Source organism: Helicobacter sp. MIT 01-3238, assembly GCF_003364135.1.
Taxonomy (GTDB): domain Bacteria; phylum Campylobacterota; class Campylobacteria; order Campylobacterales; family Helicobacteraceae; genus Helicobacter_B.
The window spans coordinates 1-57,671 of the sequence record NZ_NXLN01000011.1; the positions used below are offsets into that span (position 1 = coordinate 1).

At 40.3% G+C, this 57,671-nt stretch carries 56 protein-coding genes (1 of these 56 running past the window's edge); 31 read left to right on the top strand and 25 right to left on the bottom strand.

Going from position 1 to position 57,671, the window contains the following annotated elements; genetic code table 11:
* Nucleotides 1-403 precede the first annotated feature (403 nt).
* The 4 genes from CQA40_RS04980 to CQA40_RS04995 all read right to left on the bottom strand — a co-directional run bounded on the left by CQA40_RS04980 (nucleotide 404) and on the right by CQA40_RS04995 (nucleotide 3,659).
* Nucleotides 404-1,603 carry an aspartate aminotransferase family protein gene (locus CQA40_RS04980; RefSeq protein ID WP_258864469.1) on the bottom strand — a complete coding sequence of 400 codons (1,200 nt, stop codon included), beginning with the start codon at nucleotides 1,601-1,603 and terminating at the stop codon, nucleotides 404-406.
* A gap of 108 nt (nucleotides 1,604-1,711) precedes the next feature.
* Nucleotides 1,712-2,572 (bottom strand): acetylglutamate kinase, encoded by an 861-nt coding sequence (gene argB, locus CQA40_RS04985; protein WP_115519821.1) that lies wholly within the window; start codon nucleotides 2,570-2,572, stop codon nucleotides 1,712-1,714.
* Nucleotides 2,573-2,708: 136 nt separating this feature from the next.
* Complete coding sequence (locus CQA40_RS04990) at nucleotides 2,709-3,041, bottom strand: histidine triad nucleotide-binding protein (protein WP_115519822.1); 333 nt, start codon at nucleotides 3,039-3,041, stop codon at nucleotides 2,709-2,711.
* 144 nt (nucleotides 3,042-3,185) lie between these two features.
* A complete protein-coding gene (locus CQA40_RS04995; RefSeq protein ID WP_115519823.1) occupies nucleotides 3,186-3,659 on the bottom strand; it encodes a hypothetical protein in 474 nt (157 codons plus the stop codon).
* Nucleotides 3,660-4,124: 465 nt separating this feature from the next.
* Here CQA40_RS04995 and CQA40_RS05000 point away from each other — a divergent pair, with 465 nt between their 5' ends.
* From CQA40_RS05000 to CQA40_RS05045, 10 genes are all read left to right on the top strand, one after another.
* Complete coding sequence (locus tag CQA40_RS05000) at nucleotides 4,125-5,048, top strand: beta-ketoacyl synthase chain length factor (protein WP_181882838.1); 924 nt, start codon at nucleotides 4,125-4,127, stop codon at nucleotides 5,046-5,048.
* Nucleotides 5,041-5,919, top strand: coding sequence for a lysophospholipid acyltransferase family protein (locus tag CQA40_RS05005; protein WP_115519825.1), 879 nt, complete (start codon nucleotides 5,041-5,043; stop codon nucleotides 5,917-5,919). The genes CQA40_RS05000 and CQA40_RS05005 overlap by 8 nt, the downstream gene beginning before the upstream one ends.
* Before the next feature lie 47 nt (nucleotides 5,920-5,966).
* A complete protein-coding gene (locus CQA40_RS05010; RefSeq protein WP_115519826.1) occupies nucleotides 5,967-6,275 on the top strand; it encodes a phosphopantetheine-binding protein in 309 nt (102 codons plus the stop codon).
* 25 nt (nucleotides 6,276-6,300) lie between these two features.
* Nucleotides 6,301-6,558 carry an acyl carrier protein gene (locus CQA40_RS05015; RefSeq protein ID WP_115519827.1) on the top strand — a complete coding sequence of 86 codons (258 nt, stop codon included), beginning with the start codon at nucleotides 6,301-6,303 and terminating at the stop codon, nucleotides 6,556-6,558.
* A 12-nt stretch (nucleotides 6,559-6,570) separates the two neighbouring features.
* Nucleotides 6,571-7,311 (top strand): hypothetical protein, encoded by a 741-nt coding sequence (locus tag CQA40_RS05020; RefSeq protein WP_115519828.1) that lies wholly within the window; start codon nucleotides 6,571-6,573, stop codon nucleotides 7,309-7,311.
* The gene (locus CQA40_RS05025; protein WP_115519829.1) at nucleotides 7,304-9,148 is read left to right on the top strand and encodes an AMP-binding protein; all 1,845 of its coding nucleotides are present in this window, start codon (nucleotides 7,304-7,306) and stop codon (nucleotides 9,146-9,148) included. Before CQA40_RS05020 ends, CQA40_RS05025 begins: the two co-directional genes overlap by 8 nt.
* 67 nt (nucleotides 9,149-9,215) lie before the next feature.
* Nucleotides 9,216-10,301: a hypothetical protein gene (locus CQA40_RS05030; protein ID WP_115519830.1), complete on the top strand. Its 1,086-nt coding sequence runs from the start codon at nucleotides 9,216-9,218 to the stop codon at nucleotides 10,299-10,301.
* A gap of 62 nt (nucleotides 10,302-10,363) precedes the next feature.
* On the top strand, nucleotides 10,364-10,822 hold the full coding sequence (locus CQA40_RS05035) for a hypothetical protein (RefSeq protein WP_115519831.1): 459 nt from the start codon (nucleotides 10,364-10,366) through the stop codon (nucleotides 10,820-10,822).
* A gap of 76 nt (nucleotides 10,823-10,898) precedes the next feature.
* Complete coding sequence (locus tag CQA40_RS05040; protein ID WP_115519832.1) at nucleotides 10,899-11,351, top strand: hypothetical protein; 453 nt, start codon at nucleotides 10,899-10,901, stop codon at nucleotides 11,349-11,351.
* A 28-nt stretch (nucleotides 11,352-11,379) separates the two neighbouring features.
* The gene (locus tag CQA40_RS05045; protein WP_115519833.1) at nucleotides 11,380-11,802 is read left to right on the top strand and encodes a thioesterase family protein; all 423 of its coding nucleotides are present in this window, start codon (nucleotides 11,380-11,382) and stop codon (nucleotides 11,800-11,802) included.
* Between the two features lie 72 nt (nucleotides 11,803-11,874).
* On the opposite strand, the gene CQA40_RS05050 is transcribed toward CQA40_RS05045, so the two are convergent.
* The 7 genes from CQA40_RS05050 to CQA40_RS05080 all read right to left on the bottom strand — a co-directional run bounded on the left by CQA40_RS05050 (nucleotide 11,875) and on the right by CQA40_RS05080 (nucleotide 17,818).
* Complete coding sequence (locus CQA40_RS05050; RefSeq protein WP_115519834.1) at nucleotides 11,875-12,321, bottom strand: PBECR2 nuclease fold domain-containing protein; 447 nt, start codon at nucleotides 12,319-12,321, stop codon at nucleotides 11,875-11,877.
* Between the two features lie 138 nt (nucleotides 12,322-12,459).
* Nucleotides 12,460-13,701, bottom strand: a complete 1,242-nt coding sequence (locus CQA40_RS05055) for a beta-ketoacyl-ACP synthase (RefSeq protein ID WP_115519835.1) — start codon at nucleotides 13,699-13,701, stop codon at nucleotides 12,460-12,462.
* Nucleotides 13,698-14,414: a 3-oxoacyl-ACP reductase FabG gene (gene fabG, locus CQA40_RS05060; RefSeq protein ID WP_115519836.1), complete on the bottom strand. Its 717-nt coding sequence runs from the start codon at nucleotides 14,412-14,414 to the stop codon at nucleotides 13,698-13,700. Before fabG ends, CQA40_RS05055 begins: the two co-directional genes overlap by 4 nt.
* A complete protein-coding gene (locus CQA40_RS05065; protein ID WP_115519837.1) occupies nucleotides 14,411-14,881 on the bottom strand; it encodes a thioester dehydrase in 471 nt (156 codons plus the stop codon). Before CQA40_RS05065 ends, fabG begins: the two co-directional genes overlap by 4 nt.
* A gap of 72 nt (nucleotides 14,882-14,953) precedes the next feature.
* Complete coding sequence (locus tag CQA40_RS05070) at nucleotides 14,954-16,135, bottom strand: beta-ketoacyl synthase N-terminal-like domain-containing protein (RefSeq protein WP_115519838.1); 1,182 nt, start codon at nucleotides 16,133-16,135, stop codon at nucleotides 14,954-14,956.
* The gene (locus CQA40_RS05075) at nucleotides 16,128-16,598 is read right to left on the bottom strand and encodes a hypothetical protein (protein ID WP_115519839.1); all 471 of its coding nucleotides are present in this window, start codon (nucleotides 16,596-16,598) and stop codon (nucleotides 16,128-16,130) included. Before CQA40_RS05075 ends, CQA40_RS05070 begins: the two co-directional genes overlap by 8 nt.
* Entirely contained in the window at nucleotides 16,586-17,818 is a 1,233-nt protein-coding gene (locus CQA40_RS05080; protein ID WP_115519840.1) for an NAD(P)/FAD-dependent oxidoreductase, read from the bottom strand. The genes CQA40_RS05075 and CQA40_RS05080 overlap by 13 nt, the downstream gene beginning before the upstream one ends.
* 105 nt (nucleotides 17,819-17,923) lie before the next feature.
* Here CQA40_RS05080 and CQA40_RS05085 point away from each other — a divergent pair, with 105 nt between their 5' ends.
* The 3 genes from CQA40_RS05085 to CQA40_RS05095 all read left to right on the top strand — a co-directional run bounded on the left by CQA40_RS05085 (nucleotide 17,924) and on the right by CQA40_RS05095 (nucleotide 21,752).
* Nucleotides 17,924-18,667, top strand: a complete 744-nt coding sequence (locus CQA40_RS05085) for a 4'-phosphopantetheinyl transferase superfamily protein (RefSeq protein WP_181882839.1) — start codon at nucleotides 17,924-17,926, stop codon at nucleotides 18,665-18,667.
* A 77-nt stretch (nucleotides 18,668-18,744) separates the two neighbouring features.
* The gene (locus CQA40_RS05090) at nucleotides 18,745-19,437 is read left to right on the top strand and encodes an outer membrane lipoprotein carrier protein LolA (RefSeq protein WP_147290164.1); all 693 of its coding nucleotides are present in this window, start codon (nucleotides 18,745-18,747) and stop codon (nucleotides 19,435-19,437) included.
* Nucleotides 19,437-21,752: a hypothetical protein gene (locus CQA40_RS05095; protein WP_115519843.1), complete on the top strand. Its 2,316-nt coding sequence runs from the start codon at nucleotides 19,437-19,439 to the stop codon at nucleotides 21,750-21,752. Before CQA40_RS05090 ends, CQA40_RS05095 begins: the two co-directional genes overlap by 1 nt.
* A 53-nt stretch (nucleotides 21,753-21,805) precedes the next feature.
* Here the strand turns inward: CQA40_RS05095 and CQA40_RS10875 are convergent, their stop codons facing one another.
* On the bottom strand, nucleotides 21,806-22,504 hold the full coding sequence (locus CQA40_RS10875; protein ID WP_147290165.1) for a hypothetical protein: 699 nt from the start codon (nucleotides 22,502-22,504) through the stop codon (nucleotides 21,806-21,808).
* Between the two features lie 211 nt (nucleotides 22,505-22,715).
* Here CQA40_RS10875 and mnmA point away from each other — a divergent pair, with 211 nt between their 5' ends.
* Nucleotides 22,716-23,744 carry a tRNA 2-thiouridine(34) synthase MnmA gene (gene mnmA / locus CQA40_RS05105; RefSeq protein WP_115519845.1) on the top strand — a complete coding sequence of 343 codons (1,029 nt, stop codon included), beginning with the start codon at nucleotides 22,716-22,718 and terminating at the stop codon, nucleotides 23,742-23,744.
* Between the two features lie 298 nt (nucleotides 23,745-24,042).
* Here the strand turns inward: mnmA and CQA40_RS05110 are convergent, their stop codons facing one another.
* The 6 genes from CQA40_RS05110 to CQA40_RS05135 form a co-directional block, all read right to left on the bottom strand.
* A complete protein-coding gene (locus CQA40_RS05110) occupies nucleotides 24,043-24,393 on the bottom strand; it encodes a Fur family transcriptional regulator (RefSeq protein WP_115519846.1) in 351 nt (116 codons plus the stop codon).
* Between the two features lie 361 nt (nucleotides 24,394-24,754).
* The gene (locus tag CQA40_RS05115) at nucleotides 24,755-25,609 is read right to left on the bottom strand and encodes a hypothetical protein (RefSeq protein WP_115519847.1); all 855 of its coding nucleotides are present in this window, start codon (nucleotides 25,607-25,609) and stop codon (nucleotides 24,755-24,757) included.
* A gap of 206 nt (nucleotides 25,610-25,815) precedes the next feature.
* Nucleotides 25,816-26,418 (bottom strand): type II restriction endonuclease, encoded by a 603-nt coding sequence (locus tag CQA40_RS05120; protein ID WP_115519848.1) that lies wholly within the window; start codon nucleotides 26,416-26,418, stop codon nucleotides 25,816-25,818.
* Nucleotides 26,419-26,430: 12 nt separating this feature from the next.
* A complete protein-coding gene (locus CQA40_RS05125; protein ID WP_115519881.1) occupies nucleotides 26,431-27,327 on the bottom strand; it encodes a DNA adenine methylase in 897 nt (298 codons plus the stop codon).
* Between the two features lie 306 nt (nucleotides 27,328-27,633).
* A complete protein-coding gene (locus tag CQA40_RS05130) occupies nucleotides 27,634-29,469 on the bottom strand; it encodes an alkaline phosphatase (RefSeq protein WP_115519849.1) in 1,836 nt (611 codons plus the stop codon).
* A 275-nt stretch (nucleotides 29,470-29,744) separates the two neighbouring features.
* Nucleotides 29,745-30,329, bottom strand: a complete 585-nt coding sequence (locus CQA40_RS05135; RefSeq protein WP_115519850.1) for a hypothetical protein — start codon at nucleotides 30,327-30,329, stop codon at nucleotides 29,745-29,747.
* A gap of 305 nt (nucleotides 30,330-30,634) precedes the next feature.
* Here CQA40_RS05135 and CQA40_RS05140 point away from each other — a divergent pair, with 305 nt between their 5' ends.
* The gene (locus CQA40_RS05140; RefSeq protein ID WP_115519851.1) at nucleotides 30,635-32,365 is read left to right on the top strand and encodes a hypothetical protein; all 1,731 of its coding nucleotides are present in this window, start codon (nucleotides 30,635-30,637) and stop codon (nucleotides 32,363-32,365) included.
* A gap of 353 nt (nucleotides 32,366-32,718) precedes the next feature.
* Here CQA40_RS05140 and nhaA read toward each other — a convergent pair whose 3' ends face one another.
* Nucleotides 32,719-34,728: a Na+/H+ antiporter NhaA gene (gene nhaA, locus CQA40_RS05150; protein ID WP_258864466.1), complete on the bottom strand. Its 2,010-nt coding sequence runs from the start codon at nucleotides 34,726-34,728 to the stop codon at nucleotides 32,719-32,721.
* Between the two features lie 414 nt (nucleotides 34,729-35,142).
* Here nhaA and exbB point away from each other — a divergent pair, with 414 nt between their 5' ends.
* The 4 genes from exbB to CQA40_RS05170 all read left to right on the top strand — a co-directional run bounded on the left by exbB (nucleotide 35,143) and on the right by CQA40_RS05170 (nucleotide 38,151).
* A complete protein-coding gene (gene exbB, locus CQA40_RS05155; protein ID WP_115519853.1) occupies nucleotides 35,143-35,568 on the top strand; it encodes a TonB-system energizer ExbB in 426 nt (141 codons plus the stop codon).
* Between the two features lie 95 nt (nucleotides 35,569-35,663).
* Entirely contained in the window at nucleotides 35,664-36,044 is a 381-nt protein-coding gene (gene exbD / locus CQA40_RS05160; RefSeq protein WP_115519854.1) for a TonB system transport protein ExbD, read from the top strand.
* Nucleotides 36,010-36,723 (top strand): energy transducer TonB, encoded by a 714-nt coding sequence (locus tag CQA40_RS05165; protein ID WP_115519855.1) that lies wholly within the window; start codon nucleotides 36,010-36,012, stop codon nucleotides 36,721-36,723. Before exbD ends, CQA40_RS05165 begins: the two co-directional genes overlap by 35 nt.
* Before the next feature lie 153 nt (nucleotides 36,724-36,876).
* A complete protein-coding gene (locus CQA40_RS05170; RefSeq protein ID WP_115519856.1) occupies nucleotides 36,877-38,151 on the top strand; it encodes a lipid A deacylase LpxR family protein in 1,275 nt (424 codons plus the stop codon).
* Nucleotides 38,152-38,264: 113 nt separating this feature from the next.
* Here the strand turns inward: CQA40_RS05170 and CQA40_RS05175 are convergent, their stop codons facing one another.
* The 3 genes from CQA40_RS05175 to CQA40_RS05185 all read right to left on the bottom strand — a co-directional run bounded on the left by CQA40_RS05175 (nucleotide 38,265) and on the right by CQA40_RS05185 (nucleotide 41,877).
* Nucleotides 38,265-39,641: a hypothetical protein gene (locus tag CQA40_RS05175; protein WP_115519857.1), complete on the bottom strand. Its 1,377-nt coding sequence runs from the start codon at nucleotides 39,639-39,641 to the stop codon at nucleotides 38,265-38,267.
* A gap of 12 nt (nucleotides 39,642-39,653) precedes the next feature.
* A complete protein-coding gene (locus CQA40_RS05180) occupies nucleotides 39,654-40,694 on the bottom strand; it encodes an NAD(P)H-dependent glycerol-3-phosphate dehydrogenase (protein ID WP_115519858.1) in 1,041 nt (346 codons plus the stop codon).
* Nucleotides 40,695-40,953: 259 nt separating this feature from the next.
* A complete protein-coding gene (locus CQA40_RS05185) occupies nucleotides 40,954-41,877 on the bottom strand; it encodes a site-specific DNA-methyltransferase (RefSeq protein ID WP_115519859.1) in 924 nt (307 codons plus the stop codon).
* A 163-nt stretch (nucleotides 41,878-42,040) separates the two neighbouring features.
* On the opposite strand from CQA40_RS05185, the gene CQA40_RS05190 reads away from it, so the two are divergent.
* The gene (locus tag CQA40_RS05190; protein WP_147290166.1) at nucleotides 42,041-44,062 is read left to right on the top strand and encodes a chorismate-binding protein; all 2,022 of its coding nucleotides are present in this window, start codon (nucleotides 42,041-42,043) and stop codon (nucleotides 44,060-44,062) included.
* Here CQA40_RS05190 and CQA40_RS05195 read toward each other — a convergent pair.
* From CQA40_RS05195 to CQA40_RS05205, 3 genes are all read right to left on the bottom strand, one after another.
* Entirely contained in the window at nucleotides 44,059-44,382 is a 324-nt protein-coding gene (locus tag CQA40_RS05195; protein WP_115519861.1) for a hypothetical protein, read from the bottom strand. The two genes, CQA40_RS05190 and CQA40_RS05195, sit on opposite strands and share 4 nt — an antisense overlap.
* A gap of 4 nt (nucleotides 44,383-44,386) precedes the next feature.
* Entirely contained in the window at nucleotides 44,387-44,701 is a 315-nt protein-coding gene (locus CQA40_RS05200) for a thioredoxin family protein (protein ID WP_115519862.1), read from the bottom strand.
* A gap of 163 nt (nucleotides 44,702-44,864) precedes the next feature.
* Nucleotides 44,865-46,334: a hypothetical protein gene (locus tag CQA40_RS05205; protein ID WP_115519863.1), complete on the bottom strand. Its 1,470-nt coding sequence runs from the start codon at nucleotides 46,332-46,334 to the stop codon at nucleotides 44,865-44,867.
* A 201-nt stretch (nucleotides 46,335-46,535) separates the two neighbouring features.
* Here CQA40_RS05205 and CQA40_RS05210 point away from each other — a divergent pair, with 201 nt between their 5' ends.
* The 11 genes from CQA40_RS05210 to CQA40_RS05260 all read left to right on the top strand — a co-directional run.
* Nucleotides 46,536-47,150, top strand: coding sequence for a YceI family protein (locus CQA40_RS05210; protein WP_023927044.1), 615 nt, complete (start codon nucleotides 46,536-46,538; stop codon nucleotides 47,148-47,150).
* A 352-nt stretch (nucleotides 47,151-47,502) separates the two neighbouring features.
* A complete protein-coding gene (locus CQA40_RS05215) occupies nucleotides 47,503-48,174 on the top strand; it encodes a YceI family protein (RefSeq protein ID WP_115519864.1) in 672 nt (223 codons plus the stop codon).
* Nucleotides 48,175-48,481: 307 nt separating this feature from the next.
* Nucleotides 48,482-49,978: a peptidylprolyl isomerase gene (locus CQA40_RS05220; RefSeq protein WP_115519865.1), complete on the top strand. Its 1,497-nt coding sequence runs from the start codon at nucleotides 48,482-48,484 to the stop codon at nucleotides 49,976-49,978.
* 14 nt (nucleotides 49,979-49,992) lie between these two features.
* Entirely contained in the window at nucleotides 49,993-51,420 is a 1,428-nt protein-coding gene (gene ftsA, locus CQA40_RS05225; protein ID WP_023927038.1) for a cell division protein FtsA, read from the top strand.
* Nucleotides 51,421-51,433: 13 nt separating this feature from the next.
* Nucleotides 51,434-52,609, top strand: coding sequence for a cell division protein FtsZ (gene ftsZ, locus CQA40_RS05230; RefSeq protein ID WP_115519866.1), 1,176 nt, complete (start codon nucleotides 51,434-51,436; stop codon nucleotides 52,607-52,609).
* A 464-nt stretch (nucleotides 52,610-53,073) separates the two neighbouring features.
* Nucleotides 53,074-53,772 (top strand): site-2 protease family protein, encoded by a 699-nt coding sequence (locus tag CQA40_RS05235; protein WP_258864467.1) that lies wholly within the window; start codon nucleotides 53,074-53,076, stop codon nucleotides 53,770-53,772.
* A gap of 52 nt (nucleotides 53,773-53,824) precedes the next feature.
* Complete coding sequence (gene rpiB, locus CQA40_RS05240) at nucleotides 53,825-54,283, top strand: ribose 5-phosphate isomerase B (RefSeq protein ID WP_115519867.1); 459 nt, start codon at nucleotides 53,825-53,827, stop codon at nucleotides 54,281-54,283.
* 27 nt (nucleotides 54,284-54,310) lie between these two features.
* Nucleotides 54,311-54,649: a hypothetical protein gene (locus tag CQA40_RS05245; RefSeq protein ID WP_023927031.1), complete on the top strand. Its 339-nt coding sequence runs from the start codon at nucleotides 54,311-54,313 to the stop codon at nucleotides 54,647-54,649.
* Between the two features lie 23 nt (nucleotides 54,650-54,672).
* The gene (apt, locus tag CQA40_RS05250) at nucleotides 54,673-55,257 is read left to right on the top strand and encodes an adenine phosphoribosyltransferase (protein ID WP_115519868.1); all 585 of its coding nucleotides are present in this window, start codon (nucleotides 54,673-54,675) and stop codon (nucleotides 55,255-55,257) included.
* 79 nt (nucleotides 55,258-55,336) lie between these two features.
* A complete protein-coding gene (locus tag CQA40_RS05255; RefSeq protein ID WP_115519869.1) occupies nucleotides 55,337-56,101 on the top strand; it encodes a DedA family protein in 765 nt (254 codons plus the stop codon).
* Nucleotides 56,102-56,143: 42 nt separating this feature from the next.
* Nucleotides 56,144-57,671, top strand: partial view of a leucyl aminopeptidase gene (locus CQA40_RS05260; protein WP_115519870.1) — the 5' portion only. The gene runs 26 nt beyond the window's last position; the window shows 1,528 of its 1,554 coding nt (coding positions 1-1,528); it begins with the start codon at nucleotides 56,144-56,146; its stop codon lies beyond the right edge, outside the window.

Genomic DNA, 57,671 nt, shown 5'->3' on the forward strand with positions numbered 1-57,671 from the left:
GCGATGTGCATTCTGGAAGTATAAGGGCAGGTAGTGGGCAAGATAGTTAACTGGGGGTGATTGCGTAACTGAGGAATAAAAGGAGGGTGCACGTTTGAGAGATGTTTGTGGTAATTTTTGGATTTTCATAGCACTATCCTTGAGATAAGATTTGATAAAATCTATTATAGCCCTTTTTTAGTTTATTATTATGTATATTTTCATTGTTTTTGATAAATGCCACGCATTTTTTATTTATGATATTTGTGCATTTTATAGTCCTGCTAGATAGCTTTGGGTGGATAGTCTTTTGTAATTTTTTAGCCGTTTTTTTAGTGCAAGTTTTAGATTTTAAGCGAGTTTTTTTAGATTTTTAGCACGATTAGATTTTGTGCCAAAAGGCTTTAAGCAAGTTTATGCAAATTTAAGCAAATTCCTTTAGGGTGGATTCTAGGATTTTTTGCATTTGCTTGATATGCTTTGGCTTGATGATTAGCGGTGGGGCAAAGCGCAGTGTGTTTTTACCTGCGGGCAAGATGATTAGCCCTTTTTTGCGAGCGGATTCTATCACTTGGCTTATTTTCACACTTTCATCTAGCTCCACACCTGCGAGTAGCCCGATACTTCGCACTTCTTTTATGAAGTCAAATTTTAGCGATTCTAGCGCGTCTTTTAGTAGCACTGCGTTTTGATTTACCCGCTCCAAAACCATCTCTTTCTCAAAAATATCAAACACCTTGCAAACCGCCGCGCAAGCAAAAGGATTGCCCCCATAAGTGCTTCCGTGCTCGCCTTTTGTAAGCGAATTTTTGGCTACATTTTCACTTAGGACAAACGCCCCCACAGGCACGCCACAGCCTAGTGCTTTTGCAGTGGTAAGAATATCTGGCATTATGCCGTATTGCTGGTAGGCAAACATAGTGCCACTTCTTGCCATACCGCATTGGATTTCATCAAGGATAAGCAATATATCTTTACTCTTGCAAATATGTCGCAATTCGCGCAAAAACTTCGCTTTGGCAGGGAGGATTCCACTCTCGCCTTGCACGGGCTCTAGGATTATTGCACATACTTTGGAATCTTTTTTTAAATCTTGCTTGGCGACGATTTCTTCTACGCTTTTTATGTCGTTAAATTCAGCGAGCTCTACCCAATCTAACAAAGGCTTGAAAGGCTTTTGATAGCCCTCATTTCCCGTAACAGATAGTGCACCCAAAGTGCGTCCGTGAAAGGAGTTTTTAAAAGCGATGATTTTGGGGTGGGATATGCCTTTGTTGTAAGCGTATTTTTTTGCCACCTTTAGTGCGCCCTCTATGGCTTCTGCGCCACTATTTGTAAAAAACACTTTTGATAGGTTTGAGGCTTTTGCTAGCTTATTGGCGGCTTTTATCGCAGGGGTGTTGTAGTAGAGATTGGAAATGTGTAGTAGCTTATTAGCTTGCTTTTTTAGAGCGTTTGTGAAGTCTTTGTGCGCGTATCCTAGCGCATTTACCGCTATGCCTGCACCAAAGTCTAGATACTTTTTCCCTTGCGTGTCATAGAGATACACGCCCTTACCATAGCAAAACACAACTTCTTGTCGCGAGTATATAGGCAAAATCGCGCTTTTTTGGGCTTGGGAGATACTAGAATCTTTTTTTGCCTTGCTGGGTTGTTTTGATATTTTATAGCTCATCGTTTTTCCTTGATTTTTTTTGAGATTTTTATTGCGTGCGGATTTATCACACAAAAGCTAGTCGCGCAAAATCGCCGTGCCTATGCCCCTATCTGTGAAAAACTCTAATAGCAAGCAATGCTGTATCCTTCCATCGATGATATGCACGCGCGATACACCATTTTCTATGGCTTCTATGCAGTTTTGTAGCTTAGGCAGTATACCTCCGCTCACACCCTCACTTTTTAGGAGGCTTTTTGCTTCGCTTATTTTAAGGATTGTGATTAGGCTTGATTTGTCGCTAAAGTCTTTATATATCCCCTCTATATCGCTTAAAAACACTAACTTTTCGGCATTTAGCCCTTGAGCTATGGCACAAGCCGCGTCATCAGCATTGATATTATACCCCTGCCCTTTTTCATCGGCACTCACAGGGCATATCACAGGGACAAAGTCATTTTCAATTAGGCTTGTGATGAGCTTGGTATCCACAGATTCTACACTACCGACAAACCCTATATCCTTGCCATTTATGAGCTTTTTGCTCGCCTTTAGCGTGCCTCCGTCTTTGCCACTTATCCCCACTGCCCTCACGCCAAAGCTCCCCATATATCCCACCAAAGATTTGTTTATGTAGTTTAGCACCATTTCAGCCACTTGTAGTGCATTCTCATCAGTTACGCGAAATCCCTCCTCAAACCTTGCTTCCCCACCTAGCTTATTTATCCACTTGCTTATGTCTTTGCCACCGCCGTGAATGATGACAGGCTTAAAGCCTATGGATTTTAGCAGTGCAATATCAAGCACCACGCTTTTTTTTAGATTTTCATCTTCCATAGCACTCCCGCCGTATTTGATGACGATGATTTTGCCACCAAATCGCTGTATGTATGGCAATGCTTCAATAAGGATTTTGGCTTTGTTTTGGAGGGTTTGCATTGTTTAGTTTCCTATTTCTATTTGTGGATTTTGGTGGATTTTGGGCTTTTTGCTATCTTTTGGGGGGGGGGGGGGGGGTTTTAGTTTTTGTTTGGTTTTATGGATTGCTAGTATTTTGCGATATTTTGGATTGAGCTTAGGCAAAATTCCCACCAAGTCGCTCTCCACCTAAAATGTGGAAATGCAAGTGTGGGACTTCTTGCCCGCCGTCTTTGCCTATGTTTGTGATTAGGCGATAGCCACTAGATTTTATGCCGACTTTTTCTACGACTTCTAGGATAAACTCACTCATCTTGCCCATAAGCGTGGCGTCTATTTCGTTGAAATCCTTTAGCTCTTTTTTGGGGATAGCTAAGATATGCACTTTTGCCTTTGGTGCAATGTCATAAAACGCCAAAAATTCATCGTTTTCATAGACTTTGTTGCAAGGGATTTCGCCTTTGATGATTTTGCTAAATACGGTGCTCATTTATACGCTCCTCTAATGTTTTGCTGAAGTTTGGACTATAAAGTTTGGCACTCACTCTTTGTGCGCATCTTTTGTATGTTGGGTTTGCAAGCATTTTATATTCCTTAAAGATTTCATAAGGATTCCATCTTCACTAGCCAAATATCAGTGCAAAAAGCGCGATTCTTGCACTTGCAAGATTCGCTTGCTTTCTTTTTTTAGGCTATATGTTTCATCGTAGGATTTTTGTATCACAGAGCGGAGCATTTCAAGTTTTGAGGCATTTTCCTCGCCCTCTAGCATATCTAGGGCAAAGCTATAAAGCTGTATATTTTGGACAAACTCATCAAAGGCTTTTTCTCGTGCGCGGATATATTTGGCCTCATCATCGATAAACTCCCCCACCTCCACGATGACGCGTTCTAGGACAAAGCTAGCGATTCCACCTAGCTTTAGCCTATCATAGAGGATATGCTTTGCTATGCCTAGCTGCTTATCCATATTGTCCTCTTTTTTGTCAGATTTGCCCATATAGATAAGCACACTTAGCACCGTGATAATCGAATCTATATCAGGTCCCAAAGAGCGGGATTTCCACCGAATGATAAACCGCTGGATTTTGGAGAAATGTGGTAGCATTTAAGTCCTTAGATTTTGTGCAAAATGTATTGCGCGAATGTGCTACTTGAGTGCTTATTTTGAAAAATATTTAAGAAGTGTTGATTCTTAGCTTAACCTAGCCTACAAAGCTATTGTGAAAGCTACGATAAAGATATTTAGGCAATATTTAGAAAATCTCATTTGAGCTGACTATCGCTGTTGTTCCACATAAATATGCCAACAAATACGCCAAATGTTACAAGCACTAAGAGAAAATCAAACATTTTTTACCCCTATGTTTTGTCTTTGGTTGTAAGCGCGAAGTGCGCTTATGCAGGCTTATCCTAAAAAGACTAGCAAAACTTATATGCGATTTTTGGGCTAAATGCCACAACTAGCACTACAAACACCAAGCAAGCGCACATAAGCGGGTATTATAGCATAGAAAATGAAAAAATGTATGTTATAATCCTAGCCAAAATCTCTAAAACATTTGGGAGCAAAATGAATAAGCTACACTTCATTATCAATGATATATCAGCTATCATCTCGCCAAATGTCGATTTGCCCTCTCTCATCGCATCACAAAAATCACAAAATCTAAATATGCTAGATTTTGCCCAACTTCAATCTTACAAGGCAGATTTTTCCCTCTCTCATCTATCGCCTCTAGAGCGCAGGCGACTTAGCAATGCTAGCAAATGCGTTTTTAGCCTACTTCAGCCAAAAATAAATGAGTGGAATCTAGGCTCTATCCCTATCGTGTTTAGCTCCACTTTGGGCGAGATAAATCGCTGTTTTAGTATGCTACTAAGCCTGCAAGATAGCTACCTACTCTCCCCCACTAGCTTTTCTATGTCTGTGCTAAATGCCACACCAGCACTACTCGCCATAGCCCACAAAAACAATGCCGAAATAAGCGCAATCTCGGCAAATCCTAGTCTAGAACACGCAATGATAAACGCATATATGCGATTGCAAGAAATCACATATAAAGAAGCTACAAATAAAGAATCTGCCGATAAAAACGCAGAGCACACAAACAAGGTGCTTGTGCTAAGCTACTATGAGGGACTTGCGCGTGAATATCTAGCATACAAAGCACAAACTTCAAACGCCACCACCTCAAATAAGCAAAATCCACAAAAAAATGCGCCAGACTTTTTACTCCTAGCCGCCCTTGTGAGTTTGCCAAATCAACCCCACAAGACAGATAGTGAGACGGATAAAAAAGCATTTTACGCCACACTAGAGATAAACAAACCCCACACCAAAGCACCAAGCCCAAATGACTTAGAAATTATCTTAAGCGAGCTAGATTTGCTAGCAGCTACAAACACCATATCAAAAAAAGACGCACAAAAAAGCATTTCTTATAGCATTGATAACGATTCATTTAAATGGCACATAGAGCTACAAAATGCCTAATAATCTACACAAGGCAATAACAAAACAAGCAAAAACGATTTGCCAAAAAATACTTGCTTTGCTTTTTGCTTGCTTTGGATTTGTGGTTTTTGGGATTATCTGTGCTAGTGGGAATCTCATCTTTATCCCAATCATCGCCCTTAGACTTCATCGCTACAAAAAAGTGCAGTATTTTAGTCGCGATTTGGTGCGCTATGCGTGGGCTTTGTTTTTGTGGATTATGCGCCTTGCAAAAAGAGTAAGTTATAGCTTCAAAGCAAACGAATCAATAGTAGAATCAGCAGGAAAATCCAAAAAAGAATCAATGATAGAATCCACAAATAAACCAAAAACCACGATTGATAAAATCTCCTCTACCAAGCCTAGTCAAATCATCATCGCAAATCACCCTTCACTACTTGATGTTGTCTTATTGCTTGCAAATATTGCGCGTATAAACTGCGTAGTCAAAGCCTCTCTAAGCAAAAATATCTTTCTTTTTGGGGCGATAAAAGCAAGTGGCTATATCCTAAACACCGCAAATGAAGAGCTACTGCAAAAAAGCATAGACGCTCTAAAAAGCGGAGAATCCCTGCTGATTTTCCCAGAGGGAACTCGCACAAAAGATAAAATCTCTTTCCACAAAGCTGCTAGCTACATAGCAACACACGGCGCGAAATCTTTAAGCGCGATTTTTATCAAAATGCACCCAAAAAGCCTACAAAAAGATTCAAAATGGTATAATACGCCAGCTCAAACACTACACTATGAGATTTTGCTAGAAAATCAAATCATTTTAGATGATTTCGCAAAAGACAAAAGTGATTCTCTAAGGGTTCGCGCACTGCACGAATATCTAAGGAATCTATACGCCCCACTAAATGAATGCTAACCAAGCAACTTCACAGCACACTTACAACACACTTATAAGGAGAGAGAATGCAAGCAAACAAACCACAAAATCAATCCCAAAATGATTTTAGTCAATTACAGGAGGAGCTAAAAAACCTCATCATCACAAGTCTAAATCTACCCGATATGAAATCTAGTGATATTGGCGATGATATGCCACTTTTTGGCACAGAGGATAATGGCTTGGGTCTTGATAGCGTAGATGCGCTAGAGCTAGGACTTGCTATCCAAAAGCAATACGGACTAAAGCTAGATAGCAAGCAAGGGAATCTAAAAGAGATTTTTTATAGCGTGGCAACTCTTAGTAAATACATTACCGAGCAAGCAAGAGCCTAAGCCAAATCATAAACAAGGAGTATAAATGGAAAAACAAGAAATCTTTGAAGTGCTAAAGGGTGCGCTAATTGAGCTTTTTGAAATCAAAGAAGAAAAAATCACGCCAGAGGCGAAAATCTACCACGATTTAGAGATTGATAGCATTGATGCGATTGACTTGCTTGACTTTATCCGCAAAAAAACAGGCTATCGTATGGAAGCACCTGATTTCAAAGAAGTCCAAACCCTCCAAGACATCATAGACATTGTTCACAAAACACTTAGCACAACCAAAGAATCCTAAAGATTCTAAAAAATGCCAAAAATTCATAGATTTTCTTTTTTAAGCCCTCTAAAAGAGGCTATGAAAGCACTTAAGTTGCAAAACGACAAGGACTTTACCAAAAAGTGCGCTCTAATTGCGTTTAATGTAGTATTTGTGTGCTTAAGCATTTCCTATCCGCTTGCTGTGTATTTTGGCAAAAATATTTGTGCTGTGGCAGGGGTTATGGCACTAGCTTGGGGGATAAAAGCATTTCTAAGCCACAAAAGCCACAGCGCAAACAAAACACTAAGCAGTATTTTTGCCCTGCTTTTTGGGATTATATTTCTTAGAGAGATTTTTGGCGAGATTTTGGGTGGATTTGACGGACTTGGTGTTTTGGGTAAATTTATCGGTCTTTATGAGGCACAAACTAGCATAGTGTATTTTTACCCTGTATGCGTATATCTTTTGCTTCTATGTGTATTTGCACTTAGCCTAAAAGGCGAGGCACTTATCACAAGATTTGCTATGCACTCACACGGTGTGTGCCACTCAAGCGAACTACCAAAATATGTCATATCCTACACGCGCACTCTTACAAAGATTTGGATTTTGTATTTTGGGCTTAGCTCAATCATCGCTTTTATCCTAGCTCTGCTAGAGGAAAAACTTTATTGGAGTTTGTTTTGTGGTGGAATCTGCTATGTAGCTTTGGGATTATTATTTGGCATAGAGTGGATATATCGCACCTACTACTTTATCCCTAAACACAAAGGGCTAGATAATGTTTAAGCACTTTAGTGAAAAAATCATTTTTAGTGATTCTAAAGGAGATTCACAAGAGCATTCCAAAGACGCGACAAAATCCACCAAAAATTTGCAAGATTTGCACTTAGATTCTAGCAAAATCGCTTCTATACTGCTTGCTTCCCCGCCTGCTTCTAGATTTTCAAAAATAGGCATTTTTTTAGATGATACTTATGAATTTATAGCCGCACTTTTTGGCACTATTTTAGCCCACAAAGAGCCTTATTTGCTAAACTCCCCAAGCAATGCACAAAGTGATATGCTCCTACTAGATAGTAAGTTTTTAAATAGCGAGCTTTTTAGCCAAAATCCACTTGATAAAAATCCACTTAGCAAAAATCTAGGAGGGGGGGGGGGCGGCAATCAAAAACTAAGTCAAAGCTTATCACAAAAGTCATTTGATAGTAGCACACTTAGCGAAATCCCACTCAAAATCCCTCTAGATAAAGCGCGATTTTTTATCCAAACTTCAGGCAGTAGCGGAGAGCCAAAATTTATCACCAAAAATATCTACCAAATGCTTTGTGAAGCGAAGTTTTTGGTAGAATTTTTCCACCTAAATAATTACACAAAAGATGATATGCCTACTTTTGTAGGAGCGATTCCGCATAGGCACTTATTTGGGCTTACTTTTAAGGTATTTTTACCCCTTGTGTGTGGTGGAGTGGTGCTAAAAGAGCAGTTTTTGTATCATCACTTTTTGATAAACGCGCTAGATACACACAAAAATGTGATTTTGCTTGCCTCGCCCACCGCACTAGACATCATACTAAAAGATGACATAAGCAAAATCCCCCCACCAAAAGCGATATTTTGCGCTGGCTCGCCACTAGATAGCCACTTGCGAGCAGGATTAGAGAAGCGATTTGGCAATGATTTGAAGCACTTTGTAGAGATATATGGCAGTAGCGAAACAGGAATAATAGGCTATCAAGCACAAAAATACACTTCAAAATCTAGCACACAAAGCACATTTCACACCTTTCCACCCGTGAAGCTAAAGCTAGATTCTAGCTCTAGGCTTATGATTTCTAGTGCGTGGCTTGATAGCTTTGAGGGCGAAAAGGCAGAGTTCCTTAGCAATGATTGTGCAAAAATCCATAGTGATGATACATTCACACTTTTGGGGCGGTATGATAGGATTATCAAACTAAATGAAACCCGCATAAACCTTGACTTTGTAGAATCTAGCCTAAAGAGCTCCAATCTCATAGAAAATGTCCGCGTAGGCAAACTAGATGGACAAAACCGCTTAAGCGCGATAATAGTGCTAAGCGATGAGGGAAAGAAAGTGTTTAGGCTTTCTGGCAAAAAAGGCATAAAATGCGCTATCAAATCATCACTGCAATCTAGTGCCCATCTTATAAGTGCATTGAGGTATTTTCATATCCGCTCTTATTTGCCCTACAATGAACAAGGCAAAATCACGCTAAAAGCATTCAAAGATTGTGCTAATGCAAAGATTACCCCCACATTTCGCCTAATAAGACAAAATATCTTAAACGATGAAGTCAAAACCTGCACGCTTGAAGCATACATTGATGAGGGGTGTTTTTATTTCGATGGACATTTTGCGGATTTTCCTCTTGTCCCGGGATTTGTAGAGCTAGGATTTGCACTTGATTGCGCTAGTGAATATTTGGACACTCCACTAGAATCTATCAGCAAAATCCAAAGTGTGAAGTTTTCTAGCTTTTTGCGCCCTTGTGATAATGCTATGCTAGAGCTAGAGAGAAGTCAAAATCGGCTTGTTTTCACGCTCTATGCAAATGACAAAATCTGCTCTAGTGGCAAAATAGAGCTGAAAGAAAGCAAACAATAATGAATAAAAAAATAAGTCAAATAAATATTTGGTGTGAAAAATTTGCAAAATAAAATTGGGGAGAAAAATGCAAGATAAAAATTGGAAAGATAAAAAATGGTATGAAAAAAACGAATGCGCAAGCAGCTTTTGGCTAAAAGTTACAGTCGTGCTTGTAGGTTGTTTTTATCACCCATTTTTACGCCCGATTTTGAAGCTATGTATAGCGTTTGTAACGGTGGTATATTTTATCTTTTCGCCAAATGAGAGGCGCAATATCGCAAGATTTTATAAAAATTTAGAAACTTTCCAAAAAAACAAAAATCCAAGTGAAAGTCCAAAACCTAGTAAAAAATCAAACATACTAAAACAAATAGCGCAAATGTCGCAAAAACTAACAAAAACCTGCCACAAAAATTATCAAGTGTATAGCAATTTTTATGAGTTTGGTAGTGCAATATGCGATAAAATCGCTGCGTGGCTAGGCAAAATCAACCACAAAGACATAGAAGTGCACAATATGGAAGCTATCAAAAACGAGCTACTAACCTCCAAAGAATCCAAAAAAGGGCAGATTTTGGTGGTAAGCCATTTTGGGAATATCGAAGTTTGCAGGGCATTGCGAAATAGTATAGGAGAAATCCCACTTGTGATTTTGATGTATGAAAAAATAGCCCAAGATTTTATCGCCCTCCTAAAAGGACTAAGTAAGCACAAAGAATCAAACACCGCGCAAGATAGTATCACAAATGCAGGCATAATGCTTGTAGATGATTTGGATATGGATTCTCTCTTTAGGCTAAAAGACTTGCTAGAAAATGGTGTGAATATCGGCATTATGGGTGATAGAGTAGCTATATCACACTCTAGCAATGGCAAAAATGCCAAGTTTGACTTTCTAGGCAAAAGTGCCTACTTCCCACAAGGAGCATTTTTGCTAGCAGGGGTGCTAAATGCCAAAATCTCAATGCTATGGTGTGAAAAAATCAAAGGCAAATACACAATCGAGCTAGAGCAAATAAGCCAAGCACCTGTCGTTTTTGGGAGAGAATCCACAAAAGAAGTCCAAATAAAAGAGCTTATGCAAAAATATGTGGATTCTCTGCAAAAAAGAGTGATAGCAAACCCAAAATCGTGGTTTAATTTTTATGATTTTTGGGGTAACCAAACATAATCTTAGAAAGGCTATAATGCAGACACAAATATTTGGTAATAAATCCAAAAAAGGAGAATGAGATGAATGTGGCAAAAATCGTGCTTATCGCAAGTCTATGTGTGCTATCAAGTGCCTTTGTGCTAGCAAAGTCAGGTGCACAAAAAGAAAAAAACGGCTACTCAAAAGAATATAGACAATACAGCATCACAGACGCTCTAAAAAGCGATGAAGCAAAAGCTAGATTAGCCCCTAAGATAGAGCTTTACTTCGGACTAGGAAATCTAGGAGGCAAAGAGCTTATCGCCGGCTTTACACAAGAAAGCCACAAAAATGCCCTAAAGCATTTTGATAGTATAAAAAGTGCTTGTGATGAAGCGTTTGCAATCACCCTAGCCAAGCTCCAGCAAAAAGTCCAAGAAGCAGGTGGCAACTCTGCGGTAAATATCGTAAGCCTAAATAGCAATAGCACGCAAGAATATGAATGCCTAGTGCGTGCTTTAGATGTCAAAGTAACGCTTAAAGCGTCATTTGCGAAGTAATTTTGCACAAAAAAACTTGTGTAAAATTTATAAAAACCACAAATATTTTTGTAGCAAAATCTAAAAAGGAGTGAAAATGAAAAATACACTAAAAATTGCATTGTTTTTGACTTTTGGTATGCTTTCTTGCCTTGTCGCAAAGAGTGAGTTGCGCTATTTTGACTTACAAAAAGCCCTAAATAATGAGCAAGTCAAGACAAAACTACCTCAAAGCGTAGAATTTGCTTTCGGGCTAGGCAATGTGGATAGCACACAAATCATCTCACAAAATCTGCAAATCACACAACGACACAAACGAACTTTTGCTAACTCTTTGAGTATGGAATATTCTTGTCAAATGGCATTAGCCAAAGCACTCACAACACTCGCAAATAGGGCAAATATACTACAAGCAAGTAAGGTAGTAAATATCGTTGGCTACACGAATTCTAAAGGCATAAAAGGTGTTTTTAATAGCACTGAAAAATTTGAGTGTCTAGTAAGACATTCAAAAGTCAAAGTAACCTTGCAAGCAGATTTTGCCAAATAAACCACCAATAAACCTTAAAAGAGAATCTATGCCACATATAACCAAAAAATACAACTTCATAGCAGAGTTTTTTGATATAGATTCTATGGGTGTTATGTGGCACGGAAACTATGTGCGATATATGGAAGCAGCGAGGTGCAGGTTTTTAGATGAAGTTGGGTTTAGCTACCTAAAGATGAAAGAAGCAGGATTTGCCCTGCCCGTAGTCAAGTTAGATTGCAAATATATCGCACCAATAGAGTTTAACAAACAATTTTGCATAGAAGTAGAATTGCTAGAATTTGAATGCTTTTTTAGGCTTGGGTATAGGTTTGTAAATATGAATGGTGCTAGGCTATGCCAAGCGCACACTTCTCAAGTGGCGATTTTGCTAGAATCAAAAGAGACTTGCCTATATCTACCAAGTGAATTTAGGGAATCTCTAAGTGCTTTTATAAACCACGCTAAATAGCATTTAGCCAGCTTGATTTGTGCTAGTTTGTCGTATATTCTGTATTTTTCTAGTTTGACTTTTAAATATATTTTAGATAGAATCTTTCTTGTCAATCTCGTTGATGATTAAGCGTTCATCTGTAAAAGTTTGGTTGTAACGGAGATGTTCAAACTTGGGAGATTGATACACTATTTTCCCGCTTTTTATCTTGTTTTTTATAGTGTTTGATTTTTTGGGTGCATTGCTTATGATGACTAGCCCTGATTCAAATTCTCTCCCCACACTTGCAAAGAAAATTCTTTCATTTATATTTTTTGCAAAAATAACATTTTCATCGTGATGTATTATTATGTCTGGATTATCAAGTGTCTGCTTGATTTGTGGAATATACTGCAATCTATCCTTTTGTGCGAGTTTTAGCAAACTGCCCTTTGTAAGCCTTATATCCTTGCCTTGCAAAGCCTTTTTTATCTCATCGCTACATTTGAGCGTATAAATATCATCAACAGAATCTAGACCAAAAGTTTGTAGCCACATTTTTTGCGCCTATTTGCTTAGCAGCTTTTTATTGCCCTGCTTATTGACAAACGCCAATCCTGTCATCTGTTTTTACCTTAAAATATATGATGATTTTTACAAAAACACTAAAAACTATTTTTTGCTTTTTTTAGATTTTCACACCCTCTTAAAGATAAGCGAAGTATTTATCCCACCAAATGCAAAGTTATTATTCATCACAAAATCCCCACTGATAGATTTTGGCTCTCTTAAATACAAAAGAGGTGCGCAATCCTTATCCACTTCTTTTAGGTTTATCGTGGGGAAAAATACTCCCTCTCTCATCATCTCTATGCACGCAATACTCTCTAGCCCCCCACACGCACCAAGTGTGTGCCCTAGATAGCTTTTTAATGAGCTTATAGGGATAGATTCTCCAAACACCTCATTTGTCGCTTTCGCTTCTGCTATGTCGCCCCATTGCGTAGCGGTGGCGTGAGCATTTACATAGCATATCCCTCTAGGCTCTAGCTCCGCTTCTTTTAGGGCTAAAATCATCGCTTGCTTCATTGTATCGCTTTGTGGGTGAGTGCTATGCGACCCATCGCAGTTGCTACCAAACCCCACCACTTCGGCTAGTGCTTCCCCACCTCGTCTTTTTAGGCTATCTTCACTCTCTAGCACGACAAATCCCGCTCCCTCGCCTATGACTAGCCCATCTCTTTTGGCATCAAATGGTGCGGGAGTGAGGGAGGGCGTATCATTTTTTTGACTTGTAGCATAGAGAAAGTCAAAAGTATAGGCTTGACTAGGGCATAGCTCTTCAGCTCCACCTGCAAGCATAGAATCAATAAGTCCAAATTTTATCGCTTCATAAGCCTGACCTATGGCGACACTTCCACTCGCACAAGCGCACGAAGTAGGGATAATCCTCCCCTTTAGTCCATAAAAAATAGCGATATTTGCAGCCGTTGTGTGTGGCATACACTTTATGTAAGTATTAGCATTGCAGCTATGAGGCAGTCCCAAAAACATTTTGGCAAGCTGCAGTGTCGAGTCAGTGCTACCCGTGCTAGAGCCACTTGCTACACCCATAGAGCCATTTTGCAGGTTTTGATTTATCTCGCCATTGCTTTGTATAAGCCCTGCGCTAGATAGAGCTAGCCCCGCTGCCTCTACGGCATATTGTGAGATTGTGCCCATACTTCGCATTTGCTTCCTGCTCCATTGAGGTGGAGGAGTATAGCCCTCTATGGGTGCAGCTAGCTTTGAGCGCAAGTCTTTGTGGATTTCCCACTCTTTTATGTATTTTGTAGCATTTTTTCCTTTTTGTAGATTCTCCCTCACGCTTTCCCAAGATTTGCCAAACGCACTTACAATCCCATATCCGCTTACAAATACTCTATTTGGCTTTTTCACGCTAGCCCTCCATTTACGCCTATGACTTGGCGCGTGATATAGCTAGCACCATCACTTAGCAGAAACGCCACCAATGGTGCGACATCTTCTACTTCCCCAAATCTTTTGGCAGGTATAGCTTGCAAAATCTGCTCTTTTGGGAGATTTCCACTTGTCATATCTGTGCGTATAAGACCGGGGGCGACTACATTTACACAGATATTTCTGCTTGCTAGCTCTATGCTTAGAGACTTTGCAGCACCGATTAGTCCTGCTTTGCTTGCTGCGTAGTTGCTCTGCCCACGATTGCCTATCACGCCAGAGACAGAGGATATGACTACCACTCGCCCACGCTTTGCCCTAGCCATAGGCATTAGTAAAGGGTGAAGCACATTATAAAAACTATGTAGATTTGTATCTATCACACCTTTCCACTCCTCCTCCTCTAGTCCCACAAATGTATTATCTCTAGCGATTCCAGCATTTAGCACGATTCCCCAAAGCGCGGGATTTTCACTTACATAAGATTCTAAGACGCGCTTGCTCTCCTTTGTATCAGCGACATCAAAGATAAGAGATTTTGCGCCTAGCTCATCTGCTAGAAAATCTAGCGCGTCTGTCTTGCTTCTGCCGTGCAAGATGACTTCATAGCCTTGCTTTTTTAGCTCTCTAGCTATGCCTGCACCTATACCACGCGAAGAGCCTGTGATAAGCACTTGCCTTGTATCACTCATAGTTTTTCTCCTTGTAATATTTGGGCTAAAAACTCATCATTTGGATTTAGCGCAGTCAAAGAAGTTTTGGCAATTAGCTTACCACCTACAAAAGCCTCTCCCTCATACACACCTAGCCCATTTTCATCTTGCATACTCACTCTCAAATGTGCTTGCACCGCTTCGCCCACTGCCACATAGGGAGTAAATATCTCAAACCCTCTAGCACCAAGCAAAAATCCTAGTTTATTGTGGTTTTGGGTAGTGCTAGAATCTTTTTTGGATTTTTCTTGCTTAGTTCGCCATAGTGCTAGACTTTGGGCAAAAATCTCCAAAACATTATAGCTAGGGAATTTACCCTGTTGCAAAAACGCATTATCAGGCTTTATGTAAGATTTTGTGCAAATAGATTGCTCGCTTACTTCCACTAGCTCATCAATAAGCACCATTTCTAAGGATTGGGGGATAAGATTTGTAATATCACTCATTGATAGATTCCTTTCCAAAAAAATTTAAGTCGTTTTTTTAAGTCATTTTCCTAACTTTAGCCAAGTTTGCAACTAGGCTTGCCCTAGTATTATCGCGCTATTATCCCCACCAAAAGCAAAAGACACACTAAGGGCATTGCGCACTTTGGCTTTCTCGCCCTGCTTTACTAGGGCGATTTGTGGGAGGCTTTTATCAAAGTCATTATGATAAATATGCGGGATAAGGACTTCTTGTCCATCAAGGCTTCCAATGCTTTGCAAAATCATCTCTGCGCACACACCCGCTTCTATCGCACCTGCCGCGCCTAGCGTATGCCCGATAAGTGGCTTTATGCTACTAGAGGGAGTGGATTTTAGCGCACCATTAAGCGCGTAGGCAAAAGTGGCAGATTCCATAGCGTCATTTGCTTGTGTCCCTGTGCCGTGCAGATTTATATAGTCAATATCACTTGGAGTGAGATTGGCGCAAAGTAGCACTTCAGATAAAAGCCTCTCCTGCATAGCAAAATCTGTGCGTGGCTGTGTGATATGAAATGCGTCATTATTGTTTGCATAGCCCTTTAGCGCGATAATAAAATCATCTGCTAAATGAGGATTTCTAGCCAAACATTCACTTGACATCAGCACAAACACCCCCGCACCCTCGCCAATATTTATCCCCTCTCTATCAGCACAAAAAGCCCTACTTGGCTTTGCACTCAAAATCTCCAAACTATCAAATCCATTTATAGTCAAAGTATTCAAGCTATCCACACCTCCGCAAATCACAGCTTCACAAAGCCCACTATTTATAAGCCTTGCTCCCTCTATGATAGCTTTTGCCCCTGAAGTGCAGGCTGATGAAACCCCAAAACTTAGCCCACAAATGTCATATACAGAGCGAACAAAAAGTGCTGGATTATCAAGCGAGCTAAAACTTTGCAAATACTGCTTTTTGGGGATATTGTTGTAGTTTTCCTCTATGCCTGTGGTAGTAGTGCCAATAACCACAGCGAAACTATCTGTGCTTTTTATGACTTCTTTTATGAGATTCTCTCCATTCAAAAGCGCGTTATACAAAATCGTGTTTGTGCGTGTTTTGAAATGCGTAGGCGTGTTTGGCGGAAGTGGGAGTAGATTTTTGATAGCACCTAGCATAAATTCTTTATCCCCATAGTCGTTGTTTTTTTGCAAATGAACTTGCCCACTTTTTAAGCGTGATATAATGCTTGCGTTGTCATTTCCAGCAGAGCAAATAAGCATAGGCTTACTCATTAGTATACTCAAAATCCCTTGCCTCTCTTTCTTGTGTGTCTAGTGCTTGTGTGTCTAGCTCTTTTACTTTTATGTCTTTGTAAGTAAATGAGATAGAATCTTTGGATTTTATAGATTCTAGCACTTGCAAAAATAGCTTGTCATATCGCCTACTTGGTGGGAGAAACTTGACATTGCTAAATGTGCCATTTTCTAGCTTTCTGCTTAAGCTAGGCGCACCCAAGCTATCAAAAATGGCAAAATAATACACGATTTTTCCTTGTTTGTCTTGGGATTTTTGTTGCTTTTTTGATTCTTGTAAATTTTTGGCTTGACTTGACACATAAAGAACTTTTATCTTGCCTTGCTCTTCAAGGCTAAATGCACGCTGTGAAAACACCCCAAAATCCCCAAAATCCACCCGCAAAGCACAGCCACAAAAGACAAACACCAATCCCACCAAAAAAATATTTATGACTTGCAATACCCCTCCAATGCGCTTAATGCTTCTTTTGGTTTCATTACAAAAGGATTTTGCTTATCCCACGCATATCCCGCCAAAATCGAGCAAATCTGTCGCTTAATGTGATGATTTGGATTTTTGACATAGATGACATCTTGGAATCTACCATCATACCAGCCCTCCACATACGCCCTAAAGCAATTCACGCCTATCATTAGCTCATCTGCGTATTGGGCTTGCAAATCCACTCTCTCGCCTTTTAGGATTTTTGGCACAAGGCTTGCAGCTAGTCTAGCACTTTGCATAGCGATACTCACCCCAGAGCTAAACACAGGGTCCAAAAACTCACTTGCATTTCCAAGTAGCAAAAACCTATCCCCAAACAACGCCTTGACATCTTTAGAATACGAGCTAATGCTCCTTATAGGTGTATCCCACTTAGCTTTATCTAGTAGTCGCTTTAGCATCGGGGCTTCATAAGTGTGAGATTTTAGGATTTCTTCATCGTTTTTTCCATCTATCTCTAGTCTTTGTGGCTCACCCACCACGCCGATACTAGCTCTTCCATTAGAAAAAGGTATAAGCCAAAACCACACATCTCTAAATCTTGGGTGAGTGGTGATTAGAATCTTGTTTCTATCATAAAGCACTTCAGAGATATTATCCTCTATATGCGTGAAATACGCCCTTTTGGCACTTAGATTTGATGGGGATTCTAAATCTAAGATTCTAGGTAGCACCCTACCATATCCACTCCCATCAAGCACAAATTTAGCGTGGATAATCTCGCCATTGCTTAAGCACGCACTCGCCCCATTTTCATCAAAGCAAATATCCTCCACTTCCACTTCAAATAGCACCTCCACACCTTGCTTTATCGCACAATCAATAAGCACCTTGTCAAAATCCCCTCTTTGGACTTGGTAAGTAGTCCCAGAGCCTTGAGTGCTTTTATCGCAAAAATCAAAATAGCGATATTCATCATTGTGGCTAAAAGCTGCTCCGTTTTTATACTGAAATCCGTGTGCTTCCACTGCGTCTAAAAATCCAGCCTCTTTTAGCACCTCATTGCAAAAAGGCAAAAGACTCTCCCCTATGACAAATCTTGGGAATTTCTGCTTTTCTACGACTAGCGTTTTTATGCCTTGCCTATGCAAAAGCGCACTAGATATGCTCCCACTTGGTCCACCCCCGATGACTAAAACCTCCACTTCCCTTCTCTGCGTTCGTCCTGCTTGCATTCTCACTCCTTAGCTTTTGCTCTCTATCCTGCTTTGTCGCTTGCCTTAAAATTCTTTTGATATTATACTAAAATCTTTATCCCAAAATCTATGAAAAGGATAATTTTGCACACCCACAAAAAGCGCAACAAAGCCCTGCGCAAAATCCCAACACACAAAATCCCAAAGGGTTTGTTTTTGTATCGGCTAAATACAAGCAGTGCTAGCCTATATCCACACCCACATTATAAATCACTAGATAAGTTTTTAGACAAAAAACATATCTTTCTTGCACTTGGTTTAAGCCCACTTATGAGAAACTATGACAGGCATAGCCTTAGCCAAAAAGACAAAGCCACTTTGAGCCTCCATCCAAATCTAGCAAAAAACTCATCTTTTATCCTCTCTAGGACATTGCTAAAAAGCCTAAAAGATATTATCAAATGCGCTCATTTCTCTAGCTACTCACACAAAAGCGATATTGCTCTCTTAGCATTTGCTAGATTTCCCATAGGTGTTGATATAGAGATTGTAAAAAGTAGAGATTTTAAGCCACATTTGGATTTTTGCTTTAGCTCTTTTGAGCGAGATTTTGTAGTAAATTCGGTAAATCCATTGCATTGCTTCTATCGCATCTGGACTCTAAAAGAATCCCTAATCAAGCTAGAAAACCTTAGGTTTAGTGATTTGGGGGGTGTGGGGCTTGACAAAAAAGGTGCGTTTTGTGAATCCGCAAGCAAAGCGAGCAATGATTGCAAAAAAAATCGCGTAATAGATTGCGAAAGGCAAACAAGCAAAATTTATCATAGATTTTGCTTCATAACTAGACTTTATAAATGTCAAAAAGCCATTATCACAATATGCTATTAAATCATTTTTGGCACAATAGTTTTTGCACTTCTAAACACCAAAATCTAACAAAATCTAGAAAAAATCTAAGGGGAAAAATGAAGCAATATATCAACGCTGCTAAGCATTTTGGGATATTATTTTTGCTATGTGGGTTTTTTGTGGGCTTTATAGAAGCCTTTGGTTTAGAGGACTTGCAAGACAATATTAAAAAATCCTTGAGCGGAAAGACTATGCAGGGAAAATTTACCCAAGAAAAACAGCTAAAAGGCTTTAGCAATGCCATAAAAAGTTTTGGCACATTTAGCCTTGTGCACGAAAATAGCCAAGAAAGCGAAGAAAAAACACTTTTTTGGGAGATACACTCTCCTATAAAATCCACTATCAAAATCACACCAAAAGGTGTCTTTCAAAAAGAGCTAAACCCACAAAATCAAGACACCCAAAATCAAGTATCTAAAAATCAAAACTTGCAAAATCAGTCCCCGATAAACAAAACTCCAAGCAACCAAACTAAATGGATAGCAATCAACAATAACCAAGAAATGCTACTAGAAATATTAAGCATAGATTTTAAGGCATTGCAAAAATATTTTACCTTTTCTTTCACGCAAAGTGGCGAAGTTTGGCAACTTGTCCTAAAGCCCAAAAACGCGCTTATAGCAAAGGTGTTTGATTCTATCCTCCTGCAAGGTAAAATCAAATACCCAAGCCTACTAGAAAAGATTGTGCTGTATGAAAGCAACGGCGATATAACGACTAATATTTTCTCTAATATAAAAATCCAATAATGCAAAATCTATATACATTTTTAGCACAAGACTTTTGGCACAAAAATTACCACACCAAAAATCATAACGCCAAAAATCATAACACAAAGAAAGTTTTTATATACACGATTTTTGCACTCCTTACAAGTGCTATGATAGCTATCATATCACTTCGCATAGATTCTATCCAAAGTGATATTTACTCACTACTAGAGCTAGATTTTAGCCCTACCCAAAAGCAAGCCCTGCAAAAAATTCAGCAAAATTTTGCCAAAGACATCTCATTTTTGAGTGATGATGATACATTGCTTGATGAGATTTTTGCGCTTGCTCCGCCAAATCTTTTTTCTAGTGTCAAACTTAAATTTGATGATTCTAATATCTTAGATACTCTCTACCCACTGCGATTAGCACTGCTTAGATATGAGACATTTAGCAAAATCAAAAATAAGGCTTTTTTTAGCCAAAACGCACAAGAGTTGGTGCATAGCTTTGCTTTGCGTCCTCTTAGCCCAAGCCAAGATTTCTTTAATCTCTTAGGACATTCTAGTTTGCTAGATAATAACAAAGGACTAAAGCTAGACATAGCGAGTGCAAGGCTATACGCACTAGATAATATCACACAAAAAAAATACTACTTTGCTAGTGCGCGTTTGGCTGAAAATGTCAATTCACAAGTGCTACTAGATTTTATTTTAGAAGCTAGAAAAACGGCAGAAAAATCTAGCACACACCTTCTTATTCAAGGTGGGGCGATTTTTAGCGCGATTTACAAACAAGAGGGGATAAAAGAGAGTATATATATGGGTGGGTTATCTTTTATTTTGGTTGGCTTACTATTGTTTGGTGCTTTTGGTAGTATGCGTATATTTTGGCTAGCTTTAGTGATTGGATTTAGCTTTTTGTGCGGATTAAGCGGCGCACTTTTAGCTTTTGCACATCTGCATATCCTTAGTATAGTCATTAGCACAAGTCTTGTGGGGCTTATCATAGATTTTGCAATCCATTGGCTTGCCAAAGAGCGATACAAAGTGGTTCGCTCCTCAAGCATTCTCTCTATGAGGAGGATATTTTTGCTTGGGCTTTTTATTACCACAAGTGGATATGGACTATTTTTGCTATCGCCTATGCCGTTTTTGCACCAAGTCGCTGTTATTTCTATTTTTGCACTTGTGGGGGCGTTTTTTGCTAGTTTTTTTTTGTTGCCACAGATTTTGCAAGGAAGTGTATTTGTATCTAAGCACGCTTTTAGAAAGCCATTTCTAAGTGCGATAAAGATAGCAAAACCATTTTTTAGGAAATATATCTTTTGGCTAGCTCCATTTGTTGTGCTATTTGCTAGTGTGCTTTTGCTAGCCACAGATACGCAAGATGACATATCCAAATACTCTTCCCTACCTAAGCACTCCTTGCAAGAATTGCAAGATTTTGCCCGCATAAGCGATGCTAGCACTCAAAAATTTATCCTCCTAGAATCTGGCGATATAGCCTTAGAGCGCAGGCTTATGAATGATATAAAAGATTTCATAGATAGATATGACGGGCTTAGCGCACTTCTGCTAAGCCCAAAAGAGCAGCAAGAAATCATTGACTCTTTCAAGCAAGCAAGCAAAGACAAAGATATTTTAAGACTATATGAGCATCTAGGCTTTGAAAAATCCCAAATCCTAGATGCTTTTGAGAAAGTCGCGTCTTTGCAACCACTTCATTTAGAGCAGATTCTATCCACTAGATTAGGAAATGATTTTGCTAGGTTTATCATCTCTGCAAATCCTAGCTTGCACTCACAAAGCTACATATCATTTCCGCATTTTAAGCCACTAAGTCAAACAGATGAGCTAGAAGCTATTTTGGCAAAATACAATGCCTCGCTCATAGATTTCCCAAAGAGTATAAGTGAGAGTTTTAGCACGATAAAGTTTAATGCCATTTGGCTAAAGATTTTTGGCTATATTCTTGCTTTTATCGCACTTGGAGTTGCATTTGGGCTAAAAAAATCAGCGATGATGATGAGTGTGGTGCTACTTTCTACGCTAGCAAGTCTAGGCATAGTGCTAGGTTTTGGGATTGGGTTTAATATCTTTGTAGCTTTTGGGCTTATCATTTCTAGCGCGGTTGGGATTGATTATGTCCTGCTTGCACAAAATCACAGCCTTAGCCCAAAAGACCGTGTATTTGGCATAGCTCTAGCAAGCCTAACAAGTATCATTTCTTTTTGCTTATTATCTCTTAGCCACACTCAAGCGGTGGTGGCTTTTGGGCTAAGTGCCACGCTTGGTATGGCTTTTTGCACACTTGGAGCTATCGCACTCACACTTCAAATCCCAAAATCTTAAAAACTTTTAGTGGTGTTTTTTGCGGATTTTGATAACATTTTTAACGCACTTTATCATCTTGGCTGCATATTGCGGATTTTATAAGCAGGACGCACTTTTTGTAGCTCGATATACTTGCCTTTCTTAGTGATAATATCCCCTACCCACACTTTGCGCTGCCACCGCTGAAAATACTGCCGATAGAGCATATCCACACTCATTGAGATTTTGGAGTATTCATCACAAGCTAGCTGCATACCTAGCGCACAAGATAGCCAATAATACTGCTGCGCACTGCCCAAATCCCCTCCCGTGTATAAAATCGCCTGCCCAGCAAAAAAGCAAGCCTTTTTATCGCCCATCTGGCATAGCTGCTGATTTTGCGGGTATTCATTCACATTTCTAGCTATGATTTCCTCAAAAGATGGTGGTTGCTCTATGGGTGGCGGGACATCATTTGGGAAATAATGCGTAGTTTGCGCTGATTTTTGGGACTTTTTGGAGTCTATGAAATACTCAATATTTTTATTTTTTGCTTCTTTTTTTGCCTTTTTTTCCTCTTTTGCTTTTTGCTTTTTGCTTTTTTTATCATCACTATTTTGTGGATTTTGCTCTTTTTGTGAAGCATTTTCCCCACCATTCATATCTAAGCCTTTCATCTCATAATAAATCTTTGCAACTTCTTGGGGCATCTGCAGTGAGAATTGAGATTTTGCAGATTTGCCAAAAAGTGTGGCAACACAGATAAAAAACACAAGCCAAATAAAGTGCATTTATCGCCTTTTTAGATTCTATGATTCAAAGACATTTCCAAATCGCTAAACCCCCTCAAAATGTCCTAAAAATCTATAATCGCTAGTTTGGAGGTTTTTTTAAGCGTAGCAAAATGTTTTTAGGCTATAATACCCTCCCTTTAAATCCAAAATAAAGGAAAAGGGAATCAACATTGCGATATGCAAAATTTACCACTAGAAAGGACCAACAATGAAAGTTGCGTTGCTAATGAGCGGAGGAGTGGATAGCTCCTACTCGGCATACTTACTAAAGCAGGCAGGACACGATGTCTTAGGTATCTACCTAAAGCTGCACGACAAAGAAAAAAAGCACGAGGTTTTCATCGCCAACTGCCAAAAAGTCGCCAAAAATCTAGACATAGATTTTATGGTAATCGATGCGCAAAAGGAGTTTAAAGAAGTGGTGTATAACTACTTCATAGAATCCTACAAAAGAGGCGAAACGCCAAATCCTTGCGCTATGTGCAATCCAAATATGAAATTTGGACTTGCCTTGCAAAAAGCTATGGAAATGGGCTGTGAAAAAATCGCCACAGGACATTATGCACGCATAAAAGAAGTAAATGGTGTCAAAAAAATTGCCAAAGCAAAAGACTCTAGCAAAGACCAAAGCTACTTTCTCTATGCGATTTCACAAGACGCCATAAACCGCCTTATATTTCCGCTTGGCGATATGCTAAAAAGCGAAGTCAAACCAAAAGCGTTTGAAGCTATGCCGTGGTTTGGCACACTTGAAGAATACAAAGAAAGCCAAGAGATTTGCTTCGTGGAGAGCGACTATATAGACATACTAAAAAAGCACTTTGATGTCGAAAAATCAGGCATAGTGCGCAACGCTCAAGGGCAAATCGTAGGAAGCCACAAAGGATATATGCAATACACCATAGGCAAGCGCAAAGGGTTTAGCGTAAAAGGCGCACACGAGCCACACTTCGTGCTAGGCATAAACCCTAGCCAAAATGAAATCATCGTAGGCAAAAAAGAAGAGTTAGCAAAGATTTTGGTAGAAGCTCAAAATGTAAGCCTAGATAAAGATTTCCACGGACAAGAATACGAAGTCAAAATCCGCTACCGCTCCGAGCCCACACTTGCTACGCTTGAAGTGGATAATGACAAGATTTTGGCACGACTAAAAGAGCCTGTCTATGGTGTGGCAAAAGGACAAGCACTTGTGGTATATGATGATGAGTGCGTGCTAGGCGGTGGTGTGATAGTGTAGCTTGCTACTTGCCACAAGCCTTGCAAGATTTTGCAATCATCTTACAAGGCAGTCTTTACAAACAATAGCCAAGATAAAAAGATATGGCGTAAGATAAAAAAGTAAAGTTAGAAAAAGTGAAATGACTAGCTTTGGAGGGGGTTATTTTGAGGGGGATTTGATTTTTAGATTTTGCGTTATTTTTTGGCTATATTTTTGTGATTATCTTTTTTTGGCTTTCTTTGTATTTGACTTATCTTGACTTATTGCTTTATCTACTTTTGTCTAAACTTGCTTTGTAGTCTATTTGTTTTTTGCCTCACTCACATTCATTGCAGATTCCGTGTGCGACTAGGCTTTTTACTCTGCCATTTAGTGTCGTGCTTTTGGGCAGTGCGAAGTCCGTGATTTTGTGGCAGACATCGCAGATGAAGTGCGCCTTTGCATCTTGGGCTAGCTCATAGTAGCTCTTTCGCTCCAAGTTTGTCTTTATGACTATGCCCCTCTCCTCAAACAGCTCCATATTGCGATAAAAAGTGGTTTTGTTTGCCTTGAGGTGAAACTCATCAAAGCTCAAAGGCTTGTGATTTAGGCGCAAAATCTCTAGCATTTCTAGCCGTAAATCCGTGATTGCGATATTGCTTTGCTTTAGCAAAGAGACAGAATCCATTTATATCCCCTAGTATATGAGTGTGCCACGCGCGTTAGAGCACCTTGTGGCGTCTAAGCAAATTTGTGGCTTTTGCTAAAGTCGCATTATAGCAAATTTGCATTTTGCTTATGCGTTTTTGTGGCGGAATTTTAACCGCAAATGCAAATTGTGGATATAAATGTAAGCCTATTTGGATTTGGCAAGACTAGCACAAATCTTGCCCAAAAATTAAAGAAGCGCGACAAAAGCCAATACTCTTAACACAATCTAGCTTGCCAAATCTTTTTCAACTCTAATCTTTGCGCATCTTTACGCAACCCCAATCTTTGTGCAACCCCTAATCCTTTGCACAAACAATAGCAAGCAAGTGCGTGGCAAATCATTCTTGCAAGGATTTTGCAATATCTTTATACTGCTTATTTTGTAAATTTATACGATAAATCTCTCGCAAAACATTGCCAGATACGCCAAGCTCTACGATTGAGACACTATCAAAGGTAGCCTTTAAGCCCTTATCAAAATCTTTGTTTAGCTCATCTGCAAGTGCTTTTAGCTCTGCTTCTAGCTTTGGATTTAGATTTTGCATACTATAACTTAGCGTGATATGCGGGCGATGAAGCCACTGCTTTTCTCCATTTATGGTGCGATTTACTCCATTCACACCAAAGTCCTCAATCTGCCCTTTTGCCTCTTTTGATGAGCTAGCATAAATGCTCCCACTCACTCTAGGCAACGGGGAATCCCTAAGCGGTGCGATAAGTGTCGTGGCAAGCTCGTTAAACTCCATTATCTCATCATAGCCCAAAGTATGCTCTACATTGATGTCAAACCACCAAGGAAATGCAGAATCTTTTGAAGCCTTGACAAAGCCAAAGCCTTTGAGATTTAGGCTAAATGGTTTTGGTAGTTTATTTTGAAGCAAAATAGAGAGCATTTTTTGTGGCGTGGTGCTATCTTGTGTGTGGATATGCAAAACCGTTATATGCGGGAGATTTGTGCGATTTGGCGCGTCTGTTATGCCGTATTTTAAAATCTTCTCCCTCAAAACACCGCCCGCATAAGACATAAGTTTATCGCTTGTATCACTATCTACCAAATACACAACACCATAAGTTTTGTAATGTTTTGGAAAATCCTTAGCATAAAGCGAAGAGTTATCAACGCCAAAAACACAATTTATAATAGCCACACAAAGCACAATCACCTTAAATGGCTTTTTGCTTTTTGTTTTCATCTTATCACTCCTTTTTGTTTAATGTCTAGAAGTGTAAGGCAAAATCCTAAAATCTTTGTGCGCTTGGTGTAAAAGATATGTAAAAGCGTGATTTAGTGGGGGTTTTGGATTTTTGTAGTGTTTTGTGGCGGAATTTTGCAATGAAGTTGCAAATGTGCATAACCCATCGCCACCTTAAACATAGTGCTTTTTATATTGTTGCCAAATCATCGCTTCGCCTCTTTGCGAATGACTTTTTTAGCTCTGCTTTGCGCGTTCTTTTGGATTTCGGCGTGTTCGTTTTTGATTTCTAGCGGCCAGTCTTTGCCCTGCTCTTGCACATTCCAATCAGGGTGTTTGCCACCCTCACACGCCAAATAATCCGCCACACAACATTCCTCAATGAGTTTGTAAGAAATATAGGCGTTTTTCACGGTTTTTAGCCCAAAAAGCCCTTTGATTTCCTTTTCAAAATTCTCTTGGTAAATCATATAAAATTCGATTTTTGCACCGCTTAAAATCGTGTGATAGAGAAAATACCACACGCCAAAGCTACGAATGCTAGGACGCCCTTTCACACCGCCGTCTTGGTAGATTTGCAATGTGCTTTTTATCCCGCCCACAGCTTGAGAGCCACCGATTTTCTTTATCACGCCATCAACCACGATGAGATATACCCTTGCGACATTTTGGGTTAAAATGCTTTGTGGCAGGTCTTTTCCGTTTTCATCTCGCAACTCTTTTAAGTAATTAAAATTTAGCTTTGTGCTACCCGCTACAAACTCCACATCAGCGATTTTAAACGCCGTTTTTACTTCGCTAATTTTTATTTTTGCACGCCCTTATTCTTTTATGATAATCAGCTCGTGGCTTTGCTTAATGTTATCTGTATCCCCGCGCTCTATGCGGTTTTTGCCGATTCGCGTTTCGCCCTGTCCCATTGTGTATTGCCACTTTGGCTCTAAAATCTTAAAGCCCTTATACGCCTCACGCACCCACTCGCAATCATTGTAGCTTAGTATAAACCGCCCTTTATGTGCGCGAAGGAGCTCTGCTAAAAGCTCGTGCTTAAAGCCATTGTGGTGGATAGGGAAATTGCGCATAGGGTAGATTCCCCTAAACATTTTGCTATCTCCGCTTAGGAAATATGGCGGGTCGCAGTAGAAAAAGTCATTTGGGTATTTTTCAAACACCGCTTCAAAACTTTCGCACTCTACGACTAAATTTTTCGCCCCCTTATGTGCCCCAAAATCGCGCAATTTTTTAAGCATATTTTTATAGCGCGTTGTGTCCTCATAGATTTTGCTCATCCAGCCCAAAAAGCCCGGTCCATAGCTAAGGTTGAAATTAAAATAATAATCCCGCGCTAAAGTTAGGCTATTAAGATTGCTAAGTTTTTTATAATGTGCTTTTAGCTCGTTTTTGATTTTTTCATACACTTCTTTGCTTGGCTCTAGATTCTCTAGCTCAGTATAAAGCGCACTAGATTGAGCGATTGCAACCTGCCAAAAATTTACCAAAATATCAAAAATATCAAAGCCCCGCACTTCTAATCCTAGCTCTAGTGCGCTTGCCACCTCCACGCTTCCACCACCGATAAATGGGCTTACTACGCGCTTTATGTCATTTGGGAAATGCTCCACTATCAGCCCTACGGCTAGGGATTTGCCACCGCCATAGCGCAAGGGGGATTTGGTGTAGCGTTTGTAAGCAAGGGATTTGCCTTTGAGTGAGTGCAAAAACCGCGCCTTGCGCTGTGCTAACGACTCGCTAGAGTCTAAATCAAAAAGCGCGGGTTGTGAAGTTTGAGGAGAATTGAAAGCCAAATTTGACACGACATTCCTTAAAAATTAAATGCCAAAATTATACAAAATCTCGCTTAATTGCCATTGAGATTTGCAAAACAAATCAAGCCAAAATCCCTAAGCCCTCTTAACTACCACCTATCAAGCCTCCCCCACTCAAACCAACATTAAGCCACTCCTTGCCAAACCGACTTTTTACAACCTACCTCACTACAACCTAGCAACCCACCTCATCGCTAATCACCTCGCATCAAGCCCAAAAGCCCTCATCATACCAAAAAACACTTCTGTGTTATCCATAACGCCCCTGAAATACTCGCTTCCCACGCCCTCACTCATCAGCACCACATCATCGGCACTATGCACTTCTTGGTCTTCAAATGTAGGGATATTGCCCTGATACCACTCGCCCTTTGCGTTAGGATTTGCTACAAATTTTCCATTTTGCTCTATGGTAGGCATTTGTGGCGTTTGCTTGAGATTGTAGTCGATATGTGCGTCTGGGTGGTTGGCAAACTGCACTGCTAGCGTAACCTCCGCGTTAGGATTATCTGGGAATCCGTCATTATCCCTATCCTCAAATGTAGGGAATATCGCGTGTTTATATGTCCTCACAGCTTCTCTGCCGCTTTTGCCATCGCTCTCATAGTATGTCCCCGTGATACTCGCTCCGTGCGCGTGGTCTGCCACGACTATGATGAGCGTGTTTTTATCCTCCTTAGCGAAGTTGTGCGCGATTTGCACGGCTTTGTCAAACTCGATTGTGTCATACGCCGCCCTTTGCCAATCCATTTTATGCAGCTCTTTATCGATACTCGCGCCCTCTATCATTAGGAAAAACCCATCTTTATTCTTGCTTAGTGCCTTTAGGGCGAAGTTTGTCATATCCATTAGATTTGGCTGATTATCATACTTGCCAAGCACGGAGCTATCTTTTAGCACCTCCCTATCCAAATACACATTGAGATGATTTTTGTGATAAAGCCCTAGCACTTTTGGCACAGCATCGCTTGTCTGCACTCTAGATTCTAGAATCTTCAAGTCATCTTTGGTGTAGCTTATGGCATAGCCCTCGTTTTCATACATTTTTATGATGTCCTTAGAATCCTTGCGCTTAGATTCTGCCAACTCTTTTGGTGCGTAGTTTTGTATCCCTCCGCCCAAAAGCACATCTGCGCGATGATACGCGCTAAACATATCAAGCGCGATTGCGTTTAGCTCATATCGCTGTCTAGTGTGCGCTACAAATGCCGCAGGGGTAGCGTCTGTGAGGTTTGCAGTGGTTACAAGCCCTATGCTTTTATTCGTTTTACGCTTGAGGATTTCTACGATATTTTCTACCTTTGGGTCATCAAACAAATCGCTTGTAGAGTCCGCATACACACCCATCGCATTTACCACGCTTTTGTGCCCTGTGGCATAAGCAGAAGCGGAGTTCGCACTATCGGTGGTAAGGCTATCATAGCCAGAAGTGGTGATAAGTGCCATAGATTGGAGTTTTTCCATTGCTAGCGTGTCATTGTATTTGCCCTCATTTATGCCTTTGGATAAAATCCTAGCGATTTGCTTTGCTTGCAAACTCATACCATCGCCTATGAGCAAAATCACATTTTTTGCTTGCTTTTGTGCCTTTTGAGACACCACACTATATGCCACGCTAGCCTTGCTGCCATTGTGTGATACCTCTACTACATACTGCCCCGTATCGGCTAAATCCACTTCATCTATGCGATAGCTCAAAATCCCATTTTCACTCCAGACTTTAGGACTTTTGCCAAAAAAATCTTGCGCGTTTTTGCCGTTTATGCGCACTTGCACTTCTTTGCTATCTTTGCTTAAATCTAGCGTAGAATCTTGCGCGATTTCTACCAAAAAGTCAAACCTCTGCCCAGCCAAAAACTTCGCATTATGTATAGGCAAAATCCTAATATGCTTTGCGTTGTCGCTAAATTGCTTTGCTTGATAGGGCGTGCTGTCTGCCTCACTGCCACTAAAAGCGATATAAAATCCATATCCCAAAATCACCAGCGCACAAAATATCATCGCCTTTAATGGCTTTTTGCTTTTTCCTCTCATTTTTTCACTCCTTGTTGTTTAATGCCTAGAAGTGTAAGCAAAAATCTTAAAATCTTTATGTGCTTGGTGTAAAAGATATGTAAAAAGCGATATTTGGAGGGATTTTGTGTTTGGGATTTTGGTATGTTAAAACTACAGCATACGAAATTTTTGCAAGCCTAAATTGTAATCGTGCTCAACATCCTCATAAGAATAAAATTGCACTCGATTTTGTATTGGTGAGAATGCGGTTTTATTGATTTCTCGTTCAAATTTACTTTTTCGTTCATTTGGTGCTACACAAATAAATTTGGTTTGAAAATCTTGCAACTCCATAAATTTAATAAACGCATCTCTGAAATTTGTGGAATTTTCAACCTCAAAAACCTTTGAGGGAAACATTCTTTCATTAAACCAAACAACATCAATGAATGATACGCTATCTTAATGATATGCTCATAAGTAAAAGGTGGCACATTCCGCAAAGTGCAAATACTACCTAGTGGCTTTTTATTAAAAATAAATTTTTTATCATTTGTGTAAGTCTCACTAACTTCTTCTAAACTATTACCAAGTTCTAAAAGCATTCCTTGAATTTCGCCGTGCCTTGAAGCAAGTTTTTCTTTTTCTGTCTTTGGTGTTTCTTGTTTTTGCAAAAGGTCTAATTTGTCGCTCAAAGCATAAATTCCAAGCCCAACTCGTGTAAATTTTTTATTTTTTTGCACTTCACCACGAATAGTATCAATCGGTGTCTTACCTACAATTTTGCTAGAATCTTTGTATTTAAAAACATCTTTGTATAGCAATTTTAATGGCGCAATATAGCCATTTTCAAGCATAACTTTTGTAATGGCTTCTGCATAGCTCAAATCTTCTTTCATAGAGATTTCCTTTTGTTTTTTAACTTAAAAATATTTTTGAATTCTACTTTATTTTTATTAAGTTTTTTGCTGTTTTGAGGGAAAGTTTTTATTTGTAAATTTTCCCCCATTGTGAAAAAGATATTTTTGGCTTTTTGTCCAAAACTTTTTCACAAAATCCCGCATAAACTCACATAAAATCAAACGACTTAAAACATTTTGATTTTTTTAAGCAACTTGATTTTTGTTTTGCAACTAAGTTGCATTTAAGGAAAAAATATATATAATGCGCGTTTTAAATTTTAAACGACAAAAAGGACTTCGCAATGAAACACACGCCAAAAAGCACGCAAAAACTACTTCGCCTAAGCCTTTGTGCATTTGCACTCTGTATCAGTGCCAACGCGACAAATGCCCAAAATCCCCAAGCCACGCAAACTACCCAAGCCACCCACGAAAAATCACACAAAAATACGCAAGCTATCAATGAAGCGCAAAACTCTCTAGATTCTAGAGATTCTAGCCACGACTTGCATTCTCGCGCTTCAAATGACGATAGCTCTAGCCACGCCCACGATTTAAGCGATTCACACAAACCCCACGATTCCAACGATTTAAGCCATTCGCACGATTCGCACAGCCTAGACAACTCGCAAGATTCACATTCAAACCACGACAATCACGCCCACCCTGCTAGCCACTTCACAAGCCGCTATCACTATTTGCACGCTTATGAGCTACACGAGCACGGCCACAGCCGCACTTCAGACTTTGCTAGCCTTAGTGCTAGGGTTGGCATTTTTGGCAAATCTTCAGCCCTAGCGAGCAAAGCAGAGAACTCAAACCGCGACAATTACGCGATGCTCTACTCAAGCGTGCTACTGCAAAGCACACCTTTTGCACGCTCTCACACCGCGCTAAATGGCTTGACACTCGGCGTTGGCGTGGTGGCTTACGCGCCATTTTACACAGACAAGGCAAATGCTTACACCTACATAAACTCAAACTTTGTCGCAAACAACGCATACTTGGGCTACATAAAGGACTTTGATAGACTAAGCCTAGAAGTGCTAGCGGGGCGATTTGAAAGAGAGCTAGAGTGGGTGGGACACTCGCTGCAAGGGGTATTTGCACGGCTTACATTGCCATTTGGCACACGCACTCCACACTCTGCGCAAATCTATGGAATCTGGGTAAATGAACACGCAGACATAACAAGAGAGTTTAGCTCGGATTTTAACTTTTATAAGCACCTCTATGCGGGCGAAAATCTCTACGCGGGCGGGGTAAATCTCTCCTTTGGGCTAGCGCAAAACGCAAGGCTACATTTTGAGCCTTATGCGTATTATTTGAGCAACTTTTTTGGCGTGTATGGGGCGAAATTCGTGCTAGATTTGGGGTTTGGCGCGGATGCTCTAGCCTCGCACTCTAGCACAAACTCGCACTCTGGCGCAAAATGGCGTAGCAAAACGATTGCTCATAGCGCGTTTTTATACTCAAACTACTCAAGAATCCACGCAGGGCACGAGCATAGCGATGGCGAGCACAACCACAACGGCGAAGATGGGCACGGACACCTAGATACGAGCAATCGAGGCGATACCTACTTTGCCTTGCTTGAGCAGGAGTTTGAGTATAGAGACTTGGTGTATTTTGGCGCGGGATTTCAGCATATCGGGGTGCGTGTCTTTGAGATAGCCAATATCGAAACAACTTCGCGCTTTGAGGCACACGAGGGCGAGGGGTATGGCGTGATTCGTCCGGGGCTTATGCACAGCGGAAGCCACACAAGCAACGCTTATGACGCGCATACAAACACTTACTATGGCTTTGTGGGGGCGCGATTTGGCAGGGAGAAGCGATTCGCACTTGAGGCTATGGGGCGCGATAGTAGGAGCTCTGCTAGGGCGCAAAGCGCATTCTCGCTTGGACTACGATATGCGTTTCCTTATGGGTTTGAGATAGGCGGGATAGGGGTGTTTATGCTAGAGAAGTACGCGGATGAATCCACGCTCAATCGCAGCTTTGGCAAGGCATATATGCAATGGAGATTTTAGGGCGTTTTAGCTTTTTAAAGGCGGACACTACGCGCTAGCATTGTGGCTTTGGCTCATAATTTTAGGCTGATTTTGGTTTTGGGGGGTTTTAATGGTTTAGTGATTTTGGCAAAATCTCTAAAATCTAGAAATACAAAAATTTTATGCAAAAGCATTTTACACAAGTATTTTTCAAAACATTCCCCACAAACCCTTATAAAAAACCGCTTGCAAAAAATCTTTGCTACAAAAATCATAAAAAACCTAAAAATATCGCACTTCAAAACAACAACAATACAAATCTAAAATAAGAAATTCTCACAAACAATCAAATCAACAAAAGTCGCGCAAACAAATATATAATAGCTTCAACCTCACGCTTGCTTATGTGGCGATTCTTTTATGTAGTTTTTTGCCCCCTCTTTGGCAAACGCAGAATCTAGCGCAGAATCTTTATCCTGACTAGAGCCAAAGCCCATTTTAGAATCTATCAAAAGCACTTGCTCCTTTGGCTTTGTGAAAAAATACAAAAGACAAATCCCGATGATAAGCGCAAGCGAGGAAGCATACAAAATAGAGATTTTAGATAGCACGATAGCATCTTCGTGGTCATAAGCGAGATTTGCCACAAATATCGACATCGTAAAGCCAATCCCAGCTAAGCATCCTGTGGCAAATATCTGCCCAAATGACAAATCATTTGGCTTAGTGGCAACCCCCAGCTTCACACCAAGAAATGAAAACACCAAAATCCCGATAGGTTTCCCAACCACCAGCCCCAAAATCGTGCCCAAAAATATATGGTCTAAATCAAAATTTATACTAGAATCCACCCTTACGCCCGCATTTACAAACGCAAAAAACGGCACGACAAAATAAGAACAAAGAGGGTGCAAAACCGTCTGAAGCTGCAATAGCGGATTTTGCGCAGCGTGAGAATATTTGGCGATAGATTCTAGGATTTGCACGCGCTGGCTTTGCTCTTTTATGTTAAATGTCCGCTCACTCTCTTTGGAGCTAAAAAACTTTTTAAAGCTCTCCAAAGTCTGTCTAAATCCACTGCTTTCATCGCTATGTGTCTCAAAAAAGTTTCGCCCGCTTTGTGTGATATGTGTGATTTTTTTTAGCTCCTCTCGCAAAGCCTGCAACGCCTTATCAGAGACATTTGAACGCCCCGGGATACAAAAAGCAAGAAGCACAGCGGCTATGGTTGCGTGGATTCCGCTATTAAACACAGCTATCCAAAGTAGCACACCAAGAAACAAATAGCTTGAGGTTTTGCGCGTATCTTGCTGATTGAAATACACAAGCACAGAGAGGATAATAAGCGCGATGATAAGCCAAGCAAAATCTAGCTGCTGCGTATAAAAAATGACAATGACAAATATCGCGCCCAAGTCATCAACCACCGCAAGCGTAACCAAAAACACCTTCAAACTTAGCGGGACACGCTTGCCTAGAAAAAGTATCGCGCCAAGTGCAAATGCCGTATCCGTGCTCATCGCCACGCCAAACCCCACAGCAGATGGCGTTCCGTGATTGAAAAACAGGTATATTCCAATAGGCACGATGATTCCACCAAGTGCGGCTAGCATAGGAAAAATGACTTTTTTCACCCCCGCTAGCTCACCATAGAGAATCTCACGCTTCATCTCTAAGCCAATCATTAAGAAAAAAAAGCTCATCGCTATGTCATTTACGAAGTGCAAAATCGACATTCCAGCTTTGCCCTCGCCAAAAAACACTCCTAGCTTTAGCTCTTGAAATTCAAAATACTGCTCTGCAAACGCAGAATTTGCCACACCCATAGCAAAAAGCACGCAGAAAAATAGCAAAACACCACTGAAAGATTCGTGGCTGATAAAGGTGTTTAGCCCTTTTTTTAGCCTATCTTTGACATTGATATTATGCCCACTGCCAAATCTATGCGAGCCTTTCACAGAGCTACTAACCCTCGTAAAATAAGGCAACTTCGGCTGTGTAGAATCAGCACTAAGGCTTTCTTCAAACTCTTGCAAATCCTCAAAATCTTCAAATTCTTGCTCTAAGTCTTGGTGAAAATCCTTAGGAGTTTGTGATTCTTGCGAGCTAGCAAAATCACCCACAAAATCTTCTCTAAAATCATCTAAATCATACAATCCCTCCACTTCATCGGCACTTGATTTTTTCTTTTTTGTGGATTTTGCAGGTTTTGATAATTTTGATAGTTCATCTTTAGGATTATTAGAATCGGCAGATTCCCCCCAAGATTGGTTTATATAAGCTTGCGCATTTGCAAAATCACTTGCCAAATCGCTAGGTTGCGTGCTTGATTTTTTAGATTTTTCATTTTTGATAGATTTTTTGGGCATTTTGCTACCTTTTGCTTTTTGACTTGCGTTCATTATTGTGGCGTTTATCGTGCTTTTATAGAGTATTTTTGCGTAAATAAGCTACATAAAATTTATGAAATATAGTGGCGCAATACACGCGCAATTATAAGTGATTAAGGCTAATCTTTTGGCAGTTTTCGCGCTATTTTTAGTGTTTTGTGGCTTTTAGGAGCGATATTTTGGCTTTACTATGCTTTTTAAGCAAATTTTATGCAAGTTTTATTTGCGCATTAGGAAAAATACATTAACATTCGCTTCACATTTGCTAGATACTAAAAGCTATTCTCTTTTTGATACCAAAAATGAGAAAAACTAGAATCCAAAAAGCAAGGCAAAAAGCGCAAATCAAGCAAAATCTAAGCAAGATAACTAAGCAAAACAACAAAATAAAATAACAAAGACAAAATCCAAAAGAGAGGTAACAAAATGGACTTTTTACGAGCGCATATTGATGCAATTATTTTTTGCGTGCTGGGGCTTATGAGTTTTTTTTCATTGTGGTTTAGCATTGAGAGGGTGCTGTATTTTTGGCGCGTAGATGTGCGAGTGTTTGTAGATATTGACGCACTTGAAGAATCGCTCACCAAAAACCTAACCACACTTTATATCATCTACTCAAATGCCCCTTATGTCGGGCTTTTAGGCACGGTAGTTGGGATTATGATAACTTTCTATGATATGGGGGTTAGTGGCGGAATTGATGCAAAAAGCATAATGGTAGGGCTATCCCTAGCACTAAAAGCCACTGCTCTAGGTCTAGTAGTAGCTATCCCCACACTTATCGTGTATAACGCACTTTTGCGCCGTGTAGATGTGCTACTAAATCGCTACAAAGCATATAAAAAATCCTAGATTTTTGCGATATTTCACGCTTTTTACTTTGAGACAACCACTTTGGTATAGAGAAAAATACACCTATCAAATAACCGCCCTTAGGAGAATCCTAGATGAAACTACACCGCCGAGATGGACTAAATGTTATCCCGCTTATTGATGTTATGCTTGTCTTGCTTGCTATCGTGCTAAGTGTATCGACTTTTATCGCACAAGGGGCAATCCCTATCAACCTCCCCCAAGCCGACAAAGTCGAAAAAAAGCTTGATGACAAACGACTAACTATCGTAATAAGTGCCGATAATAAAATCTATGTCGATGATGAGGAAAAGGATTTTGACGCGATAAAGCAAATAATCAACCAAACCAAAGATGACAAAATGATAGAAGTCAAAAGCGACAAAGATGCGAAGTTTGATAGCTTTGTGAGAATCATAGGCATACTAAAGGACAAAGGGCATGAAAATTTTTCTATCTCTGCGCAAGCAGATTAAAACGCCTGCATTTATAGGGTTTGCTAGCTCGGTGATATTTCACTTGGGGCTTGTAGCGGGGATTTTGGGCGTATTTGATAGAAGTGAAAACCTGCAAGAAATAGGGCTAGCCCAAATCACAATGAGCCTAGCAAGTATCAACACAAATGCCAACCAAAAAGCCTACTCCACCCCTACCAAGCCTCGCCACAAACGACACCACAAACACCACAAAAAGCACCACAAACACCACAAAAGCAAGCACCCAATCCCACTAGAAGAGCTACAAGAGCAAAGCCAAGAAAACCCTAGCCAAGAAATAAGTAGCAAAGAAATCCCAACCGAGCTAGAATCTAAATCCGCTTCAAACCAAGATTCTCAAGGCTCTACTTATGAATCCCTAGCTTTTAATGAGGGCATAAGCGATGAATTCTACCAAAAAGTCCAAGCCGAAATCCGCAAAAAACACCACTACCCTAGACTAGCCCAAATCCGCGAAATGCAAGGCAGTGTGTGGGTGGATTTTATCTTAGAGCCAAATGGAGAGATAAAAAACCTCAAAGTCTACCGCTCCAACACAGGCGATATACTAAACACCCAAGCCCTAAAAAGCGTGCTAGAAGCGCACAAAAACTTCCCCAAACCCCAAAAAGTCGTCCGACTAAAAATTGAAGTAAACTATAATCTAGAGCAAAAATAGGCAGTCAAATGCCTAAAAAATCCAAATGCTTTCAAATGCCTTAAAAATAATGACGATATGCTTTTTAGCTTGTTGTAATTTTTTGCTTATGTGATTTTGTGCGTGGTTTTAGTCGTGGCTTAAGTGTGTGTAGTCTAATTTTGTGGGGAATAAATGCGAAAGAAAAAATATTTTGCCCTTTTGCTTGCTCTGTGTGTGTCAAAATCTAGTGCGCACTTTTGTAGCGAACAAAAAAATACCGAGAAAGATGAATATCAAGCCCTGCTAGATGAAGCACTTAAATGCACAGCTAAAAATCCAAATGAAAGTAATGTATGTAATTGTGCAAATGATTCTAGTGCATTTGAGCTAGAAAAAGCACAAAAAGATGACTTACAGGAATATTTGCCAAAAAAAGATTTAGACACAAAAGCACAGCAAAGTGATTCCACTTACAAGCAAAGCGAGGTAGTTCCCCCTCCAAACACTCGGGCTAAACACACACTTTTGCTTATCTATGAAAATGACTCAAACTTTGACCCACACATTGATAAATACTACACGGCAGGCATTTCGCTAAAGTTTTACTCCAAAGATTTACAAAAGCCTACAAACAAAGGATTTTATACATTTATGCACGCAATTTCCGCGCCCACATTTTTTCCCAAAGCACTTAGCAGATATTTAGGGGAGGAAGCTGATTTTGCTACTTCTTTTGGAGTAAGCCTATCTCAAGAAATGTATGCACCCAAAGATAGATTTTCAAACCCCCCTCCAAAGAGCGACCACCCTTATGGGGGATTTTTATACGCAAGCGTTATGCTTCAAAATCGCTTCAAGTATATCCTAGAGCAGTTTGAAGTAGCACTAGGCTTAGTCGGCAAAGACGCGCTTGCCAAACAAGCCCAAGACACTATCCACGAAGCGCGAAATGTAAAAAAGCTAGCAGGCTGGGACACACAGCTACAAAACGAGGGTATTTTCAATCTTTACTATCGCGCCTCTTTTAGTATCCCACAAGTGTATGAAAAAAGCAAGCATATCGTTGATATTATGCCTCAAGTGAGTTTTGCAGCTGGCAATGCCAAATCCCACGCACAAGCAAACCTTATCGCACGCGTAGGCTACAATCTATCTGCAAACTCTCTTATGCCCCATATAAATTCTGGCTTTGTAAGCACACTGCCAAATCGCTATGGCTTCAGCATAGAGGGCTATGTAGGCTTAGGCATTCGCGCTGTGGTGCGCAATATATTTTTGCAAGGCAACTCCTTTGCACCGCGCAAGGATATTGAGATATACAATGGCATAGGAGAACTTATCTTTGGTGTTAGCCTAAATTATAAGCGATTTTTTTTGTCATATAGTGCTATCACTCGCACAAAAGAGTTTGTAAGCCAAGATATGCCTACTACTTTTGGTAGCATTTTGCTTGGGGTTAGTTTTTAGATTTTGGACTAGGATTTTGGGGGGTTGGAATTTTTAAGTGCTTTGCTAGCGATTCTCACAAAAAGTCCAAGCAAAAGTGGCAAAGTCATAATCTCAACTACTTGGATAGCACGCTACCTTAGCACTTTTGGCTTAGTGATTTTATCTGTATCTATACTAAAAGTCAGCATTTGCTGTGTAGCTAGCTGCCTGCCAAATGTATAAAAAATAAGGCTAATTTGCGCACGCAAAAATTTATTTTTATAGAGATAGTAAGCATTTACGCGGTTAAATTCTCTTCTGTACAAAGGCAATCCCTCATAAAGCTGCTCGCCATATTGCCCAAAATATCTCATCTGTGGCTTACCAAAATAATAACTCTCCTCTATGCCAAATCCCTTATACTGCACCTTAAACCCTGCTTCATACCCCGCACCGATATAAAAAGGCTCATTGCCACTTAGCCTGCGCTTGCGCTCTATTTGCCCAAGTGCGCTAAATCCTATTTGTGCTTTGTCTAAATACTTTTTAAAGCTAGGGGCAAACCCCCTAAAATCCACCTCTACATAGCCATTATACAAAATCCTATCAAGCAAATGCACATCATTAGCCACGCTCTCGCCCTTGCCTAGCACATCGCTATTTTTGAAGTGAAACACTAGCGTATCAAGCCCTAGATTTAGGCTATCAAAAAATGAGACTTCACTCCCAAAAAGCAAGAAAAATTCATCATCTCTTTTTGCTAGATTTCCCCCAAACCAATCAAGCACAATCTCTGCCCTGCCCTTTATGTCGCGCCCCTTTGGCGAGCTATATTGCAGCAGTGCACCATTGCTCGCAGGGGATAAAAACAAAAAATCATCTCTAAAAAAACTTCGCGGATAGATTTTTAGCAATTTTTTGCGAGGAAATATCCCAAATGTCCCACCAAATGTGCCTATTTCACGCTCTCTCTCATAAGCATAGTAGGCATAAATCCCACCTCCTGCGTTAAAAACGCGCTTTTGCCCCATATCTTGCAAGCCATATCCACCAAGAAAGATTCTATGAAAATCAAAAATCCCAAGCCCAATCTCGCCACTTAGTCGCAGCGCATAGCGCGTGCGCGTATCCCACGAAAGCGACTTTGTGTTTTCGGTATTGTCTAAAAGAAAGTCAAACCCCGCATTATAAAGCAGGCTTAAAATAGCTGGTTTTGCTAATGTGGTGTTTTGTGTGGTGCTAGAGGGGGGGGGGGAATAGCTTGTTTGTATTTGATTTTGTGTCAAATCTTGTGTTTTATTTTGTGATTCTAGGCTGTCTTTTGTGCCTGCTTCATCACTCTTTGCTGATTCTACAAACGATTCTAGGCTTTTTTGATTATTTGCTTCATTGCTTGATTCTAGGTTTTGGCTAGAATCTTTTGAGATTTCTTGAAGTGATTTTTTTGTGGGGATTTGTGGCATTTCTTGTGCTAGATTTGGTTGTAAGTAGCATAGAGCGCACAAGCTAACGATTTTTAGGCATTTCATTGATGATTTCCGCTATCTACTCATAAGGCTTAAAATTCCCTCTTTGCAGGATTTGCCTTGCAGTATCCCCACCACTTCATTTACGATAGGTGTGTAAATATCGTGCTTTTTTGCTATGCCCTGTATAGCATAAGCTGTGCGAACCCCCTCTGCGACCTCGCCTAGCTCGCATAGTATGCTATCTATATCTTTGCCTTGAGCTAGTCCCACGCCCACGCGATAGTTGCGCGAAAGGGTAGAATTAGCACTCAAAAACAAATCCCCTGCCCCCTCTAGTCCCAAAAATGTCTTGCTCTCCCCACCAAAATACCGCCCAAATCGCTCCATTTCAATAAGTCCTCGCGCTAGAAGTGCAGCTTTTGCATTGTGCCCTAGCTTTAGCTCATCACAGATTCCACCTGCGATTGCAAGCACATTTTTATACGCGCCACTTACCTCTGCACCGATGACATCTTTTCCTGTGTAGGGCTTGATAAAGCTAGGGAAAAATTTAGCAAAATCCTTTGCCACCTCATCATTATACGCGTGTATAGCAAGCGCACAAGGTAGCTTAGCCCTCACTTCAGCAGCAAAACTAGGACCACTTAAAAATGCTAGATTTTCCTTAGGGATAAAATCTAGCGCGATTGTATGCACAAACGCCCCACTTCCCTCCTCTATGCCCTTTGAAGCAAAAAGATATTTCGTGCTTGGTTGCAAAAATTTACTTTGCAAGCTAAGCCACTTGCGCAAGTTTGGCGTGCTAATGGCTATGATGACAAAGTGCGAAGTTAGCGCACTAGCACAATCTACTTGGAGGATTTGGCAGGGCGTGTCGCTTGGCAGAGAGAGTGTGCGCCTTGAGGCGATATGCACTTCTGTGCTATGGGCTAGCGCATAAGCTAGCGCACTTCCCCACGCGCCACCACCGCATACACTCACTTGTGCGGGGGAATGTGGCGAAGTGTGTGCAATATCTTCTCTAACATCTTGCGTATCTTTTGGGCAATCTTGCAAGCTAGATTTTGCGCTAGATTCTGCGGGGATAGATTTTGTGGATTTTTTAGGTGGCATTTGGTATCCTTAAGCAAAGTCCCAATGAAGTTATAGTGTGTTTATCATTTGTGTTGTTTTGCCATTTTGGTAGAACATTTCGTAAGGCTTTGGCAAAGCAAAGTCAAAATTGTAAAATGTTTGATTAAATGGTATGCAAGAATCGCCACCAAACCTAAAAATATATACAAAAACGAGACTCCAAACCCTAAATATGCTTTTTATGCCTTTAGCTTGAAATCTTAGCCAAGCAAAATCGCAGAACTACCAAATCACAAAACTACCTAGAATTGCGCTCCCAAAACACACCATCTTCATAGCCTTGAATCTTTGGATTAGATTTGGCATTTTCTAATCTCTGCTCTATCCACGCACAATACCGCTCCTCTATCTCTACACCCACAAAATGTCGCTTTAGCTTTTTTGCCACCACACTTGTGCTACCACTCCCTGCAAATGGGTCAAGCACTATATCGCCCTCATTTGATGAGGCTAGCACGATTTTGGCTAGCAGCTTTTCTGGCTTTTGGGTGGGGTGGGCTGTATTTTCGCTCATCGACCAAAAAGGGATAGTAATATCACCCCAAAAATTTGACGGGCAAGTATCGCGATAGTTGCCACTCTCGCTTTGCACCCAATCTTTTGGTTTGCCGTTTTCTTTATAAGGGGCTAGGACTTTTTTGCGGATTTTTACAGATTCTAAGTTGAAAGTATAGCCCTCTCCACAAGTAGCAAACCAAATATCCTCTAAGCCATTTTTCCAATTAGTTGCGGCACCGCGTCCCTTTTCTCTCTGCCAAGTGATACGATTTCTAAGAGTAAAAATCTCATCTAGCACATTGCCTATGATAAGGCTACTGCGCCAATCACAACAAACATACACGCTAGCCGTGTCTTTTAGCAGTGGCTTTATCACTTCTAGCCATTGCCTTGTGTAGGACTCATATTCGCTATGCTTTTTTTTGAAAAATATTTTGCCATTGAAAGATTTTGTGAGATTGTAAGGTGGGTCAGCGATAAGCAAATCCACACTTTTGCGTGGCAAAAATGGCGCAATGGTAAAAATATCGCCACAAATGGTAGAATCTAGGATTTGGCTTATGTCTTTTTGTGGTGTGGATACGCGCTTGGTGCGAGCAAAAAAGGCTTGTCCCTCTTCAAGTGTAGTGTTTATGGTTTTGTTTCTGGAGGATTTTTTTGACATTGTGTGTATCCTTAAAAAGCAAATTTATAAAACAAATTGTGGCAAAGCATTATAAGCAAAATCACTTAAACAAGGTATCAAAATACAAACAAAACGCAAAAAAGTAGAGTAAAATTTTCTTTCTATTTTTGCAAAAATATTTAGAGATTTTGGGAGTGTGGCTTTGGTAGATTTACAAAAGATACAAAAGAAATATGGCGAGTTTTATATATTTGGGAAATACCTATATTACAAGCCGATTTTGGATATTTGCTGTGATGAAAAATCACAAGCAAAAAATGCCTTTAGTCGCATACAAGATGAGCTAAAAAAGCACAAAAATAGCTACTTTGTAGGATATGTAAGCTATGAGCTTGGAATCTTAGAATATTTAGAATGTGGAATAGAAACAAAAGATTCTAGTGTGGATTTTGGTGGGGATTGTCGCATAAAATCTAGTGCAGATTCTAGCACAAATTCTAGTGATTATTGTGCGGATTCTAGCCTGCCATTGCTACATTTTCGGCTTTTTGCCAAAAGAAAAAATCTAGCAGACATAAAATACCACAAAAATTCTTACTCTAAATTTCTGCCAACTATTACGCACCATATCGACAAAAAGCGATATGCAAAGGACTTTAGCGCGATAAAAAATGAGCTAAAAAATGGCAACTCATATCAAATCAACTACACCCAAGAAATGCGACTAAGCACTCATCTAAATGGCAAAGAAATATTTTTCCTACTTACCCCACGACAAAACACCAAGTATAAAGCGTATTTACACACGCCTTTTGTAGAAGTTTGCTCATTTAGCCCAGAGCTATTTTTCGCCCTCAAACATCACAAAAAGAAGTGCAAAATCATAGTCGAGCCGATGAAAGGCACTATGCCTAGAAGTGCCAACAAATCCAAGGACAAAGCAAACAAAAAAGCACTAGCTAGGGACAAAAAAAATATCGCTGAAAATATAATGATTGTGGATTTGTTGCGAAATGATTTGCACAAAATCGCCAAAAATCTATCCTACAAACTCTTGCAAATAAAAACTTACAAAACACTTCATCAAATGACTTCAAAGATAAGCGCGATACTGCGAGAAAGCACAATTTTAGACGCTCCAAAAATCCACAAAAAACCTAAGCAAAAACACTCAAAGCAAAATCTACTTTATAGTATCTTTCGCGCACTATTTCCCTGCGGAAGCATCAGTGGCGCACCCAAAAAATCAAGCACTCAAATCATAGAAAAACTAGAGAGAAGAAAAAGGGGAATCTACTGCGGTGCGATAGGTGTGGTAGGACAAAAAGAAGCGACTTTTAGCGTAAGCATTCGCACGCTATTTGCGCTTAAATCCCAAAAAGAATGGCGATATGGTGTAGGAAGTGGTGTGGTGTGGGACTCTGTGTGTGATGAGGAAATCGCCGAACTAGAGCTAAAATCCAAATTTTTAGAAAATACAGAAAATTTCGCACTTATAGAAACAATACTCATAAAACAAAATCGTGCTTTTTTGCTAGCTTCACATTTAGATAGAATCACAAAAAGCGCAAAAGAGCTAGGGTTTGATATGACAAATTTGGAGCGACTTTTTGGGCTAGAACCTCATATCCAAAGACAAAGTGTGGAGCTAATAAACAATGCAGGTAATTTTATAGATGAATTTATGGATTTTAGTCCTTGTGATTGCAAAAATGGGTGGGAGAACTTACCACCAAAAGTGCTAGAAATACTAGGGCAAAAATGCGAAAATGCAGAAAATCAAAAGCAGATTTTGCGAGTTTTGCTATACAAAAACGGCGAGCTAAAGCTAGAGATTTTGCCTTTTAAGCCGATACAATCACGCACGATAAAAATCGCAAAAAACAAACTAGAATCTAGAAATGACGCGCTATATCACAAAAGCACTTTGCGAGCGCATTTCACGCAAATTCCAAGCAAGCAAAACAAAGTCTTTGACTTCATCTATCTAAATGAGATGGGCGAAGTGTGTGAGGGCAGCAGAAGCAATGTAGTGATTTTGCAAGATAATGTGCTTTATACGCCTAGCACAAAAAGTGGTTTGCTAAATGGTGTCTTGCGTGATAGTTTCATAAACTCTAAAATACTGCACGAAAAATCTCTAACGCTAAAAGACATTCAAAACGCGCAAAAAATATTTTGCATAAATTCTGTGCGTGGAGTGCAAGAAGTGAGGCTTTTTTAAGACTCGCCTAGATTTTTGGCGGATTTTGTTTTTGCTTTTTGTGGATTGATTCTGTGATTTTGCAAATCGCCTCGCAATGACAATTTGCTTGTCATATTGAGCGATAGCGAAATATCTCTATTTGATTTTATAAAGATATTTCCGCTCTTAAGATGACAATATTTCCTATCATTGCGAGAATTTGGCTCGTAAAATTCGTAGCAATCTATTTGATTCTTTGATTTTCGCGTCTTATTGCACTGAGCACGCCAAAAATACAAGTAGTTTTTTATCTCTCGCCCATAAACATTTCCACATACATAAAAAGCCAAAAAAAGCAAAATCCTAATCCTTACACAATGCTTCAAGTGCGTTTTGAATAGGGATTTTGCTACTTGGCTCGATAAGTCGCTCGCCCACTTCCTTGCCATTTTTATAAAAAATCAGCGTAGGGATTTTATAAATCTCTAGCTCCTCTTTTAGCTCTATATTGCTATCAAAATCTAGTAGCACAAAGTGCACGCTAGGATAGCGCACTTCCAAATCCTCCATAATAGGCTTAATCCTCACACAATCAGGACACCAACTCGCACTCATCTCTACTACACAAAGTCCATCTGCGATTTTGCTAGCAAAATCTTGTTTTGTTGCATTTATCATTGTTTTTCCTTTTTTGTTAAATTTTTATGTGCAAATTTTGAAACTTTTGTTTTTTGCGCAAACTTTTCTCTTGCGTAAAAATTTTTATCGCACCTAAAAATTCTACCAAATGCGGATAATGATTTTGTAACTTTGTTATGTTGCTATAAATCTTGCCCTGCATTTAAGTCATAATCTTTAGATGAGGGCATTCATTGCGCGGGGAAATCTCCAAAGAGCGCGTATCGCTAAAATTCCCCGCTAGATATTCCTCTATGCCCGCTCTGCCTATCATCGCAGCATTATCAGCGCAAAACTCAAGCGGAGCTAGGATAAGATTTGCCCCATATCTCTTACAAATATCCAAAATCGCACTTCGCAATGCTAGATTCGCACTTGCACCGCCTACGATTCCTAGCGTTTGCACAGGCTGATTTTGCTCTAGCTTTTGCGCAAAATAGCGCGTGAGCTTATCGCAAATATGAGATATAGCAGCTTCTTGGAAAGAAGCACAGATATGAGCTATCTCACGCTCGCTAAGGATATTCTCTCTATCTAGCGTGCGAGCAGGACTTGAAGCAAAATTTGAAGCGGGATTTGGATTGTGGTTTGAAGCGGTGCTTGAAGTATGGTTTGAAGCAAAATCCAAGCTAGATTTTGTTCTTGTGCTTGATTTTATGTCGCTTTTTACGCCACTAGCGTGAGAGTCCAAAAACGACTCAATAAGTAGCCTCGTAGCGTTTTTTAGTCCTGAAAAGCTAAAGGCTAGTTCTTTGCTAGATTTTAGTGGCAGAGGCAATGGAGATAAATCACACAAATCATCGCTTTGATTTAGTCCGTTTTTTGCATTTGCTTCCTTTGATTTTGCGATTTTTTCGTGTTTTTTGGCGTATTGCTCTATGATACTTCCCCCCGGATAGCCAAGATTTAGCATTTTTGCGACTTTGTCAAAGCACTCCCCGAAGCTATCATCTTTGCTGCTTGCCACTACGACAAACTCATCGGCACGATTTGCTTCCAAAATCTGCGTATGCCCACCTGATACAAGTAGCACACTCATCGGCATCGTAGCATAGCGTTTGCCGATAAAAAGCGAGTAGAAATGCCCGATTAAGTGATTTATGCTGATTATGGGGACATTTAGGCTAGCACATAGCGTTTTTGCCATCATTAGCCCTTGAAGTAGGCTTACAGATAGTCCGGGCTGCGTAGTGATAGCAATAGCCCTAATCGCGCCAAATGGATTCTCTCCACGCAAATCCTCACGCAAATCATTTTCGTGCAAATCACTTTCGTGCGAAAATTCGCTCCCGCTTGATAAAAATGCTTTCATATCTGCTAGCACAAGCGGCAAAGACTCGCAATGTAGCCTTGAAGCAATCTCTGGGACTACGCCACCATAGACATTATGTGCGCGTTCTTGGGAGATTTTGCGATGATAGATGAGGGAGTAAGTGTCTATGTCAGTGAGGGCTAGAGAGCTATCATCACAGCTACTCTCTATGCTTAGAATTAGGTTTTTGCTAGCCTTGCTTGAAGCAAAATCTAGAGAATCTTCTAGGGAATTTTGCGTAAGTTTTTGTGCCAAATCCTGTGGATTTTGTGAGATTTGTTGTGGATTTTGCTTCGCTTTATTTGTTTTTTTTGTAGGCATTTTTTATCGCTTTATTATGATTATTTGTGGTTGCTAGCCAAAAATTATATCAAAAACTTTTTAAGCCCTACACAACACAAGCATTAAATGAATCTCACAAAATGTAAATATTAGATATTTGATTAACTTTTTTGGCTAGAATCTAGCCCAATCTTTATGCCAAATCCGCGTAAGGAAATCTACTTTCACAAAGGACACACAATGTCAAACATTCCACACACAAAAACACTTGCAAATGCAAGGGGATTTTCTAGCTTACTAAGCAAAACACTGCTTTTTGGCTCTGTTATCGCGCTAAGTATGGGTATAGCAAATGCTGCTCCTTATGCGGTGGATAAAGCACACTCAAGCGTAGGTTTTAGCCTATCGCATATGGTAATTAGCGAAGTCAAAGGCGCGTTTAATGAGTTTGATGGGAGTATTGATTTTGACCCTGCCAAAAAAACTCTAACCGCATTAAAAGGCGAGATAAACACCAAAAGTGTAGATACAAACAACAAAGGGCGAGATGAACATCTAAGAAAGCCAGACTTTTTTGATGTCAAAAAATTCCCAAAAGCTACACTTGAGATGAAATCTATAAAGGGCAAAAAACTTACCGCGGATATAACAATCCGTGGGATAACAAAGCCTGTCGTCTTTGACTATGAAGTAAAAGGACCTGTGGAAAATGAACATAGCAAAAAACAAATGATTGCTATCAAGCTAGAGGGCAAACTAAACAGAAAAGACTTTGAAGTGGGCAAAGACACCTCAAACGCAAGTGTCGGCGAAGAAGTCAAAGTAAGTATCCAAATCGAAGCTCAAGCACAATAGTGGCTTTCATAGTAGCTTTATGATTTTGCTTGCTTAGGTTTGATTTTAGAGTTTTTTTAGAATTTTGCAGAATCTAGTTTAGCTAGATTCTGCTTATTTTATCTTTTTATCTTTTTTTATCGTTCTTGGCTTTGATTCTCTCCTACAATCTCACTCACGCGCTCACGCAAAATCCTCCACGCAAAAATCCGCTTAAAAACACAAACATTCTACATAAAACGCCTTGTGCGCCTACAAAATCTTAATAAAATACATTTTACTAAAGTTATTATTGCTTTATTTATTTGCATTGGTTAGAATCCAGCCTATCTCTAAATACTCCCAAGAGACAACAACATTAAAAGGATGGACAATGACACACTTCCTATCTCGCAATGACTTTTGCAGCGGCTTTTGCAATCGTTTGTATAACGGCTTGCAAACTTACCTTACCCACCTCAAATGCGTAGCAAAACCTTACCTAAGCGTAGCTATCGTATTTGGCTCACTTCTCACTCTAGGTGCTTCCTTTGTCGAGGCAAAACCATACAAAATCGATAAGGCGCGCTCAAATCTTGAATTTCAAGCGGTGTATATGCTGATAAACAAGACAAAAGGAAATTTTAGCACTTATAATGGCAATGTGGATTTTGATGAAAAATCAAGGACACTAAAGGTGCTAAATGGCGAAATGGAAATGAAATCTATTGATACCAAAAATCAAAAACGCGATGACCATTTACGCCAAGATTTTCTAAATGTCGAAAAATTCCCCACAGGTAAATTTGTGATGAAATCTGTCAAAGGGCACAAGCTAACTGCGGATTTGACACTTCGTGGCGTTACGAAATCTGTCGTGTTTGACTATGAGCTAAATGGACCCGTAGAAGACCCTATGAAGCAAAAAAAGTTCATCAACATTGAGCTAAAAGGCAAGGTTAATCGCAAGGATTTCGGTATAGAAAGCGATAGCACCTTTGAAGCAACGCTCAAAGATGAAATCGAAATATATATCGAAATCGGCGCACACGAAAGCCACGACTAATCCTACCAAACTTTAAAACCTTTGCTAGAATCTGCATTTGGTTGTTTTTATGACTAAATAGCGATTATGCAGCATTTAAGCGCGTAAAGATTCTAGCAAAATCTTTGACTATCCACTTATCTGCTATTTCTTAACTTTTTGTTGCTTTTTTGTGCATTTTTTAAGTGCAAAAATTTTTCTCACAAAATCACGGATTAAAAAATAAAGATTTCGCCTATTTATCGCAATTTTTCGCCCAATTTTTCGCATACATTACACAATTTTTGTTATAATGCCCCAAATTTTAGGCGTGGGATAGGATTTGCAAATGATTGAGTGGATGCAAAAACATCGTAAATGGCTTGTTGTAACAATTTGGATAAGTGCTATTGCATTCATCGGCGCTGGTGGCGTTATGTGGGGGACTGCGGACTACTCACTTGGCGCGGATTCTGTGGCAAAGGTGGGCAAAATCTCTATTAGCAAAAGCGAATTTTCGACAACTTATCAGCAGGCTTTCCAAATGGAGCTACAAAAAAGAGGTGGGAACTTCGATGAAGTCCAAGCCCAAAGTATCAATCTGCAAGGGCAGGTCCTAGAAAACCTCATATCAAATGCCCTTATCCGCAACTATGCCCTAGAGCTAGGACTTCGCATAAGCGATGAGGAAGTGATGAATGTCATCAAAAGCATTGAGTTTTTCCACAAAGACGGCGAGTTTTCACTAGAATCTTATGATAACTATCTCTCCCAAGAGCGCGTAAGCAAAAGAGAATTTGAAGAGCAGGTGCGCAACGACTTGCTATCTCAAAAAATCTTTGTCCTGCTATTTCCAAATCTCCCCCAGAATCAATTTGAAGTCCCAAATATCGCCACTCCACTAGAAAAGCAAGCATTGTTTTTCGCGCTAGAGGGCGTAGCTGATAATGTCGAGCTAGAAGTTATCCCAGCAAGTAGCGTATCTGTAAGCGTAGATGAAGCAAGCCTAAAAAAATACTACGAGCAAAACGCGCAAAACTACCAAACCACCCCAAGCTATGAAGTCCTAGCTATCACCACAAAATCTGCCAAGCAGCCCTACACCGACAAAGATTTGCAAGACTTCTATGCCAAAAACTATATCGCAAATGGCGAGAATATGAGCGATGAGATAAAGCCACAAGTCATAAGTGCCTACCAAAAGCAACAAGCAAAGAGTGAGGCACTAAAATCCACCGCCCATCTAAAAAAAGCAAACAAAGATTCTGTGATAGATAATGCCCAAAAACTAGTCATTTCAGAAGATTCGGGTGAATACAGCGAGGAAATTTTAAACGCCCTAAAATCAAACGGTGTAGGCACTACTATCAAGCCCATCGAGCTAGGAGATGACTTTATCACGCTAAAGATTCTTGCCAAAAATCCCCCAAAGACAAAGCCTTATGATGAAGTTCGCTCACAAATTTCAAAAGAATACAAAGCAAAAGAACTAAACCAAAAGCTAACAAACCTCGCACAAGGCAGGCTTAGCACATTTAAGGGTAGGAATGTCCCTGTGAGATTTTCTATCACAGAGCTAAACCAAAATCAAAATTTCAGCATAGCAGGGTTTGATTTTTATACCTCTATGGCGTTGTTGCAAGCAATTTATCAAGCCAAGCAAAATCCAAGCTACGCTATCATAGGGGAAAATGCGTTTTTGTTCCGCATCGCTAGCCAAAAAGTTTTGCCTTTTAGCGATTCTCAAGCCATAGATATAATCGCAAGCGATAGAAAAATTGATTCGGTGCTAAATCTCGTATCAGATTTTTTGCGAAGTAAATACACCATAAAGCGTTATATTTAGGGTAGGAGGACACATTGGGACGACATATTTTGGGTATTGACATAGGCTCTAGCAAGATTTGCGCCGTCATAGCCGATGTCAAGGAGGACAACACCCCATATATCATCGGAATGGGCAATCAACGCTCGCAAGGTGTAAGAAAAGGGCTTATCGTAAATATTGAGCTAGCCAGCAAGGCGATAAAATCAGCCATAGACTATGCCAAAAGCCAAGCTGAAACAGATATGCTAAACAAAGCTATCGTGTCCGTTTCGGGCGCATACACTAGGAGCTTGCAAAGCTCTGGCGTGTATAACATAGAAGAGGGGGAAATCACCATAAAAGAGATTGGCAAAGCAATAGCAAACGCCGTGTATAACACCCCCCACCCAGGAATCCCGCCAGATTTTGAGATTTTGCACGTCTTGCCCTATCGCTTCAAGCTCGATGGGCAAGACTATATCCAAGACCCTATGGGTATGACAGGTAGTCGCTTAGAAGTGTTTGTCCATATCGTCATAGCGCAAAAATCCAGCCTAGAAAATCTCAAAAAAACCATTCATCTAGCAGGTGTTGAGATAGAAAATCTCGTGCTTTCTAGCTATGCGGCTTCTATCAGTGTGCTAAGCGATGATGAAAAAGAGCTAGGTGTAGCCTGCATTGATATGGGTGGCAACACTTGCGAGATTATGGTGCACGAGGGTAATGCTATGCGGTTTAATAGCTACTTAGGCGTAGGCTCACACAACATAACCACAGACTTAGCTATGGGGCTAAACACCAAGCCAGCTGCTGCTGAAGAAGTCAAAATCACTTATGGAAATCTTATATCCAATGAGGAGGATAGACGCATAGAAGTGCCATCTGTTGGTGCTGATGAGGGAGTGCACTTCGCCTCGCTTAACAAAGCTCAAGAAGTGATGAGGCAGCGCGTAGTAGAGACTTTTGGTATACTAAGACAATACATCGAAAAAAGCGGACTTAGAGATAGTCTAGGAGCGGGCATAGTCCTAACAGGCGGAATGATACAGCTAAATGGCATAAAGGACATTGCAAGCAAATTGATTTTTCAAAAAATCCCAACACGCATTTCTAAGCCCATAGAAATGCCCGGTCTTTTTGATGAATTGCGCAATCCAGCGTATGCGGCGGTTCTTGGGCTTATATGGTATGGAGCGGGCAAATACACCAACTACGAAAAAGACTCTAAAGGAAATATCTGCTACAAAGAATCTAGGAGATTGGAGGAAGTCAATGAAATTCCCTCATTTCACCCGCAAGGTGGATATGGTGCTTATGAGGGTGTAAGCATAAGAAGCACGGACTTAACCGACCTAAAGGAGGATTTACTTGAAGACAAAGAAAGACGCACTATACAAGAACAATACCGAATGCAAAAAAAAGGTGGCTTTTGGGAAAAAACAAAAAGTCGCATAACAGATTTTGCAGATAAACTATTCTAAGAAAGGACACGCAATGGCAGACATAGACATCAAAGAAATCCAAGAAATCACTCCTCAAAATGGACCAAAAATCACCATAATCGGCGTAGGTGGTGGTGGCTCAAATATGGTTACAGACTTGTATAATCAAGGCACACACGAGGACTTGAAAATCATCATAGCAAATACCGATGTGCAAGCCCTAAACGCCTCTTCTGTGCCACTAAAAATCCAACTAGGTGTAAAAACTACTTCAGGGCTGGGTGCAGGCGCAGATGATGAAGTGGGCGAAAAAGCCGCGCAAGAAAGCAGAGATGAGATTAGGAAAAGTTTGGAGGGCTCTGATATGGTTATCATCTGTGTGGGGCTTGGCGGTGGCACAGGCACAGGTGCAGCACCTGTGGTAGCCAAAATCGCAAAAGAGCTTGGCTCACTTACCGTTCTTATCGCTACTAAGCCATTTTTGCGTGAGAACAAACCTCGCCAAAGACGCGCAGAATCTGGACTAGAATCCCTTAGCAAAATCTGTGATTCTTTCATAGTCGTGCCAAATCAAAAAATCCTCTCTGTCATCAGTAAAAACACAGGTGCAAAGCAAGCCTACACCCTCATAAACAAAGTCCTTATAAACGCCGCAAACGGACTATCTAGCGTAATCCTAAATAACGGAGCAGATGATATAAATGTGGATTTTGCCGATATAAAAAAGACTATAAGCGGGCAAGGACTAGCCCTTATGAGTATCGGAGAAGCAAGCGGAGATAATGCCTGCATAGACGCTGTGCGCAATGCGATAAACTCCCCCCTACTTGACAACCTCTCCATAGCAAATGCCAAAGGTGCGATAGTATGCTATGACATAAACCCAAACTATCCACTGCTAAACCTTGATGAAGCGACTCAATTCATAAGAGAAGCTATCAACAATGAGGAGGCAGAAGTGATTGAGGGCACACACTATGATGAGGGCAAAAAAGATGATTTTGTTCGCGTAACAATCATTGCCACGGGATTTTCAAAGCCCATAACCTCAAGCCTACATAACGAATCAACCACCACAAACGCGACAAATTCTACAAAGGAAGCCACAACTACAAAAAAAGAACCACAAAATGAATTTGATTTGAGTCAATTACTCCTTGTAAGCGGTGGCGACATAGAAGCAATAGATTTAGATAAGCCTACATTTATGAGACATCAAAAAGACTAAGTCCAAAAAACACGCAAGCACCTTTTGCCCCTAGTCTTTGTGCTAGTGGTGCTTTGCCACCCTTAGAGTTGCTTCATAGTTGTGCAGTTTTTGCAATAACATATTTGATTTTGCTTGTTTTTGGCTTATTTAGCTCATTTTCACAAATCTCACACAAATATTACAAATTCTTGCCGAGATTTTATGGCATTTGACAAACAAAAAAGTGAGAAGAAATTTGCCATTTTATGCTTTTGCTCACATAAGATTCTTACCCCTTATAGCATTGAAAATATTGACATTACAAATCTTATCAAACCTTGCCCCCCTTATCACGCTTACATTTTTAAGATATAATTCACTTTTTGGAAATCGCCGCAAGTAAATACACAAACACAAAAGTAAAATCACAAAACAAAACCTAAAAACGCCAAATCCAAAACCTCACAAAACACAAAATCTACTTAAATCTAAAAAGGCTTTTTATGGATTTTTCTTATTTTTCTCATTTTTTTGACTCATTTGATTCTGTGGAAAAGTCTCTGCAAATATGCACAAGTGTATGCGCTCTTTTGGTGGGGATAATAGGACACGAGATTATGCACGGGCTTGTGGCATATCATTATGGCGATGACACTGCCAAGCGTGAGGGCAGACTATCGATAAACCCCATAAAGCACATAGATTTGCTCGGCAGTGTGATTTTACCTGCTATCTTACTTTTCACAAACGCTCCATTTCTCTTTGGCTGGGCAAAGCCCGTGCCTGTAAATATCCCTCTCATCATCGCTCATCGTGGATATGGCGCGGCTTGTGGTGTCGCCCTTGCAGGAGTTAGCTACAATCTAGCCCTAGCACTACTTGCTTCTTTGCTACTTTTTAGCGGGGTTTTTGATGAGATAGATGGGATTTTGCTTCTAAGCATAGCATTTTTTCTCATCGCCACTATCAAATACAATGTCATACTATGCGTTTTCAACCTCCTACCAATCCCACCACTAGATGGCTCACAAGTGCTTCTTTTTGGTGCGCTAAAATTTAGGCTTATCTCACTTGCCAGATTCTTACAAACAATCGCACCATTTGGTATGTTTATCATCATTGGCATATTATTTGTGCCTTATTTGGCAAATGTTATATTTTATCCTGCTAAAATTTTGCTTATGTTTCTACTTGGCGGCTGATAGCCAAAGTGTTTAAAACGATTAGAGACGATAAAGCAAGATAGGGTAGTCAATGCAAGAGCGCGCAATCTATATCGCTTCAGACCACGCAGGATTTGGGCTAAAAGAGTTTATCAAAGACTACTTTAGCGCAAAAGGCGAAGTGCTTATTGACTTAGGCGTAGATAGTCCTAATCGCGCAGATTATGCAGATTTGGCACAAAAGCTGTGCAAAAAAATGCTAGAATGCGAACAAGAAAATCAAAAAAAATATGGGATTTTGGTGTGTGGTAGCGGGATAGGTATGAGCATAAGCGCGAATCGCTTTGTGGGGATTCGCGCCGCGCTTTGCACAAGCGCATATATGGCACATATCACGCGAGCGCACAATGACGCAAATGTGCTATGTCTAGGTGCTAGACTAAGTGGGGAGGGCGAGGTAGAGTCGATTTTGGAAGCGTTTTTTACAAGCGAGTTTGAGGGAGGGAGGCACTCACAGCGCGTAGCCAAAATCGAGGATTTTGACAAATAAAAGCAACAAGCAAGCAAAGGAAGCAAAATGGATTTGGCAATTAAATGGTTTATCGGCACGGTGTTTGTGCTATTTGTGCTATATATGATTGCTAAGACTATGTTTTATAAATCCGTAGCCCAAAAAGAAGAGCGCAATGCCGCAGCGATGAAGCTAACCCTACAAGAAGCTGAAATCCTTATCCAAAAGCACCAGCTCCAGCTCCAACGCGCACTAGGAAATATTGATATTTTGACCCAAGAGATGAACTCACTTCGCAACGAAATCAAATCCCTAAAGCACAGAAACTCCCAATATCGCGTAGAAACAGACAAATACAAAACCAAAATCAAAGACTTAGAAACCAAAATCGAGGCTCTTTTGTAGCCACTACATAAGGAACACGCACAATGCCAAACACACACAGCACCCAAACCACCTCACTACAAGACTTGCAAGATAAGCTAAAATCTAGCTTGCGCTCTATCCCAGACTATCCCAAAAAAGGCATAATGTTCCGTGATATTACTACGATTTTGGGCAATGCAGAGTGCTTTAGGCAGCTTATTGATTTTTTGTGTGCTCACTACAAAGACAGAGGGCTTACTCACATTGTCGGTATAGAATCTAGGGGCTTTGTATTTGGCAGTGCACTAGCCTACGCACTAGGGATTGGGTTTGTCCCTATCCGCAAAAAAGGCAAACTCCCTTGCAAAACCTACCAAAAAGACTACGCCCTAGAATACGGCACAGACACACTAGAAATCCACACCGATGCTTTTAATATATATCCGCCCACTAGCACTAGCAAAGACAAATCAGCACTTGTGCTACTTGTAGATGATTTGCTAGCCACAGGTGGCACAGCAAACGCAAGCATAGAGCTTGTAAAGCAAGCAGGTGGAGAAGTGCTAGAATCCTGCTTTTTAATCGCGCTAAAAAGTGAATTTAGTCCCAAGCTAGAATCCCCTAGCTTTGTCCTGCTTGATTTATAGTTCGCAAAGCTATAACAAAAATAATAAAGCCAGCTCGCCATAGCCAAACACCAAACCACTCAAACAGAAAGAATCCACGATGAATACCCTAGCCCAAAATCTCCTAAGCAAACTAAAATCACACACCAAAAGTATTGTCCTCTCGCTTATAGCACTAATCGCACTAGGAGTGCTACTTTTTTATGGGCAAAAAAGTGATTTTTCGCTAGAAGAAGCAATCATTGAGATATGGGATACTTATGTGGAGAAGTGGGGCTATGTGATTTTGTTTTTTTGGAGTGTGCTAGAGGGCGAGCTAGGGCTGATTTTTGCAGGGATTGCAGCGCACACAGGACATCTAAATGTCTTTTTGGCAATCTTTGTGGCAGGACTTGGAGGCTTTGCAGGAGACCAAATCTATTTTTACATAGGACGATTTAACAAAGGCTATATCCAAAAGCAGCTCACCTCGCAAAGGCGCAAACTAGCCCTTGCCCACCTGCTATTGCAAAAATATGGGTGGAGTATCATTTTTATACAGCGATATATGTATGGTATGCGCACTATTATTCCTATCAGCATAGGCATCACGCGCTACAACGCTCTAAAATTCGCACTCATAAACCTGCTAAGTGCTTGGATATGGGCGGCTATCACTATCACCATAGCGTGGCTTTTGGGCGAGCAGATTTTGGAAATATTGCAAGTTTTTAAAAGCCACCCCTATATTTTTATATGTCTTGCAGGGGCGTTTTTGGGTGGTGTGCTGTGGTTTTTCAACTCCCGCACACGCAAAATCGACACTCAAATAGACAAGCTCCAAAAGCAACTCCAAGTCAAAGACATAAAAAACGCAAAATCTTAGCTAAAACCTCATAAAAATAAAACACCAAAATAAGGAGAAAAAATGGGATACCAAATACCAAATGTCGAATTTGTCGATAAAAAATTTACCGAGATTAGCGAGGGCAAAGCCCAAGTATCTATCGTGCTTGTGCCAAAAGAATCCAAAAAAAACACTACAAAAAGCACCTCAAAAGATTCTATCAAAAAATCTAAACTGCCCAAGCACGATTGGATAAATGCCAAAGCACTAGAATCTTTTGGCTATGATGGCACTTCGCCATTTTTTTTACAAAGCCAAAAAACACTATATATCCCCATAAACACACAAAAAAATGGTGATATAAGCGATGAGGACTTGCGCGAAGCTGGAGCGATAGCTATCCGCACTTTGAAGCACTATCCTTATGAAAGCGCGAAAGTAGGATTTTATGGTAGCAAAGAGAGAGCAAACAAAGATTTTGTGCTAGGTGCATTGCTTGGGGGATATAGCTTTAGCGAGTTTAAGTCCAAAAAGAAAGATAGCACCCTAAAGCACCTCATCATCTCAAGCGAGGGATTCAAAGGCGACAAACTTGATATGACAAGTGCAACGCGTGAATGCAAAAAAACCAAGATTCTAGCAGAGAGCATAAACTTCGTGCGTGATTTGATAAACACTCCCCCACAAATCGCCACACCCAAATACCTCGCTACCAAATCTCAAGAAATCGCACAACGCGCGGGAATCAAGTGCAAAATCCTAACAAAAGAAGACCTAAAAAAAGAAAAAATGGGGGCGTTTCTAGCCGTATCTCGCGCTTCAAACAAATCCCCACGACTTATACACCTAAGCTACACGCCAAAAGACAGCGACAAAAATATTCCAAAAGTCGTGCTTGTCGGCAAAGGGCTTACTTATGATAGCGGTGGGCTTAGCCTAAAGCCCGCTGATTATATGACAACAATGAAAGCCGATAAAAGCGGTGCTTGCGCGGTGCTAGGTATCATAAATGTCATAGCCAAGCTAGGAGTGCAAGTGCAAGTCGAAGCGATACTAGGTGCAAGCGAAAATATGATAGGTGGAAATGCTTACAAACCCGATGATGTGCTTATATCGCGAGAGGGAGTAACTATCGAGGTAAAAAACACAGACGCAGAGGGGAGATTGGTCCTAGCAGATTGTCTAAGCTATGCTCAAGACTTAGAGCCTAGTGTGCTTATAGATTTTGCCACACTCACAGGGGCTTGTGTGGTGGGGCTTGGCGAATACACAAGCGGGATAATGGGCTACAATGAAAAACTAAAAGAGGATTTTGAAAAATCCGCGCTACAAAGTGGCGAGCTAGTAGCAAAGCTACCTTTTAACAGGCACATAGCCAAGCTCATAGAATCCAAAGTCGCAGATGTAAACAACGCCGCCTCTTCGCGCTATGGAGGTGCAATAAGTGCAGGAATGTTTTTGGGCGAATTTATCCGTGAGAAATACAAAGACAAATGGCTACATATTGATATAGCTGGACCTGCGTTTGTAGAAAAAGAGTGGGATATAAACCCCTATGGTGCAAGTGGTGCGGGGGTAAGAGCTGGAGTGGAATTTATCCTAGAGCACT

Excerpts from the sequence above, each read along its gene's own strand:
- argB (WP_115519821.1), bottom strand. The coding sequence starts at position 2,572 with ATGCAAACCCTCCAAAACAAAGCCAAAATCCTTATTGAAGCATTGCCA.
- CQA40_RS04990 (WP_115519822.1), bottom strand. The coding sequence starts at position 3,041 with ATGAGCACCGTATTTAGCAAAATCATCAAAGGCGAAATCCCTTGCAAC.
- CQA40_RS04995 (WP_115519823.1), bottom strand. The coding sequence starts at position 3,659 with ATGCTACCACATTTCTCCAAAATCCAGCGGTTTATCATTCGGTGGAAA.
- CQA40_RS05000 (WP_181882838.1), top strand. The coding sequence starts at position 4,125 with ATGAATAAGCTACACTTCATTATCAATGATATATCAGCTATCATCTCG.
- CQA40_RS05005 (WP_115519825.1), top strand. The coding sequence starts at position 5,041 with ATGCCTAATAATCTACACAAGGCAATAACAAAACAAGCAAAAACGATT.
- CQA40_RS05010 (WP_115519826.1), top strand. The coding sequence starts at position 5,967 with ATGCAAGCAAACAAACCACAAAATCAATCCCAAAATGATTTTAGTCAA.
- CQA40_RS05015 (WP_115519827.1), top strand. The coding sequence starts at position 6,301 with ATGGAAAAACAAGAAATCTTTGAAGTGCTAAAGGGTGCGCTAATTGAG.
- CQA40_RS05020 (WP_115519828.1), top strand. The coding sequence starts at position 6,571 with ATGCCAAAAATTCATAGATTTTCTTTTTTAAGCCCTCTAAAAGAGGCT.
- CQA40_RS05025 (WP_115519829.1), top strand. The coding sequence starts at position 7,304 with ATGTTTAAGCACTTTAGTGAAAAAATCATTTTTAGTGATTCTAAAGGA.
- CQA40_RS05030 (WP_115519830.1), top strand. The coding sequence starts at position 9,216 with ATGCAAGATAAAAATTGGAAAGATAAAAAATGGTATGAAAAAAACGAA.
- CQA40_RS05035 (WP_115519831.1), top strand. The coding sequence starts at position 10,364 with ATGAATGTGGCAAAAATCGTGCTTATCGCAAGTCTATGTGTGCTATCA.
- CQA40_RS05040 (WP_115519832.1), top strand. The coding sequence starts at position 10,899 with ATGAAAAATACACTAAAAATTGCATTGTTTTTGACTTTTGGTATGCTT.
- CQA40_RS05045 (WP_115519833.1), top strand. The coding sequence starts at position 11,380 with ATGCCACATATAACCAAAAAATACAACTTCATAGCAGAGTTTTTTGAT.
- CQA40_RS05050 (WP_115519834.1), bottom strand. The coding sequence starts at position 12,321 with ATGTGGCTACAAACTTTTGGTCTAGATTCTGTTGATGATATTTATACG.
- fabG (WP_115519836.1), bottom strand. The coding sequence starts at position 14,414 with ATGAGTGATACAAGGCAAGTGCTTATCACAGGCTCTTCGCGTGGTATA.
- CQA40_RS05065 (WP_115519837.1), bottom strand. The coding sequence starts at position 14,881 with ATGAGTGATATTACAAATCTTATCCCCCAATCCTTAGAAATGGTGCTT.
- CQA40_RS05070 (WP_115519838.1), bottom strand. The coding sequence starts at position 16,135 with ATGAGTAAGCCTATGCTTATTTGCTCTGCTGGAAATGACAACGCAAGC.
- CQA40_RS05080 (WP_115519840.1), bottom strand. The coding sequence starts at position 17,818 with ATGCAAGCAGGACGAACGCAGAGAAGGGAAGTGGAGGTTTTAGTCATC.
- CQA40_RS05090 (WP_147290164.1), top strand. The coding sequence starts at position 18,745 with ATGAAGCAATATATCAACGCTGCTAAGCATTTTGGGATATTATTTTTG.
- CQA40_RS05095 (WP_115519843.1), top strand. The coding sequence starts at position 19,437 with ATGCAAAATCTATATACATTTTTAGCACAAGACTTTTGGCACAAAAAT.
- CQA40_RS10875 (WP_147290165.1), bottom strand. The coding sequence starts at position 22,504 with ATGCACTTTATTTGGCTTGTGTTTTTTATCTGTGTTGCCACACTTTTT.
- mnmA (WP_115519845.1), top strand. The coding sequence starts at position 22,716 with ATGAAAGTTGCGTTGCTAATGAGCGGAGGAGTGGATAGCTCCTACTCG.
- CQA40_RS05110 (WP_115519846.1), bottom strand. The coding sequence starts at position 24,393 with ATGGATTCTGTCTCTTTGCTAAAGCAAAGCAATATCGCAATCACGGAT.
- CQA40_RS05115 (WP_115519847.1), bottom strand. The coding sequence starts at position 25,609 with ATGAAAACAAAAAGCAAAAAGCCATTTAAGGTGATTGTGCTTTGTGTG.
- CQA40_RS05130 (WP_115519849.1), bottom strand. The coding sequence starts at position 29,469 with ATGAGAGGAAAAAGCAAAAAGCCATTAAAGGCGATGATATTTTGTGCG.
- CQA40_RS05135 (WP_115519850.1), bottom strand. The coding sequence starts at position 30,329 with ATGAAAGAAGATTTGAGCTATGCAGAAGCCATTACAAAAGTTATGCTT.
- CQA40_RS05140 (WP_115519851.1), top strand. The coding sequence starts at position 30,635 with ATGAAACACACGCCAAAAAGCACGCAAAAACTACTTCGCCTAAGCCTT.
- nhaA (WP_258864466.1), bottom strand. The coding sequence starts at position 34,728 with ATGAACGCAAGTCAAAAAGCAAAAGGTAGCAAAATGCCCAAAAAATCT.
- exbB (WP_115519853.1), top strand. The coding sequence starts at position 35,143 with ATGGACTTTTTACGAGCGCATATTGATGCAATTATTTTTTGCGTGCTG.
- exbD (WP_115519854.1), top strand. The coding sequence starts at position 35,664 with ATGAAACTACACCGCCGAGATGGACTAAATGTTATCCCGCTTATTGAT.
- CQA40_RS05165 (WP_115519855.1), top strand. The coding sequence starts at position 36,010 with ATGAAAATTTTTCTATCTCTGCGCAAGCAGATTAAAACGCCTGCATTT.
- CQA40_RS05170 (WP_115519856.1), top strand. The coding sequence starts at position 36,877 with ATGCGAAAGAAAAAATATTTTGCCCTTTTGCTTGCTCTGTGTGTGTCA.
- CQA40_RS05175 (WP_115519857.1), bottom strand. The coding sequence starts at position 39,641 with ATGAAATGCCTAAAAATCGTTAGCTTGTGCGCTCTATGCTACTTACAA.
- CQA40_RS05180 (WP_115519858.1), bottom strand. The coding sequence starts at position 40,694 with ATGCCACCTAAAAAATCCACAAAATCTATCCCCGCAGAATCTAGCGCA.
- CQA40_RS05185 (WP_115519859.1), bottom strand. The coding sequence starts at position 41,877 with ATGTCAAAAAAATCCTCCAGAAACAAAACCATAAACACTACACTTGAA.
- CQA40_RS05200 (WP_115519862.1), bottom strand. The coding sequence starts at position 44,701 with ATGATAAATGCAACAAAACAAGATTTTGCTAGCAAAATCGCAGATGGA.
- CQA40_RS05205 (WP_115519863.1), bottom strand. The coding sequence starts at position 46,334 with ATGCCTACAAAAAAAACAAATAAAGCGAAGCAAAATCCACAACAAATC.
- CQA40_RS05210 (WP_023927044.1), top strand. The coding sequence starts at position 46,536 with ATGTCAAACATTCCACACACAAAAACACTTGCAAATGCAAGGGGATTT.
- CQA40_RS05215 (WP_115519864.1), top strand. The coding sequence starts at position 47,503 with ATGACACACTTCCTATCTCGCAATGACTTTTGCAGCGGCTTTTGCAAT.
- CQA40_RS05220 (WP_115519865.1), top strand. The coding sequence starts at position 48,482 with ATGATTGAGTGGATGCAAAAACATCGTAAATGGCTTGTTGTAACAATT.
- ftsZ (WP_115519866.1), top strand. The coding sequence starts at position 51,434 with ATGGCAGACATAGACATCAAAGAAATCCAAGAAATCACTCCTCAAAAT.
- CQA40_RS05235 (WP_258864467.1), top strand. The coding sequence starts at position 53,074 with ATGGATTTTTCTTATTTTTCTCATTTTTTTGACTCATTTGATTCTGTG.
- rpiB (WP_115519867.1), top strand. The coding sequence starts at position 53,825 with ATGCAAGAGCGCGCAATCTATATCGCTTCAGACCACGCAGGATTTGGG.
- CQA40_RS05245 (WP_023927031.1), top strand. The coding sequence starts at position 54,311 with ATGGATTTGGCAATTAAATGGTTTATCGGCACGGTGTTTGTGCTATTT.
- apt (WP_115519868.1), top strand. The coding sequence starts at position 54,673 with ATGCCAAACACACACAGCACCCAAACCACCTCACTACAAGACTTGCAA.
- CQA40_RS05255 (WP_115519869.1), top strand. The coding sequence starts at position 55,337 with ATGAATACCCTAGCCCAAAATCTCCTAAGCAAACTAAAATCACACACC.